This window comes from Lelliottia sp. 7254-16 (assembly GCF_002922995.1).
GTDB classification, from domain to species: domain Bacteria; phylum Pseudomonadota; class Gammaproteobacteria; order Enterobacterales; family Enterobacteriaceae; genus Enterobacter; species Enterobacter jeotgali.
Map to the genome: position 1 here is coordinate 1 of NZ_PQVS01000014.1, position 57671 is coordinate 57671.

General features: G+C 54.2%; 56 protein-coding genes and 3 tRNA genes (1 of these 59 running past the window's edge). 37 read left to right on the forward strand and 22 right to left on the reverse strand.

Going from position 1 to position 57671, the window contains the following annotated elements; genetic code table 11:
- Positions 1-775: flagellin (locus C3708_RS17165; RefSeq protein ID WP_103949746.1), on the reverse strand; the 775-nt coding region annotated here is incomplete at its 3' end.
- A 240-nt stretch (positions 776-1015) separates the two neighbouring features.
- Between C3708_RS17165 and fliD the strand changes: the two genes are divergently transcribed.
- The 4 genes from fliD (at position 1016) to amyA (ending at position 4808) form a co-directional block, all read left to right on the forward strand.
- Positions 1016-2419 carry a flagellar filament capping protein FliD gene (gene fliD, locus C3708_RS17170; RefSeq protein WP_103946117.1) on the forward strand — a complete coding sequence of 468 codons (1404 nt, stop codon included), beginning with the start codon at positions 1016-1018 and terminating at the stop codon, positions 2417-2419.
- A gap of 24 nt (positions 2420-2443) precedes the next feature.
- Entirely contained in the window at positions 2444-2854 is a 411-nt protein-coding gene (gene fliS / locus C3708_RS17175) for a flagellar export chaperone FliS (protein WP_103946118.1), read from the forward strand.
- Complete coding sequence (gene fliT / locus C3708_RS17180) at positions 2854-3213, forward strand: flagella biosynthesis regulatory protein FliT (RefSeq protein ID WP_103946119.1); 360 nt, start codon at positions 2854-2856, stop codon at positions 3211-3213. The genes fliS and fliT overlap by 1 nt, the downstream gene beginning before the upstream one ends.
- Positions 3214-3320: 107 nt before the next feature.
- Positions 3321-4808: an alpha-amylase gene (gene amyA, locus C3708_RS17185; RefSeq protein ID WP_103949747.1), complete on the forward strand. Its 1488-nt coding sequence runs from the start codon at positions 3321-3323 to the stop codon at positions 4806-4808.
- Between the two features lie 80 nt (positions 4809-4888).
- On the opposite strand, the gene yedD is transcribed toward amyA, so the two are convergent.
- Both yedD and fliE read right to left on the reverse strand, forming a co-directional pair.
- Positions 4889-5302: a lipoprotein YedD gene (gene yedD / locus C3708_RS17190; RefSeq protein WP_103949748.1), complete on the reverse strand. Its 414-nt coding sequence runs from the start codon at positions 5300-5302 to the stop codon at positions 4889-4891.
- 83 nt (positions 5303-5385) lie between these two features.
- Positions 5386-5703 (reverse strand): flagellar hook-basal body complex protein FliE, encoded by a 318-nt coding sequence (fliE, locus tag C3708_RS17195; RefSeq protein ID WP_103946121.1) that lies wholly within the window; start codon positions 5701-5703, stop codon positions 5386-5388.
- A 228-nt stretch (positions 5704-5931) separates the two neighbouring features.
- Between fliE and fliF the strand changes: the two genes are divergently transcribed.
- From fliF to rcsA, 14 genes are all read left to right on the forward strand, one after another.
- Entirely contained in the window at positions 5932-7617 is a 1686-nt protein-coding gene (gene fliF / locus C3708_RS17200) for a flagellar basal-body MS-ring/collar protein FliF (protein WP_095282465.1), read from the forward strand.
- Entirely contained in the window at positions 7610-8605 is a 996-nt protein-coding gene (gene fliG, locus C3708_RS17205) for a flagellar motor switch protein FliG (protein ID WP_095282466.1), read from the forward strand. The genes fliF and fliG overlap by 8 nt, the downstream gene beginning before the upstream one ends.
- Positions 8598-9305 carry a flagellar assembly protein FliH gene (gene fliH, locus C3708_RS17210; RefSeq protein WP_095282467.1) on the forward strand — a complete coding sequence of 236 codons (708 nt, stop codon included), beginning with the start codon at positions 8598-8600 and terminating at the stop codon, positions 9303-9305. The genes fliG and fliH overlap by 8 nt, the downstream gene beginning before the upstream one ends.
- On the forward strand, positions 9305-10675 hold the full coding sequence (gene fliI, locus C3708_RS17215) for a flagellar protein export ATPase FliI (protein WP_103949749.1): 1371 nt from the start codon (positions 9305-9307) through the stop codon (positions 10673-10675). The genes fliH and fliI overlap by 1 nt, the downstream gene beginning before the upstream one ends.
- Positions 10676-10696: 21 nt before the next feature.
- Positions 10697-11140: a flagellar export protein FliJ gene (fliJ, locus tag C3708_RS17220; protein ID WP_095282469.1), complete on the forward strand. Its 444-nt coding sequence runs from the start codon at positions 10697-10699 to the stop codon at positions 11138-11140.
- Positions 11137-12354 (forward strand): flagellar hook length control protein FliK, encoded by a 1218-nt coding sequence (fliK, locus tag C3708_RS17225; RefSeq protein WP_103949750.1) that lies wholly within the window; start codon positions 11137-11139, stop codon positions 12352-12354. The genes fliJ and fliK overlap by 4 nt, the downstream gene beginning before the upstream one ends.
- 104 nt (positions 12355-12458) lie before the next feature.
- Positions 12459-12926: a flagellar basal body-associated protein FliL gene (gene fliL, locus C3708_RS17230; RefSeq protein ID WP_095282471.1), complete on the forward strand. Its 468-nt coding sequence runs from the start codon at positions 12459-12461 to the stop codon at positions 12924-12926.
- Positions 12927-12930: 4 nt separating this feature from the next.
- Complete coding sequence (gene fliM / locus C3708_RS17235; protein WP_095282472.1) at positions 12931-13935, forward strand: flagellar motor switch protein FliM; 1005 nt, start codon at positions 12931-12933, stop codon at positions 13933-13935.
- On the forward strand, positions 13932-14345 hold the full coding sequence (fliN, locus tag C3708_RS17240) for a flagellar motor switch protein FliN (protein ID WP_095282473.1): 414 nt from the start codon (positions 13932-13934) through the stop codon (positions 14343-14345). The genes fliM and fliN overlap by 4 nt, the downstream gene beginning before the upstream one ends.
- A 2-nt stretch (positions 14346-14347) precedes the next feature.
- Entirely contained in the window at positions 14348-14722 is a 375-nt protein-coding gene (gene fliO / locus C3708_RS17245; RefSeq protein WP_095282474.1) for a flagellar biosynthetic protein FliO, read from the forward strand.
- Positions 14722-15459, forward strand: coding sequence for a flagellar type III secretion system pore protein FliP (gene fliP / locus C3708_RS17250; RefSeq protein ID WP_095282475.1), 738 nt, complete (start codon positions 14722-14724; stop codon positions 15457-15459). Before fliO ends, fliP begins: the two co-directional genes overlap by 1 nt.
- Before the next feature lie 10 nt (positions 15460-15469).
- Positions 15470-15739 carry a flagellar biosynthesis protein FliQ gene (fliQ, locus tag C3708_RS17255; RefSeq protein WP_015959542.1) on the forward strand — a complete coding sequence of 90 codons (270 nt, stop codon included), beginning with the start codon at positions 15470-15472 and terminating at the stop codon, positions 15737-15739.
- A gap of 8 nt (positions 15740-15747) precedes the next feature.
- Positions 15748-16542, forward strand: a complete 795-nt coding sequence (gene fliR / locus C3708_RS17260) for a flagellar biosynthetic protein FliR (RefSeq protein ID WP_095282476.1) — start codon at positions 15748-15750, stop codon at positions 16540-16542.
- A gap of 409 nt (positions 16543-16951) precedes the next feature.
- Complete coding sequence (rcsA, locus tag C3708_RS17265) at positions 16952-17575, forward strand: transcriptional regulator RcsA (RefSeq protein WP_095282477.1); 624 nt, start codon at positions 16952-16954, stop codon at positions 17573-17575.
- Positions 17576-17672: 97 nt separating this feature from the next.
- On the opposite strand, the gene dsrB is transcribed toward rcsA, so the two are convergent.
- On the reverse strand, positions 17673-17867 hold the full coding sequence (dsrB, locus tag C3708_RS17270) for a protein DsrB (protein WP_174348393.1): 195 nt from the start codon (positions 17865-17867) through the stop codon (positions 17673-17675).
- 128 nt (positions 17868-17995) lie between these two features.
- Here dsrB and yodD point away from each other — a divergent pair, with 128 nt between their 5' ends.
- On the forward strand, positions 17996-18223 hold the full coding sequence (yodD, locus tag C3708_RS17275) for a YodD family peroxide/acid resistance protein (protein ID WP_095282479.1): 228 nt from the start codon (positions 17996-17998) through the stop codon (positions 18221-18223).
- Between the two features lie 290 nt (positions 18224-18513).
- Entirely contained in the window at positions 18514-19341 is an 828-nt protein-coding gene (locus C3708_RS17280) for a mannosyl-3-phosphoglycerate phosphatase-related protein (RefSeq protein ID WP_103949751.1), read from the forward strand.
- On the opposite strand, the gene dgcQ is transcribed toward C3708_RS17280, so the two are convergent.
- The 3 genes from dgcQ to C3708_RS17295 all read right to left on the reverse strand — a co-directional run bounded on the left by dgcQ (position 19308) and on the right by C3708_RS17295 (position 22300).
- Positions 19308-20999, reverse strand: coding sequence for a cellulose biosynthesis regulator diguanylate cyclase DgcQ (gene dgcQ, locus C3708_RS17285; RefSeq protein WP_095282481.1), 1692 nt, complete (start codon positions 20997-20999; stop codon positions 19308-19310). The two genes, C3708_RS17280 and dgcQ, sit on opposite strands and share 34 nt — an antisense overlap.
- Before the next feature lie 128 nt (positions 21000-21127).
- The gene (locus tag C3708_RS17290) at positions 21128-21310 is read right to left on the reverse strand and encodes a YodC family protein (RefSeq protein WP_095282482.1); all 183 of its coding nucleotides are present in this window, start codon (positions 21308-21310) and stop codon (positions 21128-21130) included.
- A 78-nt stretch (positions 21311-21388) separates the two neighbouring features.
- Positions 21389-22300, reverse strand: a complete 912-nt coding sequence (locus tag C3708_RS17295; protein ID WP_103946127.1) for a DUF808 domain-containing protein — start codon at positions 22298-22300, stop codon at positions 21389-21391.
- Positions 22301-22477: 177 nt separating this feature from the next.
- On the opposite strand from C3708_RS17295, the gene yedA reads away from it, so the two are divergent.
- Positions 22478-23392 carry a drug/metabolite exporter YedA gene (yedA, locus tag C3708_RS17300; protein ID WP_103946128.1) on the forward strand — a complete coding sequence of 305 codons (915 nt, stop codon included), beginning with the start codon at positions 22478-22480 and terminating at the stop codon, positions 23390-23392.
- Here the strand turns inward: yedA and C3708_RS17305 are convergent.
- The 5 genes from C3708_RS17305 to C3708_RS17325 form a co-directional block, all read right to left on the reverse strand.
- On the reverse strand, positions 23352-23855 hold the full coding sequence (locus C3708_RS17305) for a very short patch repair endonuclease (protein WP_103949752.1): 504 nt from the start codon (positions 23853-23855) through the stop codon (positions 23352-23354). The two genes, yedA and C3708_RS17305, sit on opposite strands and share 41 nt — an antisense overlap.
- A complete protein-coding gene (locus tag C3708_RS17310) occupies positions 23836-25269 on the reverse strand; it encodes a DNA cytosine methyltransferase (RefSeq protein WP_217449922.1) in 1434 nt (477 codons plus the stop codon). The genes C3708_RS17305 and C3708_RS17310 overlap by 20 nt, the downstream gene beginning before the upstream one ends.
- 49 nt (positions 25270-25318) lie before the next feature.
- Positions 25319-26014: a phosphohydrolase gene (locus tag C3708_RS17315; protein ID WP_103949753.1), complete on the reverse strand. Its 696-nt coding sequence runs from the start codon at positions 26012-26014 to the stop codon at positions 25319-25321.
- 48 nt (positions 26015-26062) lie between these two features.
- A complete protein-coding gene (gene drpB, locus C3708_RS17320) occupies positions 26063-26332 on the reverse strand; it encodes a cell division protein DrpB (RefSeq protein WP_095282487.1) in 270 nt (89 codons plus the stop codon).
- A gap of 211 nt (positions 26333-26543) precedes the next feature.
- Positions 26544-27407 (reverse strand): N-acetylmuramic acid 6-phosphate etherase, encoded by an 864-nt coding sequence (locus tag C3708_RS17325; protein ID WP_095282488.1) that lies wholly within the window; start codon positions 27405-27407, stop codon positions 26544-26546.
- A 164-nt stretch (positions 27408-27571) separates the two neighbouring features.
- Here C3708_RS17325 and C3708_RS17330 point away from each other — a divergent pair, with 164 nt between their 5' ends.
- Positions 27572-29188, forward strand: a complete 1617-nt coding sequence (locus C3708_RS17330) for a sensor histidine kinase (protein ID WP_103949754.1) — start codon at positions 27572-27574, stop codon at positions 29186-29188.
- Positions 29185-29904: a two-component system response regulator DcuR gene (gene dcuR, locus C3708_RS17335; RefSeq protein WP_095282490.1), complete on the forward strand. Its 720-nt coding sequence runs from the start codon at positions 29185-29187 to the stop codon at positions 29902-29904. Before C3708_RS17330 ends, dcuR begins: the two co-directional genes overlap by 4 nt.
- Here the strand turns inward: dcuR and C3708_RS17340 are convergent.
- Together C3708_RS17340 and C3708_RS17345 are read right to left on the reverse strand one after the other, a co-directional pair.
- Complete coding sequence (locus C3708_RS17340; protein ID WP_103949755.1) at positions 29885-30847, reverse strand: FAD:protein FMN transferase; 963 nt, start codon at positions 30845-30847, stop codon at positions 29885-29887. The two genes, dcuR and C3708_RS17340, sit on opposite strands and share 20 nt — an antisense overlap.
- Before the next feature lie 85 nt (positions 30848-30932).
- On the reverse strand, positions 30933-33710 hold the full coding sequence (locus tag C3708_RS17345; protein WP_103949756.1) for a flavocytochrome c: 2778 nt from the start codon (positions 33708-33710) through the stop codon (positions 30933-30935).
- A gap of 616 nt (positions 33711-34326) precedes the next feature.
- Here C3708_RS17345 and C3708_RS17350 point away from each other — a divergent pair.
- Both C3708_RS17350 and fumA read left to right on the forward strand, forming a co-directional pair.
- The gene (locus C3708_RS17350; protein ID WP_199184162.1) at positions 34327-35835 is read left to right on the forward strand and encodes an anion permease; all 1509 of its coding nucleotides are present in this window, start codon (positions 34327-34329) and stop codon (positions 35833-35835) included.
- 55 nt (positions 35836-35890) lie between these two features.
- Entirely contained in the window at positions 35891-37540 is a 1650-nt protein-coding gene (gene fumA / locus C3708_RS17355) for a class I fumarate hydratase FumA (protein WP_103949757.1), read from the forward strand.
- Between the two features lie 65 nt (positions 37541-37605).
- On the opposite strand, the gene C3708_RS17360 is transcribed toward fumA, so the two are convergent.
- Complete coding sequence (locus tag C3708_RS17360; RefSeq protein WP_103949758.1) at positions 37606-38004, reverse strand: DUF350 domain-containing protein; 399 nt, start codon at positions 38002-38004, stop codon at positions 37606-37608.
- A gap of 231 nt (positions 38005-38235) precedes the next feature.
- On the opposite strand from C3708_RS17360, the gene C3708_RS17365 reads away from it, so the two are divergent.
- Positions 38236-38943, forward strand: coding sequence for a hypothetical protein (locus tag C3708_RS17365; RefSeq protein WP_103949759.1), 708 nt, complete (start codon positions 38236-38238; stop codon positions 38941-38943).
- A 167-nt stretch (positions 38944-39110) separates the two neighbouring features.
- Here C3708_RS17365 and C3708_RS17370 read toward each other — a convergent pair.
- Positions 39111-39200 (reverse strand) — tRNA-Ser (locus C3708_RS17370).
- Positions 39201-39293: 93 nt separating this feature from the next.
- On the opposite strand from C3708_RS17370, the gene mtfA reads away from it, so the two are divergent.
- From mtfA to C3708_RS17385, 3 genes are all read left to right on the forward strand, one after another.
- Positions 39294-40091, forward strand: coding sequence for a DgsA anti-repressor MtfA (gene mtfA / locus C3708_RS17375; RefSeq protein ID WP_103949760.1), 798 nt, complete (start codon positions 39294-39296; stop codon positions 40089-40091).
- Between the two features lie 100 nt (positions 40092-40191).
- Positions 40192-40267 (forward strand) — tRNA-Asn (locus C3708_RS17380).
- A gap of 107 nt (positions 40268-40374) precedes the next feature.
- Positions 40375-41073: an RluA family pseudouridine synthase gene (locus tag C3708_RS17385; RefSeq protein WP_103949761.1), complete on the forward strand. Its 699-nt coding sequence runs from the start codon at positions 40375-40377 to the stop codon at positions 41071-41073.
- Positions 41074-41085: 12 nt separating this feature from the next.
- On the opposite strand, the gene C3708_RS17390 is transcribed toward C3708_RS17385, so the two are convergent.
- Positions 41086-41625 carry a DUF2058 domain-containing protein gene (locus C3708_RS17390; RefSeq protein ID WP_103946142.1) on the reverse strand — a complete coding sequence of 180 codons (540 nt, stop codon included), beginning with the start codon at positions 41623-41625 and terminating at the stop codon, positions 41086-41088.
- A 200-nt stretch (positions 41626-41825) separates the two neighbouring features.
- On the opposite strand from C3708_RS17390, the gene C3708_RS17395 reads away from it, so the two are divergent.
- Positions 41826-42677: an aldo/keto reductase gene (locus C3708_RS17395; protein WP_103949762.1), complete on the forward strand. Its 852-nt coding sequence runs from the start codon at positions 41826-41828 to the stop codon at positions 42675-42677.
- Between the two features lie 51 nt (positions 42678-42728).
- Here the strand turns inward: C3708_RS17395 and cbl are convergent, their stop codons facing one another.
- Complete coding sequence (cbl, locus tag C3708_RS17400; RefSeq protein WP_095282536.1) at positions 42729-43679, reverse strand: HTH-type transcriptional regulator Cbl; 951 nt, start codon at positions 43677-43679, stop codon at positions 42729-42731.
- A gap of 96 nt (positions 43680-43775) precedes the next feature.
- On the reverse strand, positions 43776-44693 hold the full coding sequence (gene nac, locus C3708_RS17405) for a nitrogen assimilation transcriptional regulator NAC (protein ID WP_095282537.1): 918 nt from the start codon (positions 44691-44693) through the stop codon (positions 43776-43778).
- Positions 44694-45015: 322 nt separating this feature from the next.
- Here nac and C3708_RS17410 point away from each other — a divergent pair.
- Positions 45016-45091: transfer RNA gene (locus C3708_RS17410), tRNA-Asn, on the forward strand.
- Between the two features lie 76 nt (positions 45092-45167).
- On the opposite strand, the gene C3708_RS17415 is transcribed toward C3708_RS17410, so the two are convergent.
- The gene (locus tag C3708_RS17415) at positions 45168-47864 is read right to left on the reverse strand and encodes a cation-transporting P-type ATPase (protein ID WP_095282538.1); all 2697 of its coding nucleotides are present in this window, start codon (positions 47862-47864) and stop codon (positions 45168-45170) included.
- Between the two features lie 51 nt (positions 47865-47915).
- Positions 47916-48347, reverse strand: a complete 432-nt coding sequence (locus C3708_RS17420; protein WP_095282539.1) for a universal stress protein — start codon at positions 48345-48347, stop codon at positions 47916-47918.
- Between the two features lie 410 nt (positions 48348-48757).
- Here C3708_RS17420 and C3708_RS17425 point away from each other — a divergent pair, with 410 nt between their 5' ends.
- The 3 genes from C3708_RS17425 to C3708_RS17435 are packed head-to-tail and all read left to right on the forward strand — an operon-like array spanning position 48758 to position 53867.
- Complete coding sequence (locus C3708_RS17425) at positions 48758-49843, forward strand: efflux RND transporter periplasmic adaptor subunit (RefSeq protein ID WP_165790682.1); 1086 nt, start codon at positions 48758-48760, stop codon at positions 49841-49843.
- A complete protein-coding gene (locus C3708_RS17430) occupies positions 49843-52905 on the forward strand; it encodes an efflux RND transporter permease subunit (protein WP_103949764.1) in 3063 nt (1020 codons plus the stop codon). The genes C3708_RS17425 and C3708_RS17430 overlap by 1 nt, the downstream gene beginning before the upstream one ends.
- Positions 52902-53867: an acyltransferase gene (locus C3708_RS17435; protein ID WP_103946148.1), complete on the forward strand. Its 966-nt coding sequence runs from the start codon at positions 52902-52904 to the stop codon at positions 53865-53867. The genes C3708_RS17430 and C3708_RS17435 overlap by 4 nt, the downstream gene beginning before the upstream one ends.
- Before the next feature lie 127 nt (positions 53868-53994).
- On the opposite strand, the gene pagP is transcribed toward C3708_RS17435, so the two are convergent.
- Positions 53995-54570 carry a lipid IV(A) palmitoyltransferase PagP gene (gene pagP / locus C3708_RS17440; protein ID WP_103949765.1) on the reverse strand — a complete coding sequence of 192 codons (576 nt, stop codon included), beginning with the start codon at positions 54568-54570 and terminating at the stop codon, positions 53995-53997.
- A 223-nt stretch (positions 54571-54793) separates the two neighbouring features.
- Here pagP and shiA point away from each other — a divergent pair, with 223 nt between their 5' ends.
- From shiA to C3708_RS17455, 3 genes are all read left to right on the forward strand, one after another.
- Positions 54794-56104 (forward strand): shikimate transporter, encoded by a 1311-nt coding sequence (gene shiA / locus C3708_RS17445; protein WP_103949766.1) that lies wholly within the window; start codon positions 54794-54796, stop codon positions 56102-56104.
- A gap of 79 nt (positions 56105-56183) precedes the next feature.
- A complete protein-coding gene (locus C3708_RS17450) occupies positions 56184-57638 on the forward strand; it encodes an AMP nucleosidase (RefSeq protein WP_095282545.1) in 1455 nt (484 codons plus the stop codon).
- 18 nt (positions 57639-57656) lie between these two features.
- Positions 57657-57671, forward strand: partial view of an aminopeptidase P family protein gene (locus C3708_RS17455; RefSeq protein ID WP_103949767.1) — the beginning only. Its footprint extends 1761 nt past the window's final position; the window shows 15 of its 1776 coding nt (coding positions 1-15); the start codon lies at positions 57657-57659; its stop codon lies beyond the right edge, outside the window.

Consider the following 57671-nt stretch of genomic DNA (forward strand, 5'->3'; position numbering starts at 1 on the left):
GGCTGCGTGCAGCTGACAGGTTGTTTACGGTGTTGTTCAGGTTAGTGATGGTGGACTCGAAACGGTTCTGAGACGCACCCAGCAGGCTGCGCTGGTTATCAACAGATTTGATTGCCGCATCGATGTCAGCCAGTGGGCCGCCGTTAACACCACCGGTGGAGTTAACAGTACCGCTCAGAACGTCGAAGCCTTCAGCTTTCGTCGTACGCGCAGTGCCATTGATAGTCTGACCAGAGGTATCAAAGGTCGCGCCAGTTGCGCTGTACAGGTTGAAGGAATCAGAGCTGCTCAGGTTGATAGCGATAGTTTCGTTATCTTTAGAGCCAACCTGGAAGCTGTAGCTGCTTGAGCCAGTACCGGTGTTCAGTACTTTGATGCCGTTGAAGTCAGTCTGCGTGGTAACGCGGTTAACTTCTTCCATACGCTGGTTAACTTCAGCCTGAATGGAGTCGATGTCAGATGCAGAGTTAGAGCTGTTCTGCGCCTGAACGGTCAGGTCACGGATACGCTGCAAGTTGTTGTTGATTTCGCCCAGTGCGCCTTCAGCAGTCTGCGCCAGAGAGATACCGTCGTTAGCGTTACGTGCAGCAACGCCCAGACCGTTGATGTTAGAGGTGAAGCGGTTAGCAATCGCCTGACCCGCTGCATCATCTTTTGCGCTGTTAATACGCAGGCCGGAGGACAGGCGCTCGATCGCGGTGCCCAGAGAAGACTGAGATTTGCTCAGGTTGTTCTGAGTCATCAGAGAAAGGGTGTTAGTATTAATAACAGCCATGATGTATTCCTTCGAATTAGTTATCAGATTCAGGCAACTGCCCACGGCTTTCTTACCGTCATTCTGATTATCGACACTGCGTTCTCAACCTTTAGAAAAAAAGATCATTTTTTTAAAAGCCCAAACTACACATTATTTGCGGCCTTTATTTGCGCATTGTTTTTGCAAAATAACGCTAATCTTTTTTTCGTTTCTGCCGATAGACCATCCAGTGATTGTCTCAATAAAGGATGAAGTGTTATGGCAAGTATCAGTTCGCTCGGCGCAGGTACCAATCTGGGACTCAGTACGTTGTATGACAATTTACAGACAGCTGAGCAAACCAAACTGACACCTATTACTACGCAGCAAACCTCTTATAAAGCAAAACTCACTGCGTGGAACGTTGTTCAGGCCTCGTTAACCAAATTACAAACGGCTTCTGACGCGTTAAAAAATACCTCAGCTATTGCTCAGGCTAAGGTGTCCAGCACCAACTCGGCGTTCAGTACCACACTCTCAACCAGTGCGACTGCGGGAACCTATTCTGTTGAAGTGACTGGATTAGCCGCTTCACAGTCCTTGCTCAGCCCGAAAGTGGCCAGCAAAGATACCGATCTCGGTGATAGCAGCATGAGCTCGCGCACCCTGACGATCACGCAGCCGGGTCAGAAAGATCCACTGACAGTGACGTTGGCCAGCGATAAAACGAGCCTCTCTGATGTTCGTGACGCGATTAACGCCAAACAGGGCAGCGTGACCGCCAGTATCATTAAAGCGGATGACAACAGCTATTATCTGGCGCTGACCTCTCGTGACAGCGGCACAACGAATAAAATGACCGTCACCACGGATGACGCCGAACTGGCTAAATACGTGAGCTACGATTCGGCAGCATCCAGTAATGCGATGACTGAGCAAGTTGCAGCATCCGATGCGGTGGTCAAAATTAACGGGATTGAAATTACCCGTAGCAGCAACACGATTACTGATGCGCCAGAAGGCGTTACGCTGAATCTGACCAAAACGAATAAAGGCAGCCCGGAAACGCTGACGGTGGTTAAAGACAACCAGCCAATGCTCGATGCGGTTCAGGCGTTTGTCGATGCGTATAACTCGCTGCAAACCACGATTGGTAATCAGACGAAATATACAAAAGTGGATCAGGGCAACGGCGCGCAAGACACCAGCAACGGCGATCTGCTGGGCGACGGTACGCTGCGCAGTATTCAGACCCAGCTGCGTTCAAAACTGTCGGCAGCACAGGGTAGCGGTGAGTTAGCCACGCTGTCTCAGTTAGGTATCACCCAGGATATCACCGGCAAACTGACCGTTGACAGTACCAAACTGAATAAAGCGCTGACCGAGAAATCCGCAGATGTGGTCTCATTCCTGTCTGGCGATGGCAAAACCACCGGTTTCGCGACGCAAACCAGCAGCTTGTTGAAGAGTATTTTAGGCACCGACGGTTCAGTCAAAAATGCCACCGACGGTATTAACAAAACGCTGAAACAGCTTTCTGATCAATATGATCGCGTCAACGACCAAATTACCGCCACCATGGCGCGTTACAAAACGCAATTTACCAGTTTGAGTCAGCTTGTTTCTCAGATGGATTCAACAGGCAGCTATCTGACCCAACAGTTCAACGCCATGAACAGTTAATCAATGATGAGTTGAGGTTTTACCATGTATACAAAATCGGGGATTCAGGCATATGCTCAGGTCGGCGTAGAAAGCGCCGTCCTGAGCGCCAGCCCGCATCAGTTGGTGGTGCTCCTTTTTGATGGCGCATTAAGCGCCATGAAAAAAGCCATGATACTGATTGAGCAAGGGGATATTCCCGGTAAAGGGCAGGCGTTGAGTAAGGCTATCAACATTATCAGCAACGGTTTGCAGTCAGGTATCAACCATGACGTTGGCGGAGACCTGGCAACAAATCTTGATAGCCTTTACGACTACATGACAAGGCGTCTTTTACAGGCCAATCTTCATAATGATATCAATGCCATCAATGAAGTGGTTGAGTTGCTGAATAACATTGCTGACGCCTGGAAAGAGATAGGCCCACATTCTCAAAACGTGCGGGACAATTACTAATGGAAGCCAATCTCGGGTTGCTCCAGCATTATCAGCAGTTGTTAGCCACCAGCACCGCAATGCTGGTTCTGACAAAATCTGGGCGTTGGGATGAGCTTATTGCTTACGAAGTCGATTACCTTTCGGCCGTAGAAAAACTCACACGATTCCAGGATGCCAGCGAAATTGCGCCCCATTTACAGGCGCAAATCCGCCCTATTCTGAAACAGATCCTTGATAATGAAGTTGAGTTAAAAGCGTTATTAAATCAGCGCATGGAAGAGTTAAGAGCTCTGGTTGGGCAAACGTCCCGACAACATAATCTCAATGCGGCCTACGGACGTTTATCAGGTAATATTCTTTTCCCCAATGATCTCTAGATTGGCGACGACCAAGACCCCAGCGGGTGAATGAAATTTCATATTTCACCCGCTAACTCTTCCTATCTCAACCATACTGTCTGTGTCCTCATTCTGGAGCACGGAAGATGAAAAACCCCACTCTATTACAATGTTTTCACTGGTATTACCCCACGGGCGGTGAACTGTGGCGGGAAGTGACCGCACTGGCCCCGAATCTCAACGAAATCGGCATTAACATGATTTGGCTGCCACCGGCGTACAAAGGCGCATCGGGCGGCTATTCCGTCGGATACGACTCTTACGATCTGTTCGATCTCGGTGAGTTTAATCAGAAAGGTTCAGTGCCAACCAAATACGGCGATAAAGCCCAGTTGCTGGAAGCGATTGACGCGTTAAAAAGCAATGAGATCGCCGTACTGCTGGACGTGGTGGTGAACCACAAAATGGGCGCAGATGAGAAAGAGTCGATCCGCGTGCAGCGGGTGAATGAGCAGGACAGAACGCAGATTGACGACGAGGTGATCGAATGTGAGGCCTGGACGCGGTACACCTTCCCGGTTCGCGCCGGGCAGTATTCCGAGTTTATCTGGGATTACAAATGCTTCAGCGGCATCGATCACATTGAAAACCCCAACGAAGACAGCATCTTCAAAATCGTGAATGATTACACCGGCGACGGCTGGAACGATCAGGTCGATGATGAGATGGGGAATTTCGACTACCTGATGGGCGAAAACATCGATTTTCGCAATCATGCGGTCACCGAAGAACTGAAATACTGGGCGCGCTGGGTGATGGATCAAACGCACTGCGACGGTTTTCGCCTCGATGCGGTAAAACATATTCCCGCATGGTTCTATAAAGAGTGGATCGAACACGTGCAGGAAGTTGCGCCCAAGCCGCTGTTTATTGTGGCCGAATATTGGTCCCACGAAGTCGACAAACTGCAGCAATATATCGAGCAGGTGGAAGGCAAAACCATGCTGTTCGATGCACCATTGCAGATGAAATTTCATGAAGCGTCCCGCCAGGGCCGCGACTACGACATGAGCCAGATTTTCACCGGCACGCTGGTCGAAGCCGATCCGTTCCACGCCGTGACGCTGGTCGCCAACCATGACACTCAGCCGTTACAGGCGCTGGAAGCCCCGGTCGAATCCTGGTTTAAACCACTGGCCTATGCCCTGATTTTGCTGCGTGAAAATGGCGTGCCGAGCGTGTTCTATCCAGATTTATTCGGTGCCAGCTATGAAGATACCGGCGGGGATGGTGAAACCTACCCAATCGTGATGCCGGTTATCGAACAGCTCCACGAACTGATCCTCGCCCGCCAGCGCTTTGCCCACGGCGTGCAGACGCTATGGTTTGATCATCCGAACTGTATCGCCTTCAGCCGCAGCGGCACGGATGAAGATCCGGGCTGTGTCGTCGTGATGTCCAACGGGGACGATGGCGAAAAAGTGCTGTGTCTGGGGGAGAATTACGGTAACAGGAGCTGGCGAGATTTCCTTGGCAACCGTGAAGAAACCGTCACCACCGCCGCCGACGGCGAAGGGACATTCACCTGCAAAGGCGGCAGCGTGAGTATCTGGGTAATGGAGGATGTGTTGTAGCCTGGGGAAATTTTGCCGGGTGGTGGCTGCGTCTTACCCGGCCTACAGTCCGATGTGTAGGCCGGATAAGCGAAAAAAATCTACTTCACCTGGCTCTCAAGCGGATTCTTGGTCAGGTAATCGGCGCATTCTACCGTCGGACGGTCGACGCGCTGCAATTCCATTCCATCATATTCCAGGGTGTTGCCATTGCGTTCAAGCGGGTAGATATCTAGCTTGCGGGTGACATTATAAAAATCATCGGAACGCAGCATGATTTTACCCGGTACCGCCACCACGCGCTGCCACTGACGGCAGTCGAGAGTATCGCCCTCCTCCGTCACCACCAGCGTAGCAATCGCTTCCGGGCTGACCATTTTACTTTGCGGCCCTTTCGACTGCCAGTAACCCGCCAGATTTGAAGGAACAGGATGCTTGATCACGTCCTGATAATTATCGACCTGTACACAACCGGTTAACGCCAGCAGTGCGCCAACCATAATACTTTTTTTCATCATCTTTCCTGCCTGTGAAGAAAAAAAGATTGTGGCATTAAAGCGTTAAAGCCGCCAGCGTAAGATGGTTTTCGTCGCAGGAACTACACCTGCATGCCCATCACTTCCTGGTAAGCCGCTACCAGCTTGTTACGTACCTGAATCCCCATCTGCAAAGAGACCGATGATTTTTGCAAATCGGTCATCACATCATTGAGCGCCACACCCGGTTCGCCGAGGGAGAATTTTTCTGCCTGCACGCGGGCCGCGTTTTGTGTGTCGCTGATGCGATCGAGTGCGGCGTGCAGTTGCCCTGCAAAGCTGACCGTCGATTGCGTATCCGCCGAAACGTCCTGATTGCGGGCCGTCATCGCCGTTGCCTGCAACTGACCGATCACCCCTTCAATGCCCTGTATAGCCATGACTCTCCCCTGGATGGTTTTTTACGCGGTTAAGACTAGCACCTTGTCAATAAGATAATGGCGGTAAATAGCGTTAAAAAACCAGGTTATTTGACGCATAGAAAATCCCGAATCATCAAATAATGGCAGGGCCATCAATATGGACCTTTTGTCGTGTTTGCCGACCCGGGAGTCAGTTTTGTTTCACTACACGAATCACGTAATCCACATCGAGCCTAGAGGTGCGTTATGACTGCGACAGCATCTGCAGCACCGCAAAATAAATCGCTCGAGTGGATGAATCGCCTGCGTGCGAACCCTAAAATCCCGTTGATCGTGGCAGGCGCTGCCGCTATTGCGATTCTCGTGGCGATGGTCCTGTGGGCGAAAAGCCCGGACTACCGCACCCTTTACAGCAATCTTTCCGATCAGGACGGCGGGGCTATCGTTACCCAGCTGACCCAGATGAACATCCCTTACCGCTTTGCGGATAACGGCGGTGCGCTGGAAGTGCCGGCCGACAAAGTTCACGAACTGCGTTTGCGTCTGGCTCAGCAAGGCCTGCCGAAAGGCGGCGCGGTCGGATTTGAACTGCTGGACCAGGAAAAATTCGGTATCAGCCAGTTTAGCGAGCAGATCAACTACCAGCGCGCGCTGGAAGGCGAACTGGCCCGCACCATTGAAACGCTCGGCCCGGTGAAAAGCGCTCGCGTACACCTGGCGATGCCAAAACCGTCTCTGTTCGTTCGCGAACAAAAATCCCCTACTGCCTCTGTGACCGTCAATCTTGAGCCTGGCCGCGCGCTGGACGAAGGACAAATCAGCGCCGTGACTCACCTGGTCTCAAGCGCCGTCGCAGGTCTGCCGCCGGGTAACGTCACGGTGGTCGATCAGGGCGGTCATCTGCTGACGCAATCCAACACCAGCAGCCGCGACCTGAATGACGCGCAGCTTAAATATGCTACCGATGTCGAAGGTCGCGTCCAGCGTCGTATCGAAGCGATTCTTGGTCCGATCGTCGGCACTGGTAACGTACACGCGCAAGTCACCGCCCAGATTGATTTCGCCAATAAAGAGCAGACCGAAGAGCAGTACAGCCCGAACGGCGATGCGGCTCAGGCGGTGATGCGTTCTCGCCAGCTGAATACCACCGACCAGATTGGTGGCCAGAATCCAGGCGGCGTTCCAGGCGCGCTCTCGAATACCCCTGCCCCGGCAAACGCGGCGCCAATTTCAACACCTCCGGCGAACCAGCAAAACGCTCAGCAGAATAATGGTCAACAGCAGACCACGTCGACGGCGGCAAACGCCGGTCCGCGTAATTCCAGCCGTAATGAAACCACGAACTACGAAGTGGACCGCACCATTCGCCACACAAAAATGAACGTCGGCGATGTGCAGCGCCTGTCCGTTGCCGTGGTGGTGAACTACAAAACGCTGCCGGATGGAAAGCCACTGCCGCTGACCACCGATCAGATGAAACAGATCGAAGACCTGACCCGCGAAGCGATGGGCTACTCCGAAAAACGCGGTGACTCCCTGAACGTGGTTAACTCGCCGTTCACAGCAACCGACGAATCAGGTGGCGAATTGCCATTCTGGCAACAGCAATCGTTTATCGATCAGCTGATGTCCGCAGGCCGCTGGTTACTGGTGCTGATTGTCGCATGGCTGCTGTGGCGTAAAGGTGTTCGTCCACAGCTGAACCGCCGCGCAGAACAGCTCAAAGCCGCACAAGAAAGCATGAATACGCGTCAGGAAACGGAAGATGCTGTTGAAGTTCGTCTGAGCAAAGACGAGCAAATGCAGCAACGCCGCGCCAATCAGCGCATGGGCGCTGAGGTGATGAGCCAGCGTATTCGTGAAATGTCAGATAACGATCCACGCGTCGTCGCGCTGGTGATCCGCCAGTGGATGGGTAACGAAGATGAGTAATCTTAGCGGTACAGATAAAAGCGTCATTCTGCTGATGACCATCGGTGAAGATCGTGCGGCGGAGGTGTTTAAACACCTCTCCCAGCGCGAAGTTCAGGTGCTCAGTGCGGCAATGGCGAACGTGCGTCAGATTTCCAATAAACAGCTAACAGAAGTACTGGCCGAGTTTGAGCAGGAAGCGGAACAGTTCGCTGCGCTCAACGTCAACGCCAACGACTACCTGCGTTCGGTCCTGGTCAAAGCGCTGGGCGAAGAACGTGCAGCCAGCCTGCTGGAAGATATTCTCGAAACGCGCGATACCGCCAGCGGCATCGAAACGCTCAACTTTATGGAGCCGCAGAGCGCCGCCGACCTTATTCGCGACGAGCACCCGCAGATTATCGCTACCATCCTGGTTCACCTCAAACGTGGCCAGGCGGCAGATATTCTGGCGCTGTTCGACGAACGCCTGCGTCACGACGTGATGCTGCGTATCGCTACCTTTGGCGGTGTCCAGCCAGCCGCGCTGGCAGAACTGACCGAAGTGCTGAACAGCCTGCTCGACGGCCAGAACCTCAAGCGCAGCAAAATGGGCGGCGTGAGAACGGCAGCAGAAATTATCAACCTGATGAAAACGCAGCAGGAAGAAGCGGTTATTACCGCCGTTCGCGAATTCGACGGCGAGCTGGCTCAGAAAATTATCGACGAGATGTTCCTGTTCGAAAACCTGGTCGAAGTCGACGACCGCAGCGTTCAGCGCCTGCTCCAGGAAGTGGACTCCGAATCTCTGCTTATCGCCCTCAAAGGTGCCGAGCAGCCGCTGCGCGAGAAATTCCTGCGCAACATGTCTCAGCGTGCGGCGGATATCCTGCGCGACGACCTTGCCAACCGTGGCCCGGTTCGTCTGTCTCAGGTGGAAAACGAACAGAAAGCGATCCTGCTCATCGTTCGTCGTCTGGCCGAGACTGGCGAGATGGTGATTGGCAGCGGAGACGATGCATATGTCTAATGAACTGCCGTGGAAGCGCTGGACTCCGGACGATCTGGCGCCACCCATGACGGAGTTTATGCCCGCGCTGGTTCAGGCCAGCGAGGAAGACGTGACGGACGATGCGCCAGAGCTGAGCGAAGAAGAGCAGCGCGCGCAAATGCTGGCGCAGTTGCAAATGCAGGCGCATGAGCAAGGCTACACCGCCGGAATGAACGAAGGCCGCCAGCTTGGCCACCAGCAGGGTTATGAGGAAGGTAAAGCGCAGGGTCTGGAACAGGGCCTTGAGCAGTCTCGCCAGCAGCAAGCCCCGGTACATGCGCGGATGCAGCAGCTGGTGAGCGAGTTTCAAAACACGCTCGACGCGCTCGATAGCGTGATTGCCTCGCGTCTGATGCAAATGGCGCTGGAAGCCGCGCGTCAGGTGATTGGCCATACGCCCGCGGTGGATAACTCCGCACTGATTAAACAGATTCAGGGTTTGCTCCAGCAGGAACCGCTGTTCAGCGGTAAACCGCAGCTGCGCGTGCATCCCGATGATTTACAGCGCGTCGAAGAGATGCTCGGCGCGACGCTGAGCCTGCACGGCTGGCGTCTGCGCGGCGATCCATCGTTACACCACGGCGGCTGCAAAGTGTCGGCTGATGAAGGCGATCTCGATGCCAGCGTCGCCACGCGCTGGCAGGAATTGTGCCGTCTGGCTGCACCGGGAGTTGTCTGATGACCGCCCGTCTCACGCGCTGGCTCACCACTCTCGATAACTTTGAAACGAAGATGGCGCAACTGCCGTCTGTTCGTCGTTATGGGCGTCTGACCCGTGCCACCGGGCTGGTACTGGAAGCCACTGGCCTTCAGTTGCCGCTCGGCGCGACCTGCGTGATCGAACGCCAGGACGCCAATGAAACCCGCGAAGTCGAAAGCGAAGTCGTCGGTTTTAACGGACAACGTCTGTTTTTAATGCCGCTCGAAGAGGTGGAAGGCATTCTGCCCGGCGCGCGGGTGTACGCCAAAAATAATACCGGCGACGGGCTGCACAGCGGCAAACAATTGCCCCTCGGTCCGGCGCTGTTAGGCCGCGTGCTTGACGGTGCGGGTAAACCGCTCGACGGACTGCCTACTCCCGACACCACCGAAACCGGCGCGCTGGTGACTCAGCCCGTGAACCCGCTGCAACGAACGGCGATTGAACACGTACTGGACACCGGCGTGCGTCCGATCAACGCCCTGCTGACCGTCGGTCGCGGGCAGCGTATGGGCCTGTTTGCCGGTTCGGGCGTCGGGAAATCGGTGCTGCTCGGCATGATGGCGCGTTACACCGAAGCCGACGTGATTGTCGTTGGCCTTATCGGGGAGCGTGGTCGTGAAGTTAAAGATTTTATCGAGAACATTCTCGGCGCCGACGGACGCGCACGTTCCGTGGTAATTGCCGCTCCGGCGGACGTGTCTCCCCTTCTGCGCATGCAGGGCGCGGCATACGCCACCCGTATCGCCGAAGATTTCCGCGATCGCGGCCAGCACGTATTGCTGATTATGGATTCCCTCACCCGTTATGCGATGGCGCAGCGTGAAATCGCGCTGGCGATCGGTGAACCACCGGCGACCAAAGGCTATCCGCCGTCGGTGTTTGCCAAACTGCCTGCCCTGGTTGAACGCGCGGGTAATGGCGTGAGCGGCGGCGGTTCCGTCACTGCATTTTATACGGTACTGACCGAGGGCGATGACCAACAGGACCCGATTGCCGACTCGGCGCGTGCGATCCTCGACGGTCATATCGTGCTTTCCCGCCATCTGGCGGAAGCGGGTCACTATCCGGCGATTGATATCGAAGCCTCGATAAGCCGTGCGATGACCGCTCTGATTACCGAAAAGCATTACGCCCGCGTGCGTAACTTTAAACAATTACTTTCAAGCTTCCAGCGCAACCGCGACCTGGTGAGCGTCGGGGCTTATGCCAAAGGCAGTGATCCGATGCTCGACAAAGCGATTACGCTCTGGCCGCAGCTGGAAGCTTTCTTGCAACAAGGTATTTTTGAACGTGCCGACTGGGAAGACTCGCTTCAGGCTTTAGAGATTATTTTCCCGCAGGTGTAACACAGGTGGAGGGCGAAGATCATGGCGCAAAATGGCGCGTTAGCTACGCTAAAAGATCTGGCTGAAAAAGAAGTTGATGATGCCGCATTGCAGCTTGGCGCAATGCGACGAGGTTATCAGCAGGCTGAAGAACAGTTGACGATGTTAATCGACTATCAGCATGAATATCGCACCAACCTCAATACCGATATGACACAGGGCATTGGCAGTCAGCGCTGGATTAACTATCAGCAGTTTATCCAGACGCTGGAAAAGGCGATAGAACAGCATCGCCAGCAGTTGTCCCAGTGGGACCAGAAAGTTGATAAGGCGCTGAATTTCTGGCGTGAGAAAAAGCAACGTTTGCAAGCCTGGACGACGTTACAGAACCGCCAGGCTAGCGCGACACTGCTCGCCGAGAACCGCCTTGATCAGAAGAAAATGGATGAGTTTGCCCAGCGCGCATCAATGAGGAAACCGGAATGATCACACTGCAACAACTGCTGATGACCGACACTGACCTGTCCGGCGGTACGCAGGCTGGAAAAGGCGCTGACGGCGCACAAGATTTTCTGTCTTTGCTGGCGGGCGCTTTAACCGACACCGCAGGCCAGGGTAAAGAGGCGCCGCTGACGTTGGCCGATCTCAAGGCCGCTGGCAGCAAGCTGTCAAAAGCTGCACTCCTGAAGGACGGTGACAGCGCCGTTCCGACCAAACTCGCCGCTTTGCTGGCGCGCCAGGATGTGCTCACTGCCGCCGATGACACGGCTCAGACCGCAACTTTGCAAAGCCTGGTATCAGGATTACTGCCTGCTACTCACGGCGATGCGCTGAAATCACTCACAGCAACGGCACAGAAAGACGATGCCAAAGCGGATCTGAGCGAAGAAGAGCTGGCCGGGCTGAGTGCGCTGATGGCTATGTTGCCGCATCAACAAACGGCCACTGCCGCAGCATCACAGGCAGTTGATGCCAGTCCGGTGACGACGCAGCCGACGACCGCACAAACGGCTGCGGGACGCGGTTCGTTGTTGAGCGCGGATGTGCCTCTGCGCGGCAAAGCGCAGGAGAGCCACACGGATACTGACAACGGTGCCCTGTCCGCCGGTGCACAGTTAACGCCCGTCGCCGCCGCAGCAGCTGCGAAGCAGGAAGCGGTAAGCTCTGCGTCGTCTTCGTCACCAACGGCTACGCTCGCGCCCATCATGACCAGTCACGTGAGCGCCCCGCCCGCTGCGACCGTAGCCACTGCGCCGGTTATCAGCCAGCCGCTGGGCACGCACGAATGGCAGCAGGCGATCAGCCAGCACGTTACGCTGTTCACCAAACAGGGCCAGCAAAGCGCTGAACTGCGCCTGCATCCGGAAGACCTGGGACAAGTGCAAATTTCGCTTAAACTTGATGAAAACCAGGCTCAGCTACAGATGGTTTCGGCTCATGGCCACGTGCGTGCTGCACTGGAAGCCGCCCTGCCTATGCTGCGCACGCAGCTGGCGGAAAACGGCATTCAGCTGTCGCAAAGCAGCATCAGCAGTGAAAGCTTCGCCGGGCAGCAACAGTCTTCATCCCAGCAGCAACAGCAGGCTTCCCGTTCCGGCCAGACCGGTGGATTTAATGATGAAACGGATGAACTGCTGGCAACCCCTGCTGCATTGCAGTCCGCAGCGCGTGGAAACGGCGCCGTAGACATCTTTGCCTAAACGCCAGAGGTAGCGTGATTATCTCCGTCTTTTCCACGCTTTGACCAAAGCAGGACACGGGATAATCACTCTATTAGCTGTACCAAACAGGAAGCTCGTATCAGATGACTGACTCCGCTATCACCAAAAAAGGCAAGCGCTCCATCTGGGTCCCGCTGCTGGTGTTAATTACGCTCGCCGCGTGCGCGACCGCTGGCTATAGTTACTGGCGTGCACAACAAGCGCCGTCAGCCGCTGCCAAAGCAGAACCCCCGCCGCCTCCGGCCCCGGTCTTTTTCGCACTGGATACGTTCACCGTTAACCTCGGTGATGCGGATCGCGTGCTGTATATCGGCATTACCCTGCGTCTGAAAGACGAAGCGACGCGTACCCGTCTGAGCGAATATCTGCCAGAAGTACGTAGCCGTCTGTTACTGCTTTTCTCTCGCCAGGACGCCTCCGGGCTGGCAACCGATGACGGTAAGCAAAAGCTGGTTGAAGCCATCAAGCAGACGCTGGCACCGCCACTGGTAACCGGTCAATCTAAGCAGGAAGTCACTGACGTTCTGTACACAGCTTTCATCCTGCGGTAGAGACATGGGCGATAGTATTCTTTCTCAAGCGGAAATCGATGCGCTGCTTAATGGCGACAGCGACAAGAACGATGATCCTCAACCGGGACTGGGCGGCGAACCTGATATTCGCCCCTATGACCCGAATACCCAGCGTCGCGTGGTGCGCGAGCGCCTGCAGGCGCTGGAGATCATCAATGAACGATTTGCGCGTCAGTTCCGTATGGGACTGTTCAACCTGCTGCGTCGTAGCCCGGACATCACCGTCGGGGCGATCCGCATTCAGCCTTATCATGAGTTTGCACGCAACCTGCCGGTGCCAACCAACCTTAACCTGATCCACCTGAAACCGCTGCGTGGCACCGGGCTGTTCGTGTTTTCTCCGAGCCTGGTGTTTATCGCCGTGGATAACCTGTTTGGCGGTGATGGACGTTTTCCGACGAAAGTCGAAGGACGCGAGTTCACCCATACCGAACAGCGCGTGATCAACCGTATGTTGAAGCTGGCGCTGGAATCCTACAGCGACGCGTGGAAAGCGATTAACCCGCTGGAAGTGGAGTATGTGCGCTCGGAGATGCAGGTGAAGTTCACCAACATCACCACCTCGCCTAACGACATCGTGGTGAATACGCCGTTCCACGTGGAAATCGGCAATCTGACCGGTGAATTTAATATCTGCTTGCCGTTCAGCATGATCGAGCCTCTGCGCGAAGTGCTGGTGAACCCGCCTCTGGAAAACTCGCGCAATGAAGATCAAAACTGGCGCGAGAATCTGGTACGTCAGGTTCAGCACTCACAGCTTGAACTGGTGGCGAGCTTTGCGGATATCCCGCTGCGCTTGTCCCAGATCCTGAAATTACAACCCGGCGATGTTCTGCCGATAGAAAAACCCGACCGCATTATTGCCCATGTGGATGGCGTACCGGTATTGACCAGCCAGTATGGCACTGTGAACGGTCAGTACGCGTTGCGCGTTGAGCACTTGATCAATCCGATATTGAATTCGCTGAATGAGGAACAGCCCAAATGAGTGACATGAACAATCCGTCCGATGAAAACAGCGGAGCACTGGACGATCTGTGGGCTGATGCGTTAAACGAGCAACAGGCAACCCCGAGCAAAAGCGCGGCGGACGCGGTGTTTCAACAGCTGGGCGGCGGCGACGTCAGCGGCACGCTGCAGGACATCGACCTGATTATGGATATCCCGGTCAAGCTGACCGTCGAACTGGGCCGTACCCGCATGACCATTAAAGAACTGCTGCGTCTGACGCAAGGTTCCGTCGTGGCACTTGACGGTCTGGCCGGTGAGCCGCTGGATATTCTGATCAACGGCTATCTGATTGCTCAGGGCGAAGTTGTCGTCGTGGCCGATAAATACGGCGTGCGTATTACTGACATCATCACCCCATCCGAACGTATGCGTCGTCTGAGCCGTTAAGCATGAAAACTCAGGCAACGGTATCACAACCCTCTGCGGTTCCCGGCTCGCCGCTGCTGCAAGTCAGCGGTGCGCTGTTCGGTATTATTGCCTTTATTCTGATCGCGGCGTGGCTGGCTAAACGTTTTGGCCTGGCGGGTAAAACCGCCCACGCGCGCGGCCTGAAAGTCAGCGCCAGTACGTCGCTCGGCCCGCGCGAACGCGTCGTTATCGTTGATGTGGAAGACGCCCGCCTGGTGTTGGGCGTAACCGCATCACAGATCAATGTGTTGCATAAACTGCCTCCTGCGCCGGAAACAGCGTCAGAGAACGCAGAGAATCCAGCGGATTTTCAGTCCGTTATGAAGAGTTTGCTTAAGCGTACCGGGAGATCGTGATGCGCCGTGTGTTGTCCCTTACGCTTGCAGGCCTCGGCCTGTTTGCTCCTTCTGTGTATGCGCAATTGCCTGGTCTTATCTCTACGCCTATCGCGGGTGGAGGACAGAGCTGGTCCCTGCCGGTGCAGACGCTGGTTTTCATTACCGCGCTGACTTTTATCCCGGCCATTTTGCTGATGATGACCAGCTTCACCCGCATCATCATCGTCTTTGGTTTGCTGCGAAATGCGCTGGGTACGCCCTCTGCGCCACCAAACCAGGTGCTGCTCGGATTGTCCCTGTTTCTGACCTTCTTTATTATGTCGCCGGTTATCGACAAGATTTACGCCGACGCCTATCAGCCGTTCAGTGAAGACAAGATTTCGATGCAGGAAGCGCTGGAAAAAGGCGCTCAGCCGCTGCGTGAATTCATGCTGCGCCAGACCCGCGAAGCCGACCTGGCGCTGTTTGCCCGCCTGGCAAATGCCGGGCCAATGCAAGGGCCGGAAGCGGTGCCGATGCGCATTCTGTTGCCCGCTTACGTAACCAGTGAGTTGAAAACTGCATTCCAGATTGGCTTCACTATTTTTATCCCGTTCCTGATTATCGACCTGGTGATTGCCAGCGTCCTGATGGCGCTCGGTATGATGATGGTGCCCCCCGCCACCATTGCCCTGCCCTTTAAGATAATGCTTTTTGTACTGGTCGACGGCTGGCAGTTGCTGGTCGGTTCACTGGCGCAGAGCTTCTACAGTTGAGGCGCTCTCGATGACTCCTGAATCGGTCATGATGATGGGCACGGAAGCGATGAAAGTCGCCATTTCCGTTGCCGCGCCTCTGCTATTAGTGGCTCTGGTCACCGGTCTGGTGATCAGTATTTTGCAGGCAGCGACGCAGATTAACGAAATGACGCTGTCGTTCATTCCAAAAATCATTGCCGTTTTCGTGACCATTATCGTCGCCGGGCCGTGGATGTTAAACCTGTTGCTGGATTACATGCGCAATCTGTTTACCAATCTGCCGTACATCATCGGCTGAAAATCTGAATGCTACACTTCACCAGCGATCAGTTTATCCAGTGGCTTGGGCTCTATTTCTGGCCGCTGCTACGCGTGATGGCGCTGATCATGACGGCGCCAATCCTCAGCGAAAAATCGATTCCCAAGCGCGCTAAAGTCGGGCTGGGGTTACTGATTACCTTTGTCATTGCGCCTTCACTGCCGCCGGTTGACGTGCCGATTTTCTCCCCGCAGGCAATCTGGCTTGCGCTACAGCAGGTGCTGATCGGCGTAGCGATTGGCTTTACCATGCAGCTGGCGTTTGCAGCGATTCGTACCGCCGGTGAGCTGATTGGCCTGCAGATGGGGTTGTCGTTCGCCACCTTTGTCGATCCGGCCAGCCATCTCAACATGCCGGTGCTGGCACGCCTCATTGATATGCTGGCGATGCTGCTGTTCTTATCGTTCAACGGCCACCTGTGGCTCATCTCAATGCTGGTTGACACCTTCCACACGCTGCCGGTCGGCGGAAATCCGGTCAACAGCAACGCGTTTCTGGCGCTGACGCGTGCCGCAGGGCTGATTTTCCTCAACGGGCTGATGCTGGCGCTGCCGGTCATTACCCTGCTCCTGACCGTCAACCTCGCGCTGGGCTTGCTGAACCGCATGGCGCCACAGCTTTCCGTATTTGTCATCGGTTTCCCGGTTACGCTGACCGTTGGCATGATATTGATGGCGCTGTTAATGCCACTTATCGCTCCTTTCTGCGAACATTTATTTGGTGAACTATTTAATTTGTTGGCCGATATTGTTCACGAACTACCCCAGAATAATAATCCCTGATGTTTATATTGTCTCTCTAAGGATATTCTTAAAATAAAACATGAAAAACATCTACCAGGATATATCTGGTGCGGTTTATTTGTTTTTATGCCCCTCACAATACTCAACATTTACTTTACTTTAAGATGATTCCTGGCAAATTATACGTAACTTTACGGGATAGTGAGTCCGCCTGAAAGTCTTTGTATTGCTCACAGGTAATACCCGAAATAATTCGAGTTGCAGGAAGGCGGCAAGCCTGAGAATCCCCAGGAGCTTACTCAAGTAAGTGACTGGGGTGAGCAGGCGCAGCCAACGCACCTGCAGCTTGAAGTATGAAGGGTATATACTTTTTATTCCATCCCGTATGGCTGTTATGAGCTCTCAGGCAGGTGGTGAATTATCGTTACGCATTGAGTGAGGGTATGCCATGTCAACGATCATTATGGATTTATGCAGTTACACCCGGCTAGGGCTAACCGGGTATCTGGCAAGCAGAGGGGTTAAAAAGCGAGACATCAACGATGTGCATGATGTTGGTGAACTTGAAGCCGCTTGTGACACTTACAAGCCTGGCGTGGTGTTTATTAATGAGGACTGTTTCATTCACGATCCAGCCAACAGTCAGCACATTAAGCAGATCATTAATCAACATCCTAAAACCTTGTTTATTGTTTTTATGGCTATTGCGAATATCCATTTTGATGAATATTTGCTGGTACGTAAAAATTTATTGATCAGTTCTAAATCAATTAAGCCCGAGTCGCTGGATGACATTTTGGGTGATTATTTGAATAAAGAGACAAAGAGTGTAGCGGAATTTAACTTACCCACGCTATCATTAAGCCGCACTGAATCGAGTATGCTCAGAATGTGGATGGCGGGACAAGGGACAATTCAAATATCCGATCAGATGAATATCAAAGCTAAAACGGTATCGTCACACAAGGGTAATATTAAAAGGAAAATAAAAACGCATAATAAACAGGTTATCTATCATGTTGTTCGTCTGACGGATAATGTGACCAACGGTATTTTTGTCAATATGCGCTAATTATTTATCTCTTCACACAACATCAATCTCTGGCCTTGCCAGAGATTTTTCGTTTTCTACGGCCGGGCAAGTCGACGCTTACCCGACGCGCAGCGATTCATTCAGAGTCGGACAGTTCCACAAAGATGCCATCTGAATGGCCAATCTCGTTAAAGAACCAGATTCCGAGCGGGTAATCTTCCAGCGACACCAGGTACATGATGCCTTCGTTGAACTGTTCCACTGCCAGTACTACGCCTGGGCGGCGCGGTCCGCCGTCCGTCTTGACGGTGACCCGATCGTTGACCTTCATAAAATCCTCCTGTGGTTTTGAGCCAGTGTAGAACAAAACGCAGCAACTGACAGCGGGCGCAAGCGTGAGTGGCGCTTTTGTGGGCAGTCTATACTTAACGCTGGAGACGGCGAAATGAGGTATGAGTAATGAAGACCGCGAAAGAGTACAGCGACACCGCGAAACGCGAAGTCAGCGTCGATGTCGATGCCCTGCTGGCCGCGATAAATGAAATCAGCGAAGGTGAAGTTCGTCGCGCCGAGGATGACCCCACGCGCGTCAGTATCGATGGGCGGGATTATCACACCTACCGCGAACTGGCCGAGGCGTTTGAGCTCGACATTCATGACTTCAGCATCAGCGAAGTGAATCGTTGAGGCGAAAAAAATCCCGGTCATGGGGATGACCGGGATCAAACTTGCTTATGCAAGAAGCACTTGTAAATTCGTTACACCAGGAAATCTGATGTGGGATTTACCTTATCCCCAATAAAATTGCATGACAAGGATATATTCCTATCGCAAATGTATTTTGCGATAACCGTCAGTTTTGATTATGAATCGCGCCCCTTACTGTGCGCGGGTCAGCGGGATCGGTTCCAGAAATGGGTAAGCTGATGCGAAATTCGTTTTAGGATTAATCTCAGGTGAATCACTCAGGAGACGCTATGTCCTTACTCAAGGAGACGCTGCTAATTTTTACCGATTTGGACGGTACGCTGCTGGATATCCACACCTACGACTGGCGCCCCGCTACGCCGTGGCTGAATAAATTGCAGGACCATCAAATCCCGGTGATTTTGTGCAGCAGTAAAACGGCAGCGGAAACTCTCGAAATCCAGCAGGATTTGGGGCTGGAAGGTTTGCCTTTTATTGCCGAAAACGGGGCGGTGGTGCAGCTGGATGTGCGCTGGGACGATCACCCGAATGCACCGCGCCTGATTAACGGTACGCCGCACAGCGAAATTTGCAGCCTGATCGATCCGATTCGCGAACGCGCGGGGTATAAGTTCACCACTTTCGATGATGTCGATGAACGGGTGATCGGCGAGTGGACCGGGCTGAGTCGGGAACGTTCGGCGTTAGCGCGTCTGCATGAGGCTTCCGTCACGCTTATCTGGCGTGACAGCGATGAGCGTATGGCACAGTTTGGAGCTGAACTGGTGCAATTAGGCTTTAAATTCGTCCAGGGCGCACGTTTCTGGCACATTCTGGACGCACGCGGTGGAAAGGATCAGGCGGTTAACTGGCTGATTGACGAGTATCGCAAGCGCGAGGGTTTTGTGCCGACGACTATCGGGCTGGGCGACGGTCCCAACGACGCCCCTCTGCTCGATAATGTCGATTACGCCGTGGTGGTGAAAGGCATTAACCGCCACGGGATCCAGCTGCAGGATGATATTCCTGAGCGGGTCTATCACACCACACAACCAGGGCCGGAAGGCTGGCGTGAAGGGCTAGATCATTTCTTATCCGCGTCGCGCCATACCACCTGATTTCTCCCCTGCTGTTTCGCCACATAGAGACGCCCATCGGCAATGGACTGCAACTGCTCAAAGTCGAAATTATCGTTCTCCTCTGTGCTGCTCACGCCCATTGAAGCACTGATCCGCGTGGTGGTACTCTTTTTCACCAGAATCTCTTTACTGCTGATATAGGCGCGAATGCGCTCGGCCACTTCAGCAGCCTGCTGCGTCGTCGCGCCCGGCAGTACAACGCAAAACTCCTCGCCACCCACGCGACCCGCGACGTCGGTGCTACGCAAGGCTCTGGCAATCAGTCCGGCGGTGTGACACAGCACTTTGTCACCGGCCTGATGACCGAATTGATCGTTAATACTTTTGAAATGGTCCAGATCGAGCTGAATCACTGAGAACGGTATCTTCTGTTGACGGCACTCTTCGGCCAGCGTTTTTGCTCTGTCGAACAATGCTCCGCGATTGTTCAGCCGGGTCAGCGGGTCGTGCCACGCCTGCCATTGCAGCGAGTTTTGCAGGCTGTACATGTTGCTGACCATCCGGCGGATTACCAGCCACGAGATCAGCAGCATCGCGGTGAAGAGCGCCCACAGTAGGGCCAGCGCAATACTAATACTGCCGAAGTCGCCGTTAACGCCTTCCTGTAACGTGTGGACGCGCAGCACCACGCCGTCAAAATGATCCAGCCGCTCCCAGCTGATATAGCGCGAGTTCAAACGAATGCCGCCCTGAGTATCGCCTTCAATGGCGTGAGCAATCTGTGCCCGCTCGCGCTCGTCGAACTGATTAATCAGCCCCTCCGGTGGCTCGGAGGTGGTAATCAAATTCAGGCGGCTGTCATAGAGCTGATATTCCCCGTCCGTGCGTTTATCCACGGCATCCGTGAGCAGTTGCTTCATCGTCGGGAGGGTAAAATCCATCGCCAGCACGCCGTACCAGTAGTGATCCAGATAGACCGGCAGGCTGGCGGTGATGACTCTCTCTTCCTGAGCGCCGGACGAGGGCGCCATAAACCAGCGCACGCCACGTGAGCGGTTTTGTCGTTCGGTTTGTTGGGTAAACCACGGGCTCGTGACCAAATCATAGTAACGGGATATCACGGTATGATTTTGCGCGGTGGGTTCGGTCGAGAGAAAAAAGCCTGCCCGCGAGACATAATAGACGCGTTTTTCCTTCCCGGTGGTCGAGGTGGCGAGGCGCAGTAAATACCCGACTTCCAGCGCCGCAGAGAGTTCATTGCCGATGCGCTGATTGTCTCGCGCCAGGAGCGTGGTGCGCTCTACGGTAGCATCAGAGACGCCGCTGATGGGCAGCGTGCGCTGCTGATCGACATCCAGTTGCCAGAAAGGCTCGGCGCGTAAGCGATTAAAGCTGCCAACAGCATCCTGCAATACGCGAAAGCCGAGCGGCGTTTGCAGCGCATCTCCCATGCTATGGCGAAAAAAGAGCAGTTTATCAATACTGAACTGGAGCTGTCTGTCGAGCGAGCTGGCTACATTTTTCAGATGGTTTTGCTGGCTTGAGATGTAGGCATCTTCCAGCACCACCACTTCTCGCCAGGTCAGGATCGTTGAAAAAACAAGGACTACCACAAAGCAGAGATTGACGATTTTCCCTGGGTGGTGACGCAGCCGTTCCAGAAAATGTGTTTTGGCTTTAAAAACATCGCGCTGCACAGACACTCCCTGCTGAAAACTTGCAACATCCGCACAAAAGCAAAGCCCGGCGGTTCCGATATCCTAAGACAAGCATTACGTACAATGATAGTCAACAAAAACGCCCGGACATGCCGGGCGTTGCGTGATTAAGCCGTGTCTCGCCGTTGTCGTCCATCACCGGGCAGAAGTTCGTCTTCACGAAACGCTTCCCGCTTGATGCCGTACCCGTCGTACCACCGACATTCCACCATGCCACTGGAATATCCGGTGACAATCATCGGTGGACCACCGTTTTTTGACTTAACTTCATCACTGACCACAAAGACCATAACCGCCTCCAGTATCAGGGTGAAACTGTTTCAATCTAGACGAGGAACGGTGTTTTTGCATAATCATCTGTGGAGCAATTAGTGCGAAACTCCGCGCACTTTTTCGATGCCCTTTACGGCCGCAATGACGATGGCACCAATGATAAAGCCGATCACCAGATTCGCTATCACCGGTAATACCGCCGCTACAACGGCCCCGTGCTCTGCGGAAAAATGCTCAATCGCATGGTGCAACGGCGCAATGCCGTGAACCACAATCCCACCGCCGACCAGGAACATCGCCAGCGTGCCGATAATGGTGAGTGATTTCATCAGCCACGGAGCCAGCACCAGCAGGCCTTTACCGACCGCTTTCGCCAGCGCGTTGGATTTTTTCTCCAGCCAGTAGCCCATGTCGTCGAGTTTGACGATCACGCCCACCAGGCCATACACGCCCACGGTGACCAGAATCGCGATACCTGAAAGCACCAGCACCTGGTTGAGCAGCGGGGATTCGGAGACAATGCCCAGCGTAATCGCCACAATCTCTGCCGAAAGAATAAAGTCGGTGCGGATCGCCCCTTTCACTTTATCGCGCTCAAAGGCCATCGGGTCCTGCGCTGCAAGCGCTTCCAGACGCTTCTGGCGTGCCTGCGGGGTCTCTTCGTCCTTATGCGAACCAAACGAGTGCAGCACTTTTTCGACGCCTTCGTAGCACAGAAACGCACCGCCAATCATCAGCAGCGGCGTGATCGCCCACGGAATAAACGCACTGATCAACAGGGCCAGTGGCACCAGGATCACTTTGTTGATAAACGATCCTTTCGCTACGCTCCACACCACCGGTAGCTCACGGTTGGCGCGCACGCCCGAGACCTGCTGCGCATTCAGCGATAAGTCATCCCCCAGCACACCGGCCGTCTTTTTCGCCGCCAATTTTCCCATCACCGAAATGTCATCCAGCAAGGTGGCAATATCATCGAGCAATGTTAATAAGCTACTTCCTGCCAAAATCTGATCCTTCTTATTTTGATAATTAAGTGAATAGTATGGAGCAAAAAGCGAAACCCTGAAACAGGCAGCTCAAGTCAACAAATAATTCACACCATCGATACAATTAAAGGACTCGCCAGCCCGATAGTTTTCACGTTTACTATGAGCGACCTTTTTAAATCGCTGTGAGGGATTATGCGTTTCCGGCAATTATTACCCCTTATTGGAGCGCTGTTTTCGCTCTACATCATCTGGGGTTCGACCTATTTTGTGATTCGTATCGGCGTGGAGAGTTGGCCACCGCTGATGATGGCGGGCGTGCGTTTTCTCTCTGCTGGCGTGCTGCTTCTGGCATTTCTGCTAATGCGTGGGCATAAACTCCCTTCGCTGCGCCCAATGATGAACGCGGCGCTTATCGGCCTGTTATTGCTTGCCGTGGGTAACGGCGGCGTGACGGTGGCAGAGCATCAGAACGTGCCGTCCGGAATTGCGGCGGTGGTGGTTGCCACAGTGCCGCTATTTACGCTGTGCTTTAGCCGTCTGTTCGGCATCCGCACGCGCAAACTGGAGTGGATGGGCATCGGCATTGGGCTGGCTGGGATTATTCTGCTCAACAGCGGCGGGAATCTGAGCGGCAATCCGTGGGGCGCGGTGTTAATTCTGATTGGCTCCATGAGCTGGGCCTTTGGTTCGGTATTGGGTTCACGGGTGGAACTCCCTTCCGGGATGATGGCAGGCGCCATTGAGATGCTGGCAGCGGGCATTGTGCTGTTGATAGCCTCAACCGTATCCGGTGAAAAGCTGACCGCGATGCCAACGCTTTCTGGCTTCCTGGCAGTCGGTTATCTGGCCATTTTTGGCTCGATTATCGCCATTAACTCTTATATGTTTCTGATCCGCAACGTCAGCCCTGCCGTTGCCACCAGCTACGCTTACGTTAACCCGGTGGTCGCTGTATTACTCGGCACCACGTTTGCGGGCGAGGTCTTATCGTCCGTTGAGTGGTTAGCGCTGGGAGTGATCATCATGGCAGTAGTGCTGGTGACGCTCGGGAAGTATCTGTTCCCGGCTAAACCGGTGGTGACGCCGTGTGAGGTGGAGAAGTTGTAATCGGGCTTATCCCCATCGTATCGATCTGCGCGGTTTGACCGCCGCCGCAGATCCACTCTTCCAGCCGCTCCGTCAGCGAAGCATCATCAAGTTTTAATCTGCCCCGCAGCGCACATTCCCAGACGATAAGAACACGCCAGCCCTGTGCCAACAGCGTGGTGATATCTCGCTGGTCACGCGCCACATTCTTGCCAATTTTCTCCAGCCAAAAATCGGTGCGCGTCGCCGGGACGTTAAACAAATAACAGTCGTGATGATGCCAGAAGCAGCCGTGGGTGAAGATAATGCAGTGATAATCATCGAGGATAAAATCAGGGCGGCCTGCCAGCGCCGCATCCTGGACGCGAAACTCAAAACCGCTGTGGGTTAAGAGTCCTGCCAGCCGTCTTTCAATCGCGGTATCACGCGTGCCGATGGCACGCATGTTTTTGCTGCGGGTCGCCTTATTGTGCACATCCGTCATTGACGGCCTCACTCAGGCGTTGCTTTACGGCTAATTTGATGCGCGATTCGAGCAGTTTCGCCACCGCCGCAAACGCAGGCACGACAACGGAATTACCAAACTGGCGATAAGCTTGGGTGTCTGAGACCGGAATACGGAAATGATAACCCTGCGGGGATTCAAAACCCATCAGACGCCCGCACTCGCGCGGCGTTAAGCGACGCGGGCGATGACGTTGATTATTGGGATCGTCGAAATCCACTTCCCCCAGCGCTTTATCCCAACCTCTGTCGATCAGGATCTCGGCCCCGTCTTTGTAATAGCGGGCCGACAGCGTACGGGTCACGCTGCGAGGATTGGTCGGATCAACCATCCCGAAACCAAAGCCATTGCCTTTCGCCTGATGCTTTTTGGCATAGCGATAGAGATATTTCCACAGCACTGGCGTGAGGATAAATTTAGCGTCAACCACCGGCTCCAGCAGCTCGGCAACGGAAGGCCGATGTGCCGGATAGAGTGACGGAATATCACGCAGCGTGAAGTTGCCTTTAAGATTCAGATCGCGTCGGAACCCCACCAGCACAATGCGCTCACGGTGCTGCGGCAGGAAGTGTTTGCCATCAATGATTTTAGGATCGTCTGCGCCCATGTCCTGCGCATCTGCTACGTCGTAGCCTAGTTCATCAAGCGTTTGCATGATGATGCGGAAGGTTTTTCCGCCGTCGTGGCTTTTGAGGTTTTTGACGTTTTCCAGCACAAAAATGGGCGGACGGCGGGCGTCGATAATCCGTACTACGTCAAAAAACAGCGTGCCCTGCGTATCGCAGGCAAAACCGTGGGCGCGGCCCAACGCGTTCTTTTTCGACACGCCCGCAAGGGAAAACGGCTGGCAAGGAAAGCCCGCCAGCAACACGTCATGTGGCGGAATATTTTGCCGGATATTATCCGCAGCCTCTTCGTCGCTGACGCCTGGTTTATGGCTCAGAGTGACGTCGCGGATATCTTCATTGAAATGGTGGGTGTGGGGATCGCAATACCAGTTGGCTTTGTAAGTGCGTACCGCGTGTTTGTTCCATTCACTGGTAAACACGCACTGTCCGCCGATCGCCTCAAAGCCGTAACGAATGCCACCGATACCGGCAAACAGGTCAACAAAGCGAAAAGCGTAGTTAGGATGGGCAGCAGGCGGGCGTGGAAGCAGTTTTTGCAGGAAGGTAAATTCCCCTTCGCTAAGGCGGTGCCCTGCCCGATCGCTGGTGACCAGTCGCTTGAGGATCGCCGGGCTCCAGTGGCTTTCCCCCTGGGCATTCAGTTCGTTCACCAGCGTTTTTGCATCATAGATGGTCAGCAGTTTGCTGAGTAAAGCCTGCACCGTGGCCGTTGATTTCTCTGCCTGCGCGAAAGCGGGTTGTAACACTGATCGTTTTTCCTGCATACCTTTAACCGGACGAAAGAGACTGAGGACAGATTACCATAGTTCAGCTTTACAGCGTGCGCTGGAATCGGCTCAGGACCTGCGCATCCATACCGAGGCAATCCCCCTGCAACTCCGCGCTCAGTTTCGCCATAAACTGCACTAAAAAGTGAGCGTTATGACGGGCAAGCTCACGCCCAGGTTCGGTTTGCATCGTGTCCGGCAGGCGCAAAAGCTTGGTCTGGAAATGGTCGAGAGCAAACTGTTTGTCGTTTAACGTGCGCGCATCGGCAAACGGATCGTCGGCATCGAACAACGCCACGCCCAACGAACCTGATACGGCGAAGACGCGCGCCAGACCAATTGCGCCCAACGCTTCGAGCCTGTCGGCGTCCTGAACTATTTTGGCTTCAAGAGTCTGCGGTGCAATCCCGGCACTGAAACTGTGCGCTTCAATCGCATGTTCCACTGCGGGAATAAGGCTCTCGGGGAAATCGGAGAAATAATCAGAGAGGATCTGTCGGGTTTTGCGCGCCGCCAGCTGCGAAGACTGGCTGCGTTCAGGATGATTTTTGGGCAGACTGACGATGTCATGGAAATAACAGGCGGCCAGCACCACTAGCGCATCGACGGACTGACCCGCCATCATGCGCTGGGCGGTCATCCATACACGGCGGAAATGTGAAATGTCATGTGCGGCATCATCCGTGGGATGATGCGCGGTTAACCAGGCTTCGAAGCGTTGCTGCCAGTCGGTACGTTCCATGATTTCTCCTTCATAAAACTCTCACCTTAACAACTTTGTGCAGGCCTTTCACTCGTTGCTGCCGCGCGGGCGCGTGTACCAGGCGATGGCCCCCAGAATCAGCCCCACCGAGCCCAGCACCAGAAAACCAAGAATAGCGCCGAGCCACTTCCCGCTGGTTGATCCCAAATCACCTTCCATTACCAAATCCGGCGTCGAGGGGATTTTACTGACCACCCACAGATAGCGGAGCATCGCCCAGACAAAGTATCCGCAAAATGCGTAAAACGCCCACAGAGCGAGTTTGCCTCCCAGGCCACGAGTGTTGTTCTGTTCCATGTTTAACCTTTACTGCAGCGGTAAAGACGTTACCGCTCTCACATTGCGTGCTCAAAAGTGTGAATAAAGTCACATTTTGACACTCTTTGCGTTGTCATGCGACGGTAAAGGCGATTGGATTTACCTTAAGTTGATCGGACGCAATTAAACTTCAGAATATCTCAAACACTAAAGGCCGCAGCAGCGGCCTTTTTGTTCATAATTTCAAGGATTACGGCGCTTCCTGCAACGCGACGCGAATAAATCCGTTGTTTTGGTCAAGTAAATCACGCGCCTGCCAGGCATCCAGCCCGGTCATGACCATCAGCACGGCAGTTTTACAATGGTGATTGCAGCTTTCCAGCGCCGTTTTGGCGACGGTACGCGTACATCCTCCGGCTTCCATCACAATCGCAATCTGCCTTTCAGACCACTTGATACTTTTGGCTTCCAAATCCACGCGCATATTGCTGTAAACCCGGCCGGTACGGACGGCTAATCCTGTGGCGATCATATTCAGGATCAGTTTTTGCGCCATGCCTGCTTTAGCGTTATTCCAGCCTGCCACCACGTCTGCCCCGGTTTGTGGCGCTATCACCATGCTCGCCAGATGCGCGGCTTCGCTTTGCTCGTCGCAGGTAATGATGGCAACCGGTGAGCTCAGGGACCAGGCGTGGCGCATCGCGCCCCAGACCCACGGCGTTTTACCGCTGACGGAGAGCGCAAGCATCATGTCGTGCTCGCCAAAATTCATCGCCTGGAGATCGGCCACACCGCGATCGTAATTTCCTGCGCCGTCTCCGGCATCAAGGCCAATAACCGGATGTTTGCCCGGCGCATACTCCATCGCCGCATGTAGCGCCGCTCGGCCAGATGGTCCGGCGCCGACAATAAACAGCCGTCCGCCGTGGCTCATTGTGGCCGCAGCATTATCCACTACGCGGGCGATGACGGGTAAAAAAGGAGTAATGGAGTCGGTAATGTACTTATCATCCTGATGAATGACATTCAGCATGTCCAGGGTCGACAACCTGTCGATATCCGCCGTATCCGCGTGACGTCTCTCCGTGACCAAACCGTTCAGCTTAACGCTCATAAACTGCCTCCTTGTTATGAATTCCCCCACACTATAAAGTGTTTTATATGGATGACCTGCGAGGGGGGTCACGAAAAGCGCAGCATTCGTCAGCTTTTACATCGCTTTAAGAAAGCGCCGTCATCAGCGATAATTACCCCTTTCTAATTATCCACGGGGTTTCGATGAGCGATTTGCAGCCTTTAGCCACGGCGCGCAAGCGCCCAATGAAGCTCAACACGCTGGTCACGCTGATGGTGTGTAGCGTGATTGGTTCGGTTTTACTGGTCATTTTTGCGCTCTACTTTGTGCAGGTTACCCGCGCGACCCGCGATGGCGTAAAGGACACCGCGCTCGCCATCGCCCGCACGCTGGCCGACAGCCCCGACGTGAAACGCGGTCTGCAATTCTCGCCGGAAAACAGCCCAATTCAGTCTGTCGCTGACGCGATCGCCCGCCGCAACGATCTGCTCTTCGCTGTCGTTACCAATATGCAGGGCGTGCGTTATTCCCACCCGGACAATACCCTGTTGGGTAAACATTTTATCGGCGAGGACATCAAACCAGCGCTTGAAGGAAAGGAAAATGTCTCGGTCAACCACGGCGTACTGGCCGAGGCCCTGCGCGTGTTCACCCCGGTTTATAATGACCAGCATCAGCAGATCGGCGTAGTCGCCATTGGTATTTCGCTCAACAAAGTGGATGAGCAGATCAGCCGCAGCCGCTGGAACGTCATCTGGACAGTGCTGTTCAGCGCGCTGATGGGAACGCTCGGCACCTGGGGACTGGTGCATCTGCTCAAACGGATTTTGTTCGGGCTTGAGCCTTACGAAATCTCCGCCCTGTTCGAGCAACGTCAGGCGATGCTGCAATCACTGAAAGAGGGTGTGATCGCGGTCGACAGCCAGGGCCGCGTGACGATGATTAACCACGCCGCCCGCCAGATCCTGCTGCTGCCCGCACACAGCGCCGACGAGCCGCGCCACATGCCGATGCTCGCCTCTCTGCGTCGGGTTTCGCAGACCGGACAAGCGCTACAGGATCAGGAGATCGACTGCAACGGGCGTTTGCTGCTGTGCAATACCTTCCCGGTCAGGAGTCAAAGCGCGGTGATTGGCGCAATCAGTACCTTTCGCGACAAAACTGAAGTCCGGGAGTTAATGCAGCGGATGGATGGCATGGTGAGTTACGTCGATGCCCTGCGCACCCATTCCCACGAATTTATGAACAAGCTGCATGTGATCCTCGGCCTGTTGCATATGAAACGTTACGATAAGCTGGAAGAATATGTTCTTCAGACCGCGCAGAATTATCAGACTGATATCGGCGCGATTCAGAATAAAATTAAATCACCGGTCATCGCCGGATTCCTGCTGGGGAAAATCAACCGCGCCAAGGAAGCGGGATTTACCCTGACGCTGGCGGACGAGTGCCAGGTGCCGGACACGCCCAATACCGAGCAGGTCACAGTACTAATTACCGTGCTGGGCAATCTTATCGAAAATGCGCTGGATGCCATGAGCAGCCAGGCCGAGGGCGAAGTCGGCCTGCTGATGCATTATCAGAATGGCTGGCTAAGCTGTGAAATCAGTGACGACGGCCCAGGAATTGACCCCGCGCGGCTGGAAAATATTTTTACGAAGGGTTTTTCTACTAAAGGTGAAAACCGGGGTGTGGGACTCTTCCTTGCTCGCCAACAGCTCGAAAAACTCGGCGGTGATATTACCGTCGAATCTGAGCCAGGCGTATTTACTCAATTTTTTGTTCAGATCCCCTGGGATAGCGAGAGGAAAATCGCGTGATAAATGTCTTAATTGTCGATGATGATGCCATGGTGGCCGACCTTAACCGTCTGTACGTTAACCGGGTTGAGGGTTTTAGCTGCTGCGGCGTAGCCTCCACGCTGAACCAGGCCGAAGCGGTCATTAATAATCCCGCGCAGCCTGTCGATCTGGTGCTGCTCGATGTCTATATGCAGCAGGATAACGGCCTGGATCTGCTGCCGGTGATTCGCGCCTCTGGTCGCCCGATCGACGTTATCATGATTTCTTCGGCCTCAGATGCCACGACGATCCAGACCTCGATGCATTACGGGGTGGTGGATTATTTGATTAAGCCTTTCCAGTTCCCGCGTTTTGAAGAAGCGCTGAACGGCTGGAAGGAGAAGAAGCAGCTGATGGGCTCGCATCAGTATTACGAGCAGGCGGACGTCGACCGTATTCTGCACGGCGGCGCGCCGGAGCTGGCGGACAGCAAGCGTCTGCCGAAAGGCTTAACCCCGCAGACCCTGCGCACGATTTGTCAGTGGATTGACGGGCACCCCGATGCGGAATTTTCCACCGACGACCTGGCTAACGCGGTCAGTATCTCCCGCGTTTCGTGTCGTAAATACCTGATTTGGCTGGCACAGATTACAATTCTCTTCACCAGCATCCACTACGGGGCCACCGGGCGCCCGGTGTATCGCTACCGATTACAGCCGGAACAGGTCGGGCTGCTCAGGCAATATTGCCAGTAAGGCGATAGCGGTTATCCAGAAGCGTAAAGCGGAAATGCTGCATTGAGGAGACCACCACCTCTTTGCTTTTGGTGACGAAGACCGCTTCGATATCAGGCCGCGCGCGCAGCGCGGCACAGCCCTTCACCACGCCCATCCCGTAGATCAGCGTGGTCCAGATATCCCCGTCGATGGAGTTGGTCGAAATAATCGTCACGCTATCGAGTTCGTTATCCAGCGGGTAGCCGGTGCGCGGGTTCAGAATGTGGTGATAGCGCTTGCCGTCGTGTTCAAAGAAGCGCTCGTAGGTTCCAGATGTGACGACCGATTTATTCTCCACATTCAGCGTTCCTATCAGTTCATCAGCCCCGCCAAAAGGCGTTTTGATGCCGAGCGACCAGCCGCCCTCCGGCGCGCCAAGGGTCTGAATATTGCCCCCGAGGTTAATCAGGCCGAGGGTTTCGCCCTCTTTACGCAGATAATCCCGCACCCGGTCGGCGATATAGCCTTTGGCGATCGCCCCGAGATCGATCTCCATGCCCGATTGGGTCAGGAACACGCTGCTGGCCGCGTCGTCGAGCACGACTTCCGCCGGATCGGTGATCGCCAGTAGCGCCGCGATCTCATCGGCGGGCGGGACGCTGTCGCCCTGGAAGCCAATCTTCCAGCGCTTCACCAGCGGGCCAATCGCCAGGTTGAAGGCGCTGTTCTCAAGCATGCTTGCGGCTTTCGCCACGCGGATCAGTTCGTACACCGGACGACTGACGCTGACCGCATGTTTTCCGGCAGCGTGGTTAATGTCCATCACCTGCGAGGGTGCGCGGTTGACGGTGAGCAGGTTTTCGTACTGTTTGATGAGGCGAAACACCCGCGAGGCGAGCGCTTTGTTGTTTGAGAAGAGTTTCAGAAGAATGGGGGAGCCCATCAGGGTGGCGGTATAGCTGTAGACGCGGTTATCAGACATGGTAATGCCCCTCGGTTAAATTGCCGGATGGCGCTGCGCTTATCCGGCCTACAAAACCGTGCCCGGCAACCGCCGGGCATTGATATTACTGTTTTGCGCGCATCGCCGCCTGATGTCCGGCCAGAGTACCAAAAATAATGATATCTGCCACGGCGTTACCGCCGATACGGTTCCCGCCGTGGATGCCGCCGACCACTTCACCCGCCGCAAATGCGCCCGGAATCACCTGTTTGTCGCTATTCAACACGCAGGTTTGAGTGTTAATGGTCACACCGCCCATCGTGTGATGCACGCCTGGGGCGATGCGGATTGCGTGGAACGGGCCTTCGTTGACTGGCGCGCGCAGTGCAGTGGTGCGGCCAAAATCATCGTCATGCTGTTTTGCGACAAAACCGTTGTAGCGCTCCAGCGTGTCGAGGAAGGTGTTTTCATCCATGCCCAGCGTTTTTGCCAGCGCTTCTGGCGAGCTGGCGCTGGTGACCAGACCTTTGGCAATGTACTCATCCGCCGCTTTGTTTTTCGCGCGAACGTGCTCATCAAACACGATGTAGGCGTATTTTTCCGGCAGGGCGATGATCTGCGCCGAGACTTTGTCGCGGGTTTCCATTTCGTTGAAGAAACGGCTGCCCTTCTGGCTGACCAGGATAGCGCCACCGCCACGAATGGATTCGGAAATCAGATACGACGTGTTTTGCTCCACGGTCGGGTGGATCTGAATTTCGCCCATATCCACAGTGCCTGCGCCAATACGTTCCAGCAGCGCGATACCACCACCGGTGGCCCCTTTGTGGTTGGTGGTGACAAAACCGTCCAGATCCGGGCGATATTTCACGACCATGCTGCTGTTGGCGCTGAAACCGCCAGTCGCCATGATCACGCTGCGAGTTGAAACGGTGACCGTTTCGTTCTCTTCGGTGGTCAGACGCACCCCTTTCACTTCGCCATCTTCAAAAATAATGTCGCTGACGGAGGTATCAAGCATAACGTCGATATTGCGTTTGTTGACGTTACGCACCAGACCGCTGATCAGATATCCGCCTACCGCAGAGCCGTCTTTTGGACGGTGAGTACGTTCGATGCTCATCCCACCGGTGGTCGTGATACCGTTCAGCATGATCCCGCGAGTTGCCAGCCATTCAATCGCTTCTGGCGCGTTTTCCACAAAGCGACGCAGCAGTTCTGGATTGTTCTTGTTGTGACCGCCTTTCAGGGATTCCCGGTAGAACAGCTCTTTGCTGTCCTGGATGCCTTGTACGCGCTGGAAGCGTGTTTCTGCGGCGTTCATCCCGGCAGATGCTTTAATGGTGTTCCCGCCGATGGTGGGCATTTTCTCGACGATCAGCACGCTGGCCCCTTCATCATGCGCCTGAATAGCGGCCGCCAGACCAGCACCACCGGAACCGACAACCACGACATCAAACTGTTTCGCTTCGTTCGGATCGACGCCCTCTTCTGCCGCCAGTACTTTGCTGGATTTCAGCATCGCTTTGGAAACCGCTTTTTTCACGGCTTCGCTCTGGCTGGTCGCGCCGGTGATGGCATCCACGTGCGGGGTATTGGCATCAAGAATACGGCTGCGGATCTCTTCAAAGCTGCTGACAAATTCCACATCCTGAGTCGGGCCAGATGCCAGTTCGATGTCAGCAATACGGTCCGTTTCGAGACTCACGTTAATCACTAATTCGTTAACATCGTCCTGCACGGTTTCGGTGAATCGGCCAGCTTTAAATTTCGATTCGCCCATGCTCATGTCGCGGATCATCGCTTCCACCAGCGAGAAACGCCACAGCGGTTCTGGGATGTTCAGCGCTTCGCGTTGGGTGTTGTCCATAAACAGCTCCAGCGTTTCGCCGTCGCGAATACGGTCGGTCCAGTCGGGATAGGCGATAGTCGCGCGACCCACGGCAATCAGATCGTAACCGTGGTCCAGCGCCTCGTTCACATCGGCGGCGTTCACTACGCCACCCACCCCCATCACCGGAATTTGCGCGAGCGTTTCGGAACGCATGGCGCGGTATTTCTCGATAAGTGGCGTTGGGTCCTGGGTGTCGACGATGGACGGGCGCAGCGTTGCGCCGACGGAGAAGTGCAAGTAATCCAGACCGCGTGCGGCCAGTTTTTCCAGCAAGTACATGGTGTCGTCAAAACGAATACCGGGGACTTCCATCTCTTCCGGAGAGAAGCGGTAGCCGATAATGAACGCGTCATCCGCATACTGACGAACCATTTTGTGAGTGATTTCAAGCACTGCCAGCGGGAATTTTGCGCGGTTGTCGCGGCTGCCGCCCCACTCGTCTTCACGCTGGTTGGAGTTCGGGGAGTAGAACTGCTGAATCAGATAGGTGTTCGCGCCGTGAATTTCGACGCCGTCAAAGCCCGCCTGAATTGCACGACGAACCGCTTCACCGAACTTGCCGATCATGCCTTCCACTTCTTCAGTGGTTAATGCCACCGGAGTAGCTGCGCCATCGCGCGGTGCGGCCACGGCGCTTGGGCCGACCGGGGTACGGCCACCAATCAGTTTCGGGTCGACCATGCGACCGCCGTGGTAGATCTGCAGCAGCGCTTTAGAGCCTTTAGATTTAATCGCGTCGGCAATTTTTGCCAGCCCGGCGATTTTCTCATCGTTATCGATACCGATAGCGCCAGGGAAAGCCAGGCCCAGATCGTCAACAAAGCAGCATTCAACGATGATGGTACCGATGCTGCCGGAGCGCGCACGGTAGTATTCCACCAGCTCGCTGGTCACCGTGCCGTCGTAATAACCGGTACAGGTGGTCATCGGTGCCATTAACAAGCGGTTTTTGAGTTCGGTACCATTCGGTAATGTGAAAGGACTAAGGATTCGTTCGTTAGTGCTCATAATAGAAACTCCAAACTTTTAAAATTGAAATCTGAGAATTCTTTATCGGATTTTGTTTCTGGTTAATTTTTTTGCCGATGTCATGGTATTAATATAACGATATTTTTAGTTACTAAAGCAATTACGTTAGTTATAAAAGTATTTAATCCCTGCAATAACATTATTACTACATTGGTGTTATTGATATTAGGGTGATGCGTTCACAATAATATAAACATCGTTAACCTTTTAGTTACTTTTTTATTTGACACAAAACAATCCAACGCATTGATTAATAATGGTTATTTATTTAATAATCATTTTTACGCATTATCTATTCAACGATTTCAAACAGTCGACAGGGATAATATCCACATAACTCAATGTGGTTATTTTAATTAGTATAAAAATACTCCTGCATTTCTATTTTATTGATCGCGATCAATTCCACTGGCATCGAAAGGCGCAGTATATAAACATCATCAATTTTTAATTTAACGCATCGTGAATCGCGTTAAATCGCTATTTACGAAATAACCAGAACGCACCTTAAATAACTAAAGAAAGTAAATAAATTAAAAAAGGCGCAGCGTTATTTCTTCAAAACCGAATTTTTGACAACTTAAGAAGCAAACCTATGAATGATAAAACAGCTGTAACGCCCCCAGTGGCGAGCAAGCCGAAAGACGGAAACAACAAACGTCTGCTAATGATGGCACTGCCGATCATTGTTGCCGTGCTGCTCCTGTTTGTGCCGGTTCCTGAAGGGCTGCCACCTTATGCCTGGCACTACTTCGCTATCTTTGTTGGTGTGATCGTCGGTTTAATCTTCGAACCGCTGCCGGGTGCCGTGATTGGCCTGACCGGTGTCGTCGCCATCGCACTGTGTAGCCAGTGGGTGCTGTTCAGCCCGGAACAACTGGCTGATCCGAAATTCAAACTGGCCGGTGCTTCCTTTAAATGGGCGGTGAGCGGCTTCGGTAACTCTACTGTATGGCTGATTTTCGGCGCATTCATGTTCGCCGCGGGCTACGATAAAACCCGTTTCGGCCGCCGTCTGGCGCTGATTCTGGTGAAATATCTCGGCCGTCGCAGCCTGACACTGGGTTACGCGATCACCTTCGCCGATCTGCTGCTGGCCCCGTTCACTCCATCCAACACGGCGCGCAGCGGCGGGACTATCTACCCGATCATCGCTAACCTGCCGCCGCTGTACGGTTCAAAACCGAACGACCCAAGTTCACGTAAGATTGGCTCTTATCTGATGTGGGTGGCAATCACCGCGGCCTGTATCACCAGCTCCATGTTCCTCTCTGCGCTGGCGCCTAACCTGCTGGCTCTGGCGCTGGTGAAAAGCATCGTTGGCATCAACATCTCCTGGGGTACCTGGTTCATCGCCTTCTTGCCAGTGGGCGTGCTGCTGATTCTGGTGATGCCGCTGCTGGCCTACTGGTTCTACCCGCCAGAAGTCAAAATCAACGACGAAGTGCCGCTGTGGGCGTGTCGTGAACTGGAGAAACTGGGCAAACTGTCGCGTAACGAAATCCTTCTGCTGGTCTTCGTATGCTGTGCGCTGATGATGTGGATTTTCGCCGCCGCGTGGATTGAACCGGCCCTGGCTGCCCTGCTGATTGTTGGCCTGATGCTGTGGACCGGCGTGCTGGAGTGGAACGACATCACCGGCAACAAAGCCGCGTGGAACACTTTTGTCTGGTTCGCCACCTTAGTGGCCCTTGCGGATGGCCTGTCCTCCACCGGCTTCATCGCCTGGCTGGGTAAAGAAGGCGGCCTGCTGATGAGCGGTATCTCGCCGGGTGTTGCGACTATCGTCCTGCTGCTGGCGTTCTACCTGCTCCATTACCTGTTTGCCAGCACCACCGCGCACACCACCGCACTGCTGCCCGCGATGCTGACTATCGCCGCGACTATCCCAGGCATCAACATGGAAGTGTTCGTCCTGCTGATGGTGACCTCGCTGGGTATCATGGGGATTATCACCCCGTACGGCACCGGCCCAAGCCCGATTTACTACGGCAGTGGCTACCTGCCAACCAAAGACTACTGGCGCCTCGGCACCATCTTTGGCGCCATCTTCCTGGCGGCCCTGCTGCTGATTGGTTATCCGTGGATGTCCATGATGTTCTGATTCTTAACCGCCGGGGGACACCCTCCGGCGGTTTAATTTTATGGAGTGATACGCAATGTCGAACAAAGCCTTTTACTATCAGAATCCCTTCCCCCTCGCACACGACGACACCGAATACTATCTGCTGACCAAAGAGCATGTGTCTGTTGCCCACTTTAACGGCCAGGAAATTCTTCAGGTCGAGCCCGAAGCTCTGACTTTACTCGCTCAACAGGCGTTTCACGATGCCGCATTTATGCTGCGCCCTTCGCACCAGAAACAGGTTGCGGCGATCCTGAACGACCCACAAGCCAGCGAGAACGATAAATACGTTGCCCTGCAGTTCCTGCGCAACTCTGAAATCGCGGCCAAAGGCGTGCTGCCGACCTGCCAGGACACCGGCACGGCGATCATCATGGGTAAAAAAGGCCAGCGCGTCTGGACCGGCGGCGGTGACGAAGCGGCCCTGAGCCAGGGCGTGTACAACACCTACATCGAAGATAACCTGCGCTACTCTCAGAACGCGGCGCTGGATATGTATAAAGAGGTGAACACCGGCACCAACCTGCCGGCGCAGATTGACCTCTACAGCGTGGACGGAGATGAATACAAGTTCCTGTGCATGGCGAAAGGCGGCGGTTCCGCCAATAAAACCTACCTCTATCAGGAAACCAAAGCGCTGATCACCCCGGCCAAATTGAAAAATTACCTGGTCGAGAAGATGCGTTCCCTGGGAACAGCGGCTTGCCCTCCATACCATATCGCCTTTGTGATTGGCGGAACTTCCGCGGTAAGCACCCTCAAAACGGTGAAACTGGCTTCGACTCGCTACTACGACGGCCTGCCGACGGAAGGTAACGAACACGGTCAGGCGTTCCGCGATGTTCAGCTGGAACAGGAGCTGCTGCTGGAAGCGCAGAACCTGGGTCTGGGTGCGCAGTTCGGCGGGAAATACTTCGCCCACGATATCCGCGTGATCCGTCTGCCGCGTCACGGTGCTTCCTGCCCTGTCGGCATGGGAGTCTCCTGCTCGGCCGACCGTAACATCAAAGCCAAAATCAACCGCGACGGCATCTGGATTGAGAAGCTGGAACACAATCCGGGCCAGTATATTCCTGAATCACTGCGCCAGCAGGGTGAAGGCGAAGTGGTCAGCATTAACCTGAATCAGCCAATGAGTGAAATCCAGGCGCAACTCTCTGCTCACCCAGTTTCCACCCGTCTGTCCCTGAATGGCACCATTATCGTGGCGCGTGATATCGCCCATGCGAAGCTGAAAGAGTTGCTGGATAACGGCGAAGAACTGCCGCAGTACGTGAAAGATCACCCGATCTACTACGCGGGCCCGGCGAAGACACCTGAAGGGTATGCTTCTGGCTCTTTAGGCCCAACTACCGCAGGGCGTATGGACTCGTATGTGGATTTACTGCAATCCCACGGTGCGAGCATGGTGATGCTGGCGAAAGGCAACCGCAGCCAGCAGGTGACAGACGCATGCCACAAGCACGGCGGTTTCTACCTCGGCAGCATTGGCGGCCCGGCGGCGGTACTGGCGCAAAACAGCATTAAGAGTCTGGAGTGCGTGGCGTATCCTGAGCTCGGAATGGAAGCCATCTGGAAAATTGAAGTCGAGAACTTCCCGGCGTTTATCCTGGTGGATGACAAAGGCAACGACTTCTTCCAGCAGATCCAGAACAAGCAGTGCGCGGGCTGCGCGCAGCGCTAAGTCGTCCTAAAACTAAAAAGCCAGGCATCGCTGCCTGGCTTTTTTATTTCCGTAATGCGTCGTCTCTACCAGGTCATACACGCCGCATTAAGAATGCCGCCCGCCAAAGCAAAAACGCCCATGAACACACCCGCAGCAATATGATTACTGGAAATCTTTTCTCCCAGCGCTGGCATGTAAAGCCTGACCCCTGCGTAAATCAGAAGCTGTACGACAAAGGCCACGCCGCCCCAGATAAGATAATCCAGAATACTGACCGAATTCACTGCCGCGCTGGAGAGAGGAATGACAAAACCCAGCAGCGTTCCGCTGAATGCCAGGGCAGCCGCTGCGTTATTATCTTTAATCAACTGCCATTCATCGTGTGGCGTCACTTTGGTGTAGACAAAAAGAAAAACAATCACCATTGCCACGCCGATAAAAAAGTAGGCTGAAAAGGCCAATAAAGCATCCAGGATGTGCATATTATCCCCTAAGCAGAAAAAAATTATTTTAACTTATCATTAGATTTCGCAACTGTTTGTTTACCTCTTTTTACGTTGCTCTCCGCATTTATATGCGCCAGTCGCGACGGGCTGAATAAGTTCCACAATACCTTACGTAAGCCGAAGAGTTATTTACACTTCTACACTCTCCCTTCCCTACAATCAGGCGCAGTAAACACAGGCAGCCATGTAAAAACAGAAACGCGGTAAATGTTTAATTTCTTAAGGTTTCAAATGAAGATCATGCACCGGACCGCCTCTCTTTTCCCCCTTCTGCTACCGATGACCGTGACGGCTGCCCCTACGCCTGTCGAAAAAACTGATTATTTCAGCAAAATTAGCTTTCACTCCCCCAGCATGCCGGGGTTCCGTACTGCAGATATGTTGACGACCGGTTTTACCGGAGCGCATGTCACGATGAGCAGTAATAGCAAATTTCTCAATCTCAACGATCTGCAATTTAGCGTGAACTATGACTGGATCAGGATTAAGGCACAGCCTGTGGAAGGACGGGTCCAGCTTCAGATGGTCAGGCAACCGCAGGCTAATGAAAGAGAGATGACGTTAACGCTGAAGAACCTCAAAACAGGTCATACTCAAACTCACGTCTTTCACCTCAATATCTGGCTGACGGGTGACGGCATTCTGGATAAAAACTTCGCCAACGCGCGTGAACACTGTGCCCGTCTGGGCGGCAAGCTGCTGAATACCCAACAGTTCAGAGCAGTTTCTCGACAATGGTTCGGTCTCAGCAGCGGGCAACTACGCACTTTTTACCCTGACGCGGGGATTTTTAATGAACAGATGCAGGCAGGTGACAGTTTCTGGGTGCATGAGGCGAAATCGCTCTATCTGCACACCGGCATGAAAAGCAACAAACGTAACGTCGGGACACTTTGCCGATATGAGTATAAATGACTTAAAAGCTAGAGTTCTCTCTCAAGTTGCATAAAACATCAATGACTTGAGAAAGTACACAGGCTAGACTCCTGCGACCTTCCGCTGCATCTTGATGCTTATTTCAGCCAGAATGACTGATACGGCTGGTTGTCCGAAGAAGGTATGAATAAGATTACGTGATGAAGTGGCGGAGAGAGGGGGATTTGAACCCCCGGTAGAGTTGCCCCTACTCTAGTTTTCGAGACTAGTCCGTTCAGCCGCTCCGGCATCTCTCCGTTTTAGTGGTTGCCATGATGCCAGGTAATTTGGCATTTTAACAGAACCTTATCCTGCATTTTTGTTCAAGTGATGAGTTTGCGAGCGAAGTGATGATTAAGTGGCCCTGGAAATCGAACGAAACCGCACCGAACGCGATTCTCCCGTGGGAAGAGGCGCTGGCAATTCCTGTTCTCGCCAGTCTTGACCCCGACGAGCTCGCCCGACTGGTTCAACTAGCCGATCGTTTTTTACAGCAAAAACGCCTCGTCCCGCTGCAAGGTTTTGAGCTGGATGCGCTCAAAAGCACGCGTATCGCCCTGCTCTTCTGTTTGCCGGTGCTTGAGCTCGGCTTTGAGTGGCTGGATGGCTTCCATGAAGTGCTGATTTATCCCGCCCCTTTCGTCGTCGATGACGAGTGGGAAGATGATATTGGGCTGGTGCACAATCAGCGCGTTGTGCAATCTGGTCAAAGCTGGCAGCAAGGGCCAATCATCCTGAACTGGCTTGATATTCAGGATTCCTTTGATGCCTCCGGTTTTAACCTGATTGTGCATGAAGTAGCCCATAAACTGGACACCCGCAACGGCGATCGCGCCAGCGGTGTACCGTTTATCCCTCTGCGCGAAGTGGCAGGCTGGGAGCATGACTTGCACGCCGCCATGAACAATATTCAGGATGAGATCGATCTGGTGGGTGAAAGCGCGGCCAGCATTGACGCGTATGCAGCGACAGATCCGGCGGAGTGCTTTGCCGTACTGTCGGAATATTTCTTCAGCGCACCTGAACTGTTCGCCCCGCGCTTCCCGGCGTTGTGGCAACGTTTTTGCCATTTTTACCAGCAAGATCCCCTGCAACGTTTGCGTGAAAATGCAGGGTCTGACGGTCATTCGTCTTCTCAAGTACACTAAAACAGCAGGTTGAGTCTTAATTAATCATTTGAATCAGCATGTTGAATTTAGTGTTGACACAAAATGGCGAGGCCATTAACATGCGTCTCGTTCACACGATTCCTCTGTAGTTCAGTCGGTAGAACGGCGGACTGTTAATCCGTATGTCACTGGTTCGAGTCCAGTCAGAGGAGCCATATTTAGAGAAGCCCGCTCAGGGAAACCTGAGCGGGCTTTTTGCTGTATTCGCCAGCGTGCTGATAATTCGTTATGATCGCCCCCCATTCTTGTGCCAGGCCGACTGATGTCCACCATTATCGATACTTTTGTTGCCCCGCCGTGCCATGACGAGATTGACATTCTCTATCAGGACGAGCATCTGCTGCTTATCAATAAACCCAGCGGCCTGCTGAGTCTCTCGGGGAAAAATCCGCAAAACCTCGATTCAGTGCATCACCGGCTGGTAAAGAAGTTCCCCGGCTGCACGCTGGTCCATCGATTAGATTTCGGCACATCCGGGCTGATGGTCATTGCGCGTAATAAAGTCATTAACGCGGCGCTGTGCCAGCAGTTCAGCCAGCGCGTGGTGACCAAGATCTACAGCGCCCTGCTCTGCGGGCATCTGGACAATGACGAAGGGATGATAGACGCGGCGATTGCCAAAGACCCAGCGCTGTTCCCGCTGATGTCGATTTGCGGCGTTCACGGCAAACCCGCTCGGTCCCGCTATCGGGTTATTGAACGAATGAATCGTGAACAGGAAGACGGCACGTTTCTGGCGTTAACGCGAGTCGCGCTAATCCCGGAAACCGGGCGAACCCATCAACTGCGCATTCACTGCCAGCAGTTGGGCCACCCTATTTTAGGCTGCGATCTGTACGGCGGACTTTTGCTGCCAGGCACAGAACAGACGCCACGGCTGATGTTGCACGCCAGCGAGCTGGATTTCGTGCATCCCGTCAGCGGAGAGCGGGTCTGCGCCCGCCATACTCCACCATTCTGAGCACGAAAATCATTACCACATCAAATCGTCAGGAATTTTGAAATCCGCATACGGATCGTCTTCGTCCTGCTCTTCCTGACTCAACGCACTGTTTAAGACAATACTGTCCGCATCGCGCTGGGCAATTTTGTCGGCAACGATCGCGGGGATAATTGCATATTCGCTCTTCCCGCTGGCATCCAACACTAAACGCGCAATCGCCAGACGACCGCTGATCAGCTGCGCCTGTGTGGTCTTATCGACAGCGATTTTTTTGATCAGGTTATTGTCGGTGAAGTTGAAATCGATGTTGCCTCTTGAGATATCGATGCGGTTCATCTCAATCAGCTGCTTCACCTGCGCTTTAAACTCTTTCGCCAGCGTCGCCTGTTTTTGCTGTTCGCTCAGCTGTTTATCACGCTCAAGCTGTGCCTTTTTATTTTCTTCCACCGCTTCTCTGGCCTCGCGAGCCTGAACGCGTGATTTTTTAGCCGTTCTCTGGACTTTAGCTATTTTTTTGCTGGAGACTAATCCGGCTTTGAGCATCTGCTCTTGTAAGGTGAGTTTTGTCATCTTCGTATCTAAACCAGTTGAATAATGAGTGGGATTATACCTGTAATTTTCGAGGCTGTGTCAGTTGCCAGACCGCAACGATGGGTAACATGCGCTCAGAATTCATGAATCAACCTAATAAGGCTTTGCGCATTCTCTCTATTATCGAATAAATCACTCTGCGCTATGCTGGTCATCACACAGAGCGGAAGGAAAAAGTCATGAATACGGTCACACTGAATAACGGTATTGAAATGCCCCTGCTGGGCTTTGGCGTTTTCCAGATGACGGATACCGCCGAATGCGAACGCGCTGTCGTTGATGCCATTGAAACAGGCTATCGTTTGATTGATACCGCCGCTTCCTACCAAAATGAAACCCAGGTCGGTAACGCGCTCAAGCAAAGCGGCATCGCTCGCGAAGAGCTGTTTGTAACCACCAAATTGTGGCTACAGGACACGCATTACGCCGGCGCGAAAGCCCAGTTCGAACGGTCGCTGAATCGTCTGCAGCTGGATTATGTTGACCTGTATCTGATTCACCAGCCTTACGGCGATGTTCATGGTGCCTGGCGTGCAATGGAAGAGTTGCAGCAGGCCGGGAAAATTCGTGCGATTGGCGTGAGTAATTTCCATCCTGACAGGCTTGCCGATCTTATCGCGTTTAATCGAGTGGTTCCGGCCGTCAATCAGATTGAAGTGAACCCCTTCAACCAGCAGCTCCAAGCGGCGCCGTGGATGCAAAGTCGCGGTATCCGGCCTGAAGCCTGGGCACCTTTTGCAGAAGGGAAAAACGGCCTGTTCCAGCACCCTGTTTTAACCGCGATAGGTGAGAAATACGGTAAAAGCGTGGGTCAGGTTGTTCTGCGTTGGATTTTTCAGCGCGGCATTGTCTCGCTGGCAAAATCCGTGCGAAAAGAGCGAATGGTCGAGAACATCAGTATTCTCGATTTTGAACTGAGCGCTGAAGATATGCTGCACATTACCGCGCTTGATACTGCCACCAGCGCATTCTTCTCGCATCGCGATCCGGCGATGGTGGAATGGCTGACGGGGCGCAAGCTGGACGTCTGATTCCGGCGGGTCACATAAAAATGCCTGCGATTAAGCAGGCTTTTTTATGCATCAAATCTGATAATCAATCGCCACTTCTTCCGTCTCCATCACCTGACGCTTAATTTCATCTACCGACAGTCCAGCATTGCACAGTTCGATAAAGCGCCAGACATAGTTGCGTTGCAGTTGCCCACGTTTAAGCCCAAGCCAGACGGTGTTGGCGTCGAAAAGATGGCGCGTATCCAGACGCACCAAATCACCCAGTTCGCGCTCCCCGCCCGACTGCTCCGCGACCAGCCCGATTCCAAGTCCCAGCTCCACGTACGTTTTGATCACATCAGAATCCTGCGCGCTCAGCACAATATCCGGCGTCAGCCCTTTGCGATTAAATGCTTCATCAATGCGCGAGCGCCCGGTAATGCCCTGACGATAGGTAATGAGCGGCCATTTGGCGATATCTTCGAGAGTGAGAGGCGAAACCTGATGAAGCGGATGATCGGCGGGCAAAAGCAGGCTGTGATGCCAGCGGAACCAGGGGAAGGCCACCAGCAGCGGATCGTTACTCAGGCGCTCACTGGCGATACCGATATCCGCCCCGCCGTTTTGCAGCAGCACTTCAATCTCCTGCGGGGTGCCCTGAATCAGCTCCAGACGCACATCCGGGAAAAGCTCACGAAACGCCTTAATCACCGGCGGCAAACTGTAGCGTGCCTGCGTGTGGGTAGTGGCAATGGTCAGCACCCCGGACGCATCGTTGGTGAAAAGATCCGCCAGCCGACGAACGTTGCTGGCTTCGTTGAGAATGCGCTCCGCGATGGTCAGCAGCGCCTTACCGGGCTCGGTCATCCCCAGCAGACGCTTGCCGCGACGGATGAAAATCTCGATCCCCAGCTCTTCTTCCAGCTCGCGGATGTGGCGGCTGACGCCTGACTGAGAGGTGTAAAGCATGTTGGCGACTTCGGTCAGGTTGTAGTCCCGCCTGGCCGCCTCACGGATAATTTTAAGTTGCTGGAAATTCACGATTCACTCCGGCGCATCTGACATGACCCTATTGTTAGAGTCAGCAGACCTGGAGAACAAATAATAAAAACCAGCATCTTATTCCTTTATGGAATATCAGCTCACAAGCTGCAGCTCACGATTCTCCAGCGAAGGACGGCTGACCAGCGACATCAGGATCTCTTTTACCGCCTGCGCCTGCGGCGACAGCGAGCCGCGCGCGGACATATTCAGAGACAGCGGCAGGCTCATGGACGGCGTGGTGATCCGCGCCATCCAACCGTTCGCCGCGCTGCACAGCGAGCGTGCAGCAGATTCCGGCAGAACAGTAACGCCCATTCCGCTGGCAATGGCGGCGGTCAGGGTGGAGATGGAGTCGATCTCACCGATGATTTTTGCGGTCAGACGGCGCAGAGAAAACGCCTCGTCGACGCGCAGACGCACGGCGCTGTAATCGCGAGGTAAGAACAGATTCATCTCAGCGACGGCGGTTAAATCAATACTCTGGCCCGGACAATCCCGCGTGCCGACCAGATACAGGTCTTCTTTCAGCAACGGCTGGCTGGTGATCCCGGCAATCGGCGAGCGATCGTACAGTACCGCCATATCCAGCTGACCGTTCAGCAGCTTATCGTTCAGCACTGACCCGCTGTTTTCATGCAGATAAACCAGCACTTCCGGCAGCTCGGCGCGAACCGCCTGCAGCAGCGGCATGGTAATGGATGAGGCGGCCGTTCCCGGCGCCAGGCCAATCGACACCTGCCCGCTCAGGGTGTGTCCGACGTTGCAGACGGCCAGCTGCGCTTGCTCGCACTGACGTAAAATCGTGCGCGCATGGGTATAGAGGATCTTACCGGCTTCGGTGGGCGTAACGCCACGCTTGGTGCGGATCAACAGCTGCTGGTCCAGTTCACCTTCCAGAGTGGCCACCTGCTGGCTCAGTGCAGGCTGTGCAATATGCAGCACTTCTGCGGCCTGAGTCAGGCTACCGATATCGACGATTTTTACGAAGTATTTCAGTCGTCTTAAGTTCATTTTGCCCCCTGTTAAAATACAGTGCCGGTACTGGCGCTCATTGTTGTTAAGCGTTTTTGCAAGATGGGTGCCAGTTTTTACAGGAGGAACGATGAGTGTGCTAAGCGGCTGAAAATAAGGAAATCTAATCACTCAACGCAGTTTGATGACTGAAACAGCGGTTTAGGATCTGCCCCATAAGAGGTATGCCTGCACCACAATCGTGCGTTTTTGCTGAGAAAGGGAACACTTTGCTGAAATTGTCAGCAAACGATCACACGAGGCCGATCTCTCCTTTGACAAGCGTTATCGGGGTCGATAATATGCGCCCCGTTCACACGATTCCTCTGTAGTTCAGTCGGTAGAACGGCGGACTGTTAATCCGTATGTCACTGGTTCGAGTCCAGTCAGAGGAGCCAAATTTGAAAAGCCTGCTTTTAAAGCAGGCTTTTTGCTTTTCTGCGCCAGGTAAATTGCCTTACCCGGCCTAAAACGCTAACGTTTCGCTTCTACCCGCCATTTCCTCGTTAACGGCTTTTCGACCTCAACAATCAAGAACATCACGAACCCGATAATAAAGGTGATCACCCAGTAGCGGAACGGCAGGGATTCTGTACCAAACAGCATCTGCATAAACGGTGCGTAAATAATCAGCAGCTGTAACACCAGCAGCACCCCACTCACAATCCAGATCCCCCGGTTCGCCAGCAGGCCTTTGCTCAACGAGAATCCGTCAGAGACGCGGCAGTTCAGCATGTAGAACCATTGCGCCGTCACCAGCGTTTGCAACAATACGGTGCGGATAAACTCCGGTGAATAACCGCGCGGTTGCAGCCAGGCTTCCAGCACAAATGCGCTGACGGCGATCATTGAGCCGACAAACACCACGCGCCAGATGGCAAACCCGTCCATCACATGCAGATTCGGATTGCGCGGTGGACGTTTCATAATGTTCGGTTCACCGGCTTCAAACGCCAGGCCAAACGACAGCGTGGCGGAGGTCGCCATGTTCATCCACAGGATCAGTACCGGCGTCAGCGGAATAAGATTACCCGCCAGCAAGGCAATAATAATCAGCAGCCCCTGCGCCAGGTTGGTCGGCATGATAAACAGAATGGTTTTTTTCAGGTTATCGTAGACCCGACGGCCTTCCCGAACCGCACTGGCGATGGTGGCGAAGTTATCGTCCGTTAGCACCATATCCGCCGCTTCTTTGGTCACCTCCGTGCCTTTGATGCCCATCGCGATACCGACATCAGCCTGCTTCAGGGCAGGCGCATCGTTGACGCCATCCCCGGTCATCCCGACCACTTCTTTCTTACTTTGTAGGGCCTGCACCAGGCGGAATTTATCCTCCGGGCTGGTACGGGCAAAAATATCAAATTTCTGCGCGGCTTCGCTCAACTGATGATCGTCCATCACCTCCAGTTCACGCCCGGTAATCGCACTCCCGGCATTGCCGATTCCCAACATTTGCCCGATGCTCATCGCCGTTTGCGGATGGTCGCCGGTGATCATTTTCACGCGAATCCCCGCCCGCAAGCAGTCGCCGATGGCGGTAATGGCCTCCGGTCGCGGCGGGTCCATCATCCCGGCGATACCGAGCAGAATAACGCCCTGCTGCAAATCCGGATGGTCAAGGGTGGTTTGCTCAAAGCCCGCCGGTTTCCAGGCCGCCGCCACCATGCGTAAACCTTCGCGGGCATACTCCTCGATCTGCGCTTCCCAGTAGGGCTGATTGAGCGGCTCAAGCCCGGATTCCGTCTGCTGATGCTGGCAAAGTCGGAACAGCACGTCCGGTGCACCGGTGATGAGAATCATCTCTTCATCACCGATGCGGTGTAGCGTCGACATGTATTTGTACAGGGAATCAAACGGGATTTTGCTGCGCAGCTCCGTCTGCACAGGCGGAAGCGGGACTTTAGCAGCCAGCACCTTCAACGCCCCTTCGGTCGGCCCGCCGGTGATTTTCCACAGCCCCTGCTCGTCTTTCATCAACTGGCTGTCGTTACACAGATCAACGGTGCGCAAATAACGTTCCAGTAGTGAACCGTGAGCCACCGTCACCGGCGTCGGATCGTCAATCGGATGAATATTTCCCACCGGCTCATAGCTGTCGCCTTCGACGCGATAAATTTTATCCGCCGTGATCACCGCCTTGACGGTCATCTCGTTCATGGTCAGGGTGCCGGTTTTATCGGAGCAAATCACCGTCATCGCACCCAGGGTTTCGACCGTCGGCAGTTTGCGGATAATCGCTTTCTGCTTCGCCATCGTCTGCACGCCGAGCGACAGGATAATCGAGATAATCGCAGGCAGACCTTCCGGGACTGAGGCTACCGCAAGGCTAATCAGGGACAACATCAGTTCGGAAACCGGCATATCGCGGAACAGCAGGCTGAAGACAAACAGGGCCGCCATCATCACCAGGATAATAATGAAAATGGCTTTGCCGAGTTTATCCATCTGCACCAGCAGCGGCGTGCGGTGTTTTTCAATATCCGCCATCATCTGATTGATGTGGCCCAGCTCCGTCTCGCCTCCCGTTGCGACCACAATCCCTTTACCACCGCCGGAACTGACGGTAGTGCCAGAGAACAGTAGATTGGTGCGATCCCCCAGCGGTAATTCCCCTTCCAGCCTGTCGGTGCCTTTTTCCACCACCGTGGATTCACCCGTCAGAATGGCCTCTTCCACCCGCAGGTTGTGCGCTTCAATGACTCTCAGGTCGGCGGGAATGCGATCGCCTGCGCGAATGACCACGATATCGCCCGGTACCAACGCGGTGGTAGGAATTGTTTCATGATTCCCCTGACGAACCACAACGGCCTCGCTGGAGAGCATATTGCGGATGCTCTGAAGGGATTTTTCTGCATTACTTTCCTGAATATGGCCGATCAGCGCATTGATGACCGCCACGCCCAAAATCACCAGTGTATCGACCCAATGGCCCATGACGGCGGTCAGCACTGCCGCCGCCAGCAGGACATAAATCAGTACATCGTTGAAATGGGCTAAAAAACGCAGCCACGCGGGCTTTCCCGGTTTTTGCGGTAAGGCATTTTCACCGTACTGTGTCAGGCGCGCCGCCGCGTCCGCGCCGGTAATTCCGTCTGCTGAGCTGTTGGTTTGTGCCAGGGTTTCTTCTACGGAGAGCCGGTAAAAAGGTTGGCCCGGTTTATCTGTATTCATCAATCCGTCCTCAATTCCTGCAACGAAAATCGCCCGCTGTCCCTTTCGCCTTTAACGCACGACAAATACCGGAACGTGCGCATAGCGAACAATATTGGCCGCATCCGAGCCGAGTAAATGGGTCTGAATATTGGGATTGCGCGATCCGATAATGATCACTTCCGCATTAAGTTCGTCCCCCAGGAGAGTGACTTCATCGCGCACATTGCCGCTACGGACATGAAGGTGAATGCGATCCTGAGGAAACGTCGTTTTTTGTGCCAGTGCCGAGAGTTTTTCTTTTGCGTTATTAATCATATAGTCATCCATTTTACGCGCATCGGAAATAAACCCTCGGGTCAGCTCCGGCGAAAATTTTGGAATCACATGAAGTAAATGGATATCGGCTGAGGCCGCCTGCGCGAGGAACTGCGCATGAGCAAGGGCCTTATCGGCCAGCCCCATTTCAAAGACATCGACCGGGACCAGAATATTTCTGTACATAGTGAGCATCCTTTTATGGCCAACTGGAAAGAGATGTTATTAAACGTAGCACAGGACACTCGCTATTTTTTGGCCGCGAATTAATTCTCTGAATAATAATGATTTAAGCGTTAAGGTCATTCGCATACCTCATTCAAAGGTGTGAATTTCGCCAGCCTGCCAATTTTAGGCGCTCTATAACCTTTTCCTTTTTCACAGACTATGCTCATAAACAGACATTCCGGGCTTGCGATTAACGCTAAGGGAGGAAAGATGTTTGGATATAGCCTGATTCGCCTCGCGTTGTTTATTGTGCTGGCCATTATGTCCAGTGCAGCCGTAGGGCTATTTACTTATCTGGTGGTGTCATCCTTTGCCGAATAAAGTAAGTGTGGGTAATAAATAGATTTTTTATTTATCAGGGGAATAGCGTGAATCGTTACATTTCTCTTATACCGATAATTATTCTTCTCGTTACCGCCTGCGATCAAAAACCGGCAGAAGCTCCACCTCAGCCGAGAATGGTTAAGGTCGCCGTGGTGATGGATGCGGGCCAGGCACAACAGCGCGTGTTTCCTGCCAGAATAGAATCCGGCGACGCCACCGACCTGTCGTTTAAACGCGGCGGCCAGATTGAAACGCTCGATATCCGCCAGGGGACAAGCGTAAAACAAGGGCAGCAGTTGGCCAGCCTTAATGCGCGTGAAGCGCAACAGCGAGTTCGAGACAGACAGACCTCCGCCACGCTGGCGCAGCGCCAGTTCGACCGTTTTCAGACGCTGGCTGGCCGTCAGGCCATTTCAAAAGCCGAGATGGACGTGCAACGCGCTACCCGTGATTCTGCCAATGCCGCACTCAAAATTGCCCAGGAAGAGCTGAGCCAGATGACGCTTACAGCCCCCTTTGCGGGCACGGCCGCCACCGTTCAGGTACGCAATCATCAGGTCGTTTCCGCCGGTCAACCCATCGTCACGTTGACCCGAACCGACTTGCTGGACGTGGTGTTTAGCATTCCTGAAAATCTGTTTAAAACCCTGGATATCCGTAACGCTGACTATCGCCCGGTGGTGAAAATTAATTCTCTACCGGATCGCGAATTTAGCGCGGTTTACAAAGAACATACGGGCAGCAGCGACAGCAATACCCTGACGTGGCAGGTGATTTTAACCATGCCGCGGCCCGACGATTTCCCGGCAGTGGGCGGCGTGAGCGGCACCGTGACGGTCAATCTGGCGAACCTTCCGGCAAGCGTAGGACGTCATGCTCTGGCCGTTCCGGTGGAAGCGGTTTTCAACCCGAATAGCAGCGCGCGCAACGAACCCCATGTCTGGGTAGTGAAAGGCGATGGCGACAATTTACAGCTTGAGGATCGCAAAGTGGCGGTCGGGCAAGTGACCGCGCAGGGGGTGATTATCACCGAAGGGCTGAACCCCGGTGAACGCGTGGTCGCGGCGGGTGTCGGCGAATTACATGCGGGGCAGCAGGTGCGCATCTGGACGCGTGAGCGAGGTTTGTAATGGATATCTCGCGCCAGTTTATCGACAACCCGATCCGCGTCTGGCTGACCGTTCTGCTGCTGGGCGTCGGCGGTATTTTTGCCCTGCTTAATATTGGTCGGCTGGAAGATCCGGCGTTTACCATCAAAACTGCCGTGGTCATCACCCACTACCCCGGCGCGTCTGCCCAACAGGTGGAAGAAGAGGTCACGCTGCCGCTGGAAAACGCGCTGCAGCAACTACCGTATCTCGATAACGTCAGTTCAATCTCCTCGAACGGGCTATCGCAAATAACCGTTAATATCGCCTCGCGCTATCACTCAAACGAACTGCCGCAAATCTGGGATGAGCTGCGTCGTCGCGTGGGCGATGCATCGCGTCAGTTTCCTCCGGGGGTGGTCACACCCTTTGTGAATGATGATTTTGGCGATGTATTTGGCTTTTTCTTTGCCATCTCTGGCGACAGCTTTACGAATCCCGAACTGGCGCAGTACGCCGAGCAGCTCAGGCGCGAGCTGGTGCTGATCCCCGGCGTGGGAAAAGTGGCAATTGGCGGCGCGGTCCCACAGCAGATTAATGTCGATATCAATCTTGCCAAAATGGCCGCCCGCGGAATAACGCTTGGGCAGATCTCCACGCTGTTGGGCCGTGTGAATAGCGTCTCCAGTGCCGGTGAAATCGTCTCAGGCAGCGAATCTATTCGCCTGCATCCGACGGGCGAGTTTCAGAATATCGATGAACTTGGCGATATGATGATTACCCCGCCAGGCGTCGGGGCGGCAACCCGCTTGCGCGATATCGCCACGGTTTCACGCGGGCTGAGCGTTTCACCGTCGAGTATTTATCACGCGAATGGCCGCCAGGCGGTGACTATGGGCGTCTCCTTTATTCCGGGCGTGAACGTTCCCGACGTGGGGCGCGCCCTTGAAGCAAAATTGAAGCACATGTCGGCGGAAAAACCGGCAGGGATTAACATCGATCTGTTTTACGACCAGGCCGCAGAAGTGAGCCATTCGGTGAACGGCTTTATTATTAACTTCCTGATGGCGCTGGCGATTGTCATCGGCGTGCTGTTGATTTTTATGGGCTTACGCAGCGGTATTATTATCGCCCTGTCGCTGGCGCTCAACGTTCTGGGCACCTTGCTTATCATGTATTTGTGGGGGATTGAGTTACAGCGTATTTCTCTGGGCGCTTTAATTATCGCTCTGAGCATGCTGGTCGATAATGCAATCGTGATCGTCGAAGGAGTATTGATTGCCAGACAGCGTGGCTCGACGCTGATGACCGCCATTCAGTACGTGATCCGCCGCTCGGCGCTGCCTCTGCTGGGCGCTACGGTTATCGCCATTTTAGCCTTTGCTCCCATTGGACTCTCGCAGGATTCGACAGGGGAATATTGTAAATCCCTGTTCCAGGTGCTGCTGATTTCCCTGCTGTTAAGCTGGTTTTCCGCGCTCACCCTCACGCCGGTGATGATCAAATGGTGGTTGTTTAAAGGCCAGAAAGTGGCCGATACGCCTGCGGATGTCGACCCGTATAACCAACGGTTCTACCGGTTGTATCAGCAGATACTGAACGCGCTGATGGTGCGCAAAACGATCACTTTGACGCTGATGGTTATCCTGCTTGCAGGCGCAGTATGGGGATTCGGCGCGGTGCGACAAAACTTCTTCCCGTCGTCAAACACGCCGATTTTCTTTGTCGATCTGTGGTTGCCCTACGGCACCGACATTGCTCAGACCGAGAAAATCACCAGCGACATTGAAAAATCGATCAACGGCCAGCCTGGCGTGGTCACCACCGTCTCGACCATCGGCCAGGGGAGTATGCGTTTTATTCTGACCTACAGCGGCCAGCGGCAGTACAGCAATTACGCGCAAATCATGGTGCGGATGGACGACCAACGCAATATCGCCGCGCTGACACGCCACGTTGACGAGGACATCGCCCGCCACTATCCGGAGATTAACGCCAGCACCAAACGGGTGATGTTTGGTCCGTCCGGCGATAGCGCCATCGAAGTGCGGATCAAAGGGCCGGACCCTGACAGGTTGCGGCAGATTGCAAGCCAGGTGGATGATATTCTGGCGCGCGATCCGGCCACCGACAGCGTGCGCAATGACTGGCAAAATCGCAGCAAAGTGATTCGCCCACAGTACGTCGCCGCCTCCGGGCGCGAACTGGGCGTGGATAAACAGGATATCGACAGCGCGCTGGAGATGAATTTCTCCGGCAGCCGTATCGGCTTATACCGTGAAGGCTCGGACCTGCTGCCCGTTATCGTGCGCCCGCCAGAAAGCGAGCGTCAGGACGCGAACCATCTCAATAACGTGCTGGTGTGGAGCCAAAATCGTCAGCAATATATTCCGCTGAGCAACGTGGTGAGCGGCTTTGCGCTGGAGTGGGAAGATCCGCTGATCCTGCGCCGGGACCGCAGCCGGGTGCTGACGGTGCAGACCGATCCCGACCCGCTCAGTAACGAAACATCCGGCGATATACTGGTGCGGGTAAAACCGCAGATTGATGCCCTTTCCCTGCCGCACGGTTACAGCATCGAATGGGGCGGCGACGCGGAAAACTCCAGCGAGGCGCAGCAAGGTCTTTTCACTACGCTCCCAATTGGCTTCCTGGTGATGTTTATTATCACCATCCTGATGTTTAGCTCGGTGAAAAATGCGGTTGCCATCTGGCTGACGGTGCCGCTGGCACTGATTGGCGTGACGCCAGGCTTTTTACTCACCGGTATTCCGTTTGGTTTTATGGCGCTGATTGGTCTGCTGAGTCTGAGCGGGATGTTGATCCGCAACGGCATCGTGCTGGTCGAGGAAATCGAGCAGCAGAAAGAGCATAAAGCGCAGCACGAGGCGATTGTTGATGCCGCAACGTCGCGCCTACGGCCTATTCTGCTAACCGCGTTTACTACGGTGCTGGGGCTCGCTCCGCTGTTGCGCGACGTGTTCTTCCAGAGCATGGCGGTAGTGATTATGTTCGGGCTAGGCTTTGCCACTGTCTTGACCCTGCTGGTACTTCCGGTTATTTATGCCTGTTTCCACCCTACGGAGAGGGCTGCCCCACAATGAACCCAACCGGGCTAAATATTATTAAAACGCTGGGATGCATGACGGCGGTAACATTTTTCACGCTTTATCACACCCGAGATAATTACGATTACGATTACCACTGGGTGCTCGGTTTTCTGACTTTTATTTCGACCGTCGCCACGCCACTGTTTTTTGTTGTCGCCGGTTATCTGGATGCCCAGTCAAGGCATGACCAGCGCTGGCAGCTATCGAAGATCAAAGCCGTGGTGATAGTGTTTCTGTTCTGGATGACGGTTTATTATCTGTGGGAGCCGTATCAGCGCGGCTATTTAATCCAGCCGTGGTTTGTTTTTACCTTTATCGTGATTTATACCTTCCACCCGCTCATCGAATGGTTAAGCCAGCGGCGAAAAACGCTGATAGGCGTAACCTGCACTTTGCTGCTGTTTTCTTACGGTTACGATTTGCTGTCGGCGCTTTATCCCGACAAACATTTACTCTCGCTGGCCCCGCAATATCGGCTCTGGACCTGGCTGTTGTTTTATCTGACCGGCCAGATATTCTTCGACCCGGTTATATCCGCGTGGATAAGTAAAGACAAGGTGGTGAAAACGGCGGTGGCGGCCATCCCTGTGATTTATCTGTTCACCTGGTTTTATGAGCGCCATTTCTTCTTCGCCGTTTTCAAGGCGGACAGAAATGCGTTCATTCTCACCGGCTCGCAAATTTACTTCCTGATTGTGGCGCTGGTCATTGCCGCCAACGGCGTGCGTTTTCGTAAGAATATCGAATTCAAAGAGGCCATTTTAGCCGCCGTCAGCAAAACCATGACCGGGGTGTATATTCTGCATTATTCCGTGTTCCATCTGCTGACGTCGCTGATTCCGGTGACATCGCTAACCACAAAACTGCTGCTGATCGCCCTGACGTTTGTGGCGTCGGTGCTGATTTCAATGCTGGCGCTGTCGAATGCGACGGTTAAGAAGATCATCACCCTTTAAGACCGTGCGGTCTGGTGCCCTCACCCCGGCCCTCTCCCACAGGGAGAGGGAGAAAACATTAAAAACGGCAACGATGTTGCCGTTTTGCATTTACCTCGCAGCCGCCACCCGGCTTCAGTCTCCGAATCTAAAACCCATACCTCAACCACGCAAACAGCACGTTGCCGTTGTTATAGGTGCCGGGAATATAGGTAAATTGCACATTCAGGCGCTTATAACCGGCGGAGAACAGCGGCAAAATAATCGGCAGCGGAACATAGTTAGCAAAATCCTTCCGCGCCGTGATCCCGGCCGTTACACCCAGTCCTAAACGGAAATCCTGCGCATTATCCAGATACCAGCCCTTCTCCCAGCCGTAGCCAACAATCGGCTGCCATTCGTTATGAGAGTCTTTAAACATCATGGCGTAGAGGGAACTCCAGTTCCCCTGTTCGTTGTAACGAGATACCCCAAAACCGCCACCCCACGGCATTTCGTTGTAGTTATCGGTTTTTTCTTTGTCATACATGAAGCGCGCATGCCAGCTCAGAAAAGGCAGATAGAGATCGTAATTTTGCGGCTCATTCCACGTCTGAGACACATCGCTGGTGAAATTATTCCACCAGCCGGTAATGCGCTGTTCCCCGTAAACGCCAGGCTCCGCATACGCGGGAAGTGCCAGCAAGACCATGACGATAATCAAAACCATTCGAATCCGTTGCATAGTCAAATCCTCTGCAAAATCGTTCTGCGATACCTAATACTGTAATCCCTTTCTGGAAACTCCTTCGCCGCGTTTTGGAAATTTTAATGCACGCGACGGATAAAATCGTTTTCAGCTGCCGCCTGTCGGGGTAGTCTCATTGATTCCGCTCAATGAGCGGGCACGATGTGAGTAACCTTTTCCCATACTAATAATGAAAAATTTGGTACAGACAGGACAAAACATGGACTCCACCCTCATCTCCGAACGCCCTAATACGGAGACACCCTCGCTCAATCGCGCACGGCGCGCCGCACTCGGCAGCTTTGCCGGTGCCGTCGTCGACTGGTATGACTTTCTGCTCTATGGCATCACCGCCGCACTGGTATTTAACCGCGAATTTTTCCCGCAGGTCAGCCCCGCGATGGGTACGCTCGCCGCGTTTGCCACCTTCGGCGTCGGGTTTTTATTCCGCCCTTTGGGTGGGGTGATTTTCGGCCATTTCGGTGACAAACTGGGCCGTAAGCGGATGCTGATGCTCACCGTCTGGATGATGGGGATCGCCACGGCGCTGATTGGCATTTTGCCGTCATTCGACATGATTGGCTGGTGGGCTCCGGTCCTGCTGGTGACGCTGCGTGCGATTCAAGGTTTTGCCGTGGGCGGCGAATGGGGCGGTGCGGCGCTGTTGTCTGTCGAAAGCGCCCCTAAAAATAAAAAAGCCTTCTACAGCAGCGGCGTGCAGGTGGGTTACGGCGTGGGCCTGCTGCTCTCAACCGGGCTGGTTTCACTTATCAGCCAGTTGACCACTGACGAGCAGTTCCTGAGCTGGGGCTGGCGCATTCCGTTCCTGTTCAGCATTGTGCTGGTGCTGGCGGCGCTGTGGATCCGCAACGGCATGGAAGAGTCAGCAGAATTTGAACAGCAGCAAAGTGAGCCACCGGTTGCGAAAAAACGCCTGCCGGTGATGGAAGCACTGATGCAGCATCCAGGTGCATTCCTGAAAATTATCGCCCTGCGCCTGTGTGAGCTGCTGACGATGTATATCGTTACCGCCTTTTCCCTGAACTATTCAACGCAAAACCTCGGCCTGCCACGTGAGCTTTTTCTGAATATTGGCCTGTTGGTCGGCGGGATTAGCTGCCTGACCATCCCCTGCTTCGCCTGGCTTGCAGACAGGTTTGGCCGTCGACGCGTTTACATCACCGGGGCGCTGATCGGCAGCCTCAGCGCCTGGCCGTTCTTTATGGCGCTGGAAGCGCAATCGCTGTTCTGGATAGTGTTCTTCGCCATCATGCTGGCTAACATCGCCCACGACATGGTGGTGTGCGTGCAGCAGCCGATGTTCACCGAAATGTTTGGCGCGAGCTACCGCTACAGCGGCGCAGGCGTGGGCTATCAGGTGGCAAGCGTGGTCGGCGGCGGATTTACGCCGTTTATCGCCGCGGCCTTAGTCACCTTCTCCGGCGGCAACTGGCAAAGCGTGGCGATTTACCTGCTCGCGGGCTGTCTGATTTCGGCCACAACGGCGCTGCTGATGAAAGACGCCCACTGATGATGTCCTGACTTTTTTTTCACATGTGTGTGACATACTATCGAGTGACGTCGCACATCTGTGGATCAAGGAGACAGACATGAATAATAAGGGCTTAAGCCTGACACCTGCTCAGGCACTGGAAAAGCTGGAGGCGTTGTACGAACAATCTGTCAACGCCCTGCGCACCGCCATTAGCGAGTACATTGAGAACGGAACGCTTCCTGATGAAAAGGCCCGAATCGACGGCCTTTTTGTTTATCCTTCGCTCTCGGTCACCTGGGATGGTGGCACCACCAATACGCCCAAAACCCGCGCGTATGCTCGCTTTACCCACTCCGGCTGTTATTCCACGACCGTCACACGCCCTTCTCTGTTCCGCCCTTATCTTGAGGAACAGCTGACGCTGCTGTATCAGGATTACGACGCGCATATCGCCGTAGAACCCTCGCTGCATGAAATCCCGTATCCGTATGTCATTGATGGCTCGGCGCTGACGCTGGACCGTTCGATGAGCGCCGGGTTGACGCGCCATTTCCCGACTACCGAGCTTTCACAGATTGGTGATGAAACGGCAGATGGCATTTACCATCCAGCGGAGTTTTCCCCGCTTTCGCACTTTGATGCCCGCCGCGTTGATTTCTCGCTGGCGCGCCTGCGTCACTACACCGGCACGCCGGTTGAACATTTCCAGCCCTTTGTGCTCTTCACCAACTACACCCGCTACGTGGATGAATTTGTGCGCTGGGGATGCAGCCAAATCCTCGATCCGGATAGCCCGTACGTAGCGCTCTCGTGTGCTGGAGGGATCTGGATCACCGCCGAAACCGAAGCGCCGGAAATGGCGATTTCCGATCTGGCATGGAAAAAGCATCAAATGCCTGCCTGGCACCTGATCACCGCCGACGGTCAGGGTATTACGCTGATTAATATCGGCGTCGGCCCGTCGAATGCCAAAACCATCTGCGACCATCTGGCGGTACTGCGCCCGGACGTGTGGCTGATGATTGGCCACTGCGGCGGCCTGCGTGAAAGCCAACTGATTGGCGACTATGTGCTGGCCCATGCGTATCTGCGCGACGACCACGTGCTCGACGCAGTGCTGCCACCGGATATCCCAATCCCGAGCATCGCCGAAGTGCAGCGCGCCTTGTACGACGCCACCAAACAGGTAAGCGGGATGCCAGGCGAAGAGGTCAAACAACGTCTGCGCACCGGGACCGTCGTCACCACCGACGACCGTAACTGGGAGCTGCGCTACTCTGCCTCTTCGCTGCGCTTTAACTTAAGCCGCGCGGTAGCGATTGATATGGAAAGCGCCACCATTGCCGCTCAGGGCTACCGTTTCCGTGTTCCGTACGGCACGCTGCTGTGCGTTTCGGACAAACCGCTGCACGGCGAGATTAAACTGCCAGGCCAGGCTAACCGCTTTTATGAAGGGGCGATTTCCGAGCATTTGCAGATCGGTATTCGCGCGATAGATTTGCTGCGTGCAGAAGGCGACAAGCTGCATTCACGCAAACTGCGCACCTTCAACGAACCGCCGTTCCGCTAATAACAACAAGGAAAAACCATGCACACCACCACA

Coding starts and splice junctions, on each gene's coding strand:
- fliD (WP_103946117.1), top strand. CDS start 1,016: ATGGCAAGTATCAGTTCGCTCGGCGCAGGTACCAATCTGGGACTCAGT.
- fliS (WP_103946118.1), top strand. CDS start 2,444: ATGTATACAAAATCGGGGATTCAGGCATATGCTCAGGTCGGCGTAGAA.
- fliT (WP_103946119.1), top strand. CDS start 2,854: ATGGAAGCCAATCTCGGGTTGCTCCAGCATTATCAGCAGTTGTTAGCC.
- amyA (WP_103949747.1), top strand. CDS start 3,321: ATGAAAAACCCCACTCTATTACAATGTTTTCACTGGTATTACCCCACG.
- yedD (WP_103949748.1), bottom strand. CDS start 5,302: ATGAAAAAAAGTATTATGGTTGGCGCACTGCTGGCGTTAACCGGTTGT.
- fliE (WP_103946121.1), bottom strand. CDS start 5,703: ATGGCTATACAGGGCATTGAAGGGGTGATCGGTCAGTTGCAGGCAACG.
- fliF (WP_095282465.1), top strand. CDS start 5,932: ATGACTGCGACAGCATCTGCAGCACCGCAAAATAAATCGCTCGAGTGG.
- fliG (WP_095282466.1), top strand. CDS start 7,610: ATGAGTAATCTTAGCGGTACAGATAAAAGCGTCATTCTGCTGATGACC.
- fliH (WP_095282467.1), top strand. CDS start 8,598: ATGTCTAATGAACTGCCGTGGAAGCGCTGGACTCCGGACGATCTGGCG.
- fliI (WP_103949749.1), top strand. CDS start 9,305: ATGACCGCCCGTCTCACGCGCTGGCTCACCACTCTCGATAACTTTGAA.
- fliJ (WP_095282469.1), top strand. CDS start 10,697: ATGGCGCAAAATGGCGCGTTAGCTACGCTAAAAGATCTGGCTGAAAAA.
- fliK (WP_103949750.1), top strand. CDS start 11,137: ATGATCACACTGCAACAACTGCTGATGACCGACACTGACCTGTCCGGC.
- fliL (WP_095282471.1), top strand. CDS start 12,459: ATGACTGACTCCGCTATCACCAAAAAAGGCAAGCGCTCCATCTGGGTC.
- fliM (WP_095282472.1), top strand. CDS start 12,931: ATGGGCGATAGTATTCTTTCTCAAGCGGAAATCGATGCGCTGCTTAAT.
- fliN (WP_095282473.1), top strand. CDS start 13,932: ATGAGTGACATGAACAATCCGTCCGATGAAAACAGCGGAGCACTGGAC.
- fliO (WP_095282474.1), top strand. CDS start 14,348: ATGAAAACTCAGGCAACGGTATCACAACCCTCTGCGGTTCCCGGCTCG.
- fliP (WP_095282475.1), top strand. CDS start 14,722: ATGCGCCGTGTGTTGTCCCTTACGCTTGCAGGCCTCGGCCTGTTTGCT.
- fliQ (WP_015959542.1), top strand. CDS start 15,470: ATGACTCCTGAATCGGTCATGATGATGGGCACGGAAGCGATGAAAGTC.
- fliR (WP_095282476.1), top strand. CDS start 15,748: ATGCTACACTTCACCAGCGATCAGTTTATCCAGTGGCTTGGGCTCTAT.
- rcsA (WP_095282477.1), top strand. CDS start 16,952: ATGTCAACGATCATTATGGATTTATGCAGTTACACCCGGCTAGGGCTA.
- dsrB (WP_174348393.1), bottom strand. CDS start 17,867: ATGAAGGTCAACGATCGGGTCACCGTCAAGACGGACGGCGGACCGCGC.
- yodD (WP_095282479.1), top strand. CDS start 17,996: ATGAAGACCGCGAAAGAGTACAGCGACACCGCGAAACGCGAAGTCAGC.
- C3708_RS17280 (WP_103949751.1), top strand. CDS start 18,514: ATGTCCTTACTCAAGGAGACGCTGCTAATTTTTACCGATTTGGACGGT.
- C3708_RS17290 (WP_095282482.1), bottom strand. CDS start 21,310: ATGGTCTTTGTGGTCAGTGATGAAGTTAAGTCAAAAAACGGTGGTCCA.
- yedA (WP_103946128.1), top strand. CDS start 22,478: ATGCGTTTCCGGCAATTATTACCCCTTATTGGAGCGCTGTTTTCGCTC.
- C3708_RS17305 (WP_103949752.1), bottom strand. CDS start 23,855: ATGACGGATGTGCACAATAAGGCGACCCGCAGCAAAAACATGCGTGCC.
- C3708_RS17310 (WP_217449922.1), bottom strand. CDS start 25,269: ATGCAGGAAAAACGATCAGTGTTACAACCCGCTTTCGCGCAGGCAGAG.
- C3708_RS17315 (WP_103949753.1), bottom strand. CDS start 26,014: ATGGAACGTACCGACTGGCAGCAACGCTTCGAAGCCTGGTTAACCGCG.
- drpB (WP_095282487.1), bottom strand. CDS start 26,332: ATGGAACAGAACAACACTCGTGGCCTGGGAGGCAAACTCGCTCTGTGG.
- C3708_RS17325 (WP_095282488.1), bottom strand. CDS start 27,407: ATGAGCGTTAAGCTGAACGGTTTGGTCACGGAGAGACGTCACGCGGAT.
- C3708_RS17330 (WP_103949754.1), top strand. CDS start 27,572: ATGAGCGATTTGCAGCCTTTAGCCACGGCGCGCAAGCGCCCAATGAAG.
- C3708_RS17340 (WP_103949755.1), bottom strand. CDS start 30,847: ATGTCTGATAACCGCGTCTACAGCTATACCGCCACCCTGATGGGCTCC.
- C3708_RS17345 (WP_103949756.1), bottom strand. CDS start 33,710: ATGAGCACTAACGAACGAATCCTTAGTCCTTTCACATTACCGAATGGT.
- C3708_RS17350 (WP_199184162.1), top strand. CDS start 34,327: ATGAATGATAAAACAGCTGTAACGCCCCCAGTGGCGAGCAAGCCGAAA.
- fumA (WP_103949757.1), top strand. CDS start 35,891: ATGTCGAACAAAGCCTTTTACTATCAGAATCCCTTCCCCCTCGCACAC.
- C3708_RS17360 (WP_103949758.1), bottom strand. CDS start 38,004: ATGCACATCCTGGATGCTTTATTGGCCTTTTCAGCCTACTTTTTTATC.
- C3708_RS17365 (WP_103949759.1), top strand. CDS start 38,236: ATGTTTAATTTCTTAAGGTTTCAAATGAAGATCATGCACCGGACCGCC.
- mtfA (WP_103949760.1), top strand. CDS start 39,294: ATGATTAAGTGGCCCTGGAAATCGAACGAAACCGCACCGAACGCGATT.
- C3708_RS17385 (WP_103949761.1), top strand. CDS start 40,375: ATGTCCACCATTATCGATACTTTTGTTGCCCCGCCGTGCCATGACGAG.
- C3708_RS17390 (WP_103946142.1), bottom strand. CDS start 41,625: ATGACAAAACTCACCTTACAAGAGCAGATGCTCAAAGCCGGATTAGTC.
- C3708_RS17395 (WP_103949762.1), top strand. CDS start 41,826: ATGAATACGGTCACACTGAATAACGGTATTGAAATGCCCCTGCTGGGC.
- nac (WP_095282537.1), bottom strand. CDS start 44,693: ATGAACTTAAGACGACTGAAATACTTCGTAAAAATCGTCGATATCGGT.
- C3708_RS17415 (WP_095282538.1), bottom strand. CDS start 47,864: ATGAATACAGATAAACCGGGCCAACCTTTTTACCGGCTCTCCGTAGAA.
- C3708_RS17420 (WP_095282539.1), bottom strand. CDS start 48,347: ATGTACAGAAATATTCTGGTCCCGGTCGATGTCTTTGAAATGGGGCTG.
- C3708_RS17430 (WP_103949764.1), top strand. CDS start 49,843: ATGGATATCTCGCGCCAGTTTATCGACAACCCGATCCGCGTCTGGCTG.
- C3708_RS17435 (WP_103946148.1), top strand. CDS start 52,902: ATGAACCCAACCGGGCTAAATATTATTAAAACGCTGGGATGCATGACG.
- pagP (WP_103949765.1), bottom strand. CDS start 54,570: ATGCAACGGATTCGAATGGTTTTGATTATCGTCATGGTCTTGCTGGCA.
- shiA (WP_103949766.1), top strand. CDS start 54,794: ATGGACTCCACCCTCATCTCCGAACGCCCTAATACGGAGACACCCTCG.
- C3708_RS17450 (WP_095282545.1), top strand. CDS start 56,184: ATGAATAATAAGGGCTTAAGCCTGACACCTGCTCAGGCACTGGAAAAG.